Genomic DNA, 42,006 nt, shown 5'->3' with positions numbered 1-42,006 from the left:
TCGATGTTTCCACAATGCGAAAAAACTTCGGGCAGGATGCCTGATCTTCACGGCAGGAAGCCGCCATCCTGTACTACTCGCCGGTTAGCAAATTCCAATTCCCGTTGAACCAAGACAATTTTGTCCACCAGCCAGCCCTGGCGATAGGAAAAGTCCTCGCCGGTGTCTGGATTTTTGCCTAAGAGATAAAGGCCATCAATGGTCCGATTATAGAGGTGCACCGCTTCGACCTGATGAGGATCGAGCACCTCTGAACGAGGGTCACGACACATAAACGCAAGGTTCCTAAGGAAAAGCAGCAGGACCAAGCCACGCGTACCTGCCAGTACCATGCGTTTAATCAAAGGGCGGATCTTCACACCCTGAAAGAAGCGTTCACCTCATTAAGTACCTGTAATCCTATGCGGTCAATAGGGCACAGCCATGTTGACAAGGTAAACATCGAAAATAGTTGTTCAAAATGCTAGCAAATCACAGCTTCTCCCGCTCGGTGGAAGGGAACCTCAACATGGTCCAGAACCAGCCAGGGGGTTCTGGAAATGTCACACGCCATATGCCATGAGCTCAGGCGATCTTGGTTTCTCCGCCAGCAAGTTGAGTCGAATAAAACACAGTGCGTCTAACGCCGAGCATCTCCCTGAGTTGTTGCACCAATTAGCGTTCATCTCCATCGCAATGATCGATTGCCGAAAAGCTTAAACTGCATCGTCCAAAAACGATGCTTCAAAAAGCTACTCTTGCTTCGTGAACACGATAGACCGCCCGGGGCATGGGGAAAGACGCGGTTGTGCCAAAAAGCAATCACTGGTTCGGCTGTTTAGGAAGAAGTGCCTTGAACTGTTGTAGGAGTTGTCGTTGCTTCTTCAGCAAGTCTTGCCGCTCGTCACTTCCTTGTGGCGAAGCCAAAACCTCCGCTTTGATGGTCTGCACTTGTTTGGCCAGTTCGCGACGTCGGTTTCGATCCGCGAGTGCTTTAGTCCGCACGTCGTTATCCTGGTTGGCGGCGACCATTACATCGTTCCAGTGATCGGTGCGAAAGACGGACGCGGGAAGTTCAGCGCTATTGACTAAGTTTGCGCCCTTGGGATTGGCTGCCCAGGCATACCTGACAGCCACAGGACGGGGCACGTGTTCGCAGGAGACTAGCACTGTATTCGTTCCTGTGATCTTGGCATTTCCCCAGTGCCAAACCTTGTCATTGCCCGCAATTTCAAACCGAGAGAGTGGTTGCTCTGGGGCTCGAGTTTTCAGCCCGTCACCAACATGATCAAAGTGGATGATTGCGCTGTTGCCAGAAAACTCAATGTTCTTCAGCAGTGGACCGCTATACACCAGGGATTTGTCGTAGTCTTTGGCCAGGGCCCAAAGAGCTAAGCGTTTGCCAACATCATGCTTATTCTTGGGGTGAATGTCGTCTGCTTGGCCGACATCGTTGATGATCGCCATGCCCGTTTTCGGCGTTGTCATCAAGACTCGACGCATCCGGTCCTGAAGAAGAGGCCAAGGGTCGCTATTACCTGGCTCGGTGCTAGGCTGGCGAAAGTTTGCTAGCTGAACGAAATAAAACGAAAACTCGCTTCCCCAACGCTGACGCCAATCATTGATCATCAAAGGGAGTGTCTGATCGTAGGGGACAGCACCTGGTTTCGCATTGCCTTCTCCCTGATACCAGATGGCACCCCTGATCGTATAGCCAATGAACGGATGAATCATGGAGTTAAACAGTACACCGGGTTGACCTTCGGTATTAAGAGGTCGCTTGGGAACGGCCGGTCGACGAGGTGCACGTCCTCGTGAATCTGCAGGTTTTAGTCGCCACTTGCTCATGGCGTTTCCCCAGCTTGCCAGCCGTTTTTCAAAGCCGCTCATCGCAAGCGTCTCATCGAAATCAGCGTCCGCTTGGACGGCTGCATCCACTAGTTTTCTGGTCGCAGGTAAAGTCGTCAGCGCCTCGCGGCTTGTAAAGGTCTCCACCGGCTTCCCGCCCCAAGCGGATTTGATCACGCCGACCGGAACGCCTAGCTCTTGGTGCAGGTGCTGGGCAAAGAAAAATGCGACAGCGGAATATCGCGGAGCCGTTTCAGGGCTGCAGATGCTCCAGTCTCCATCAATGTTGTTTTGCGGTTCTACGGCCGTCACCGTATCGGCATTGAACATGCGTATCCCTGGATGATCTGCTTCTGCGATTACATCCGAATACTCACGGACACGATTCATCGTGAAAACCATGTTGGACTGGCCTGAAGCAAACCAAACTTCGCCTACCAGAACGTCCATGATTTCAATGCCAAGGTCGCCCGATTCGATCCTAAGAACCGACCCTTTTGAATCGGCTTCTCCCGTTGCAACACCGATTGCCCACTGGCCCTCCCGATTGGAGGTCGTGGTGAAGGACTGCCCTTTAAAGAACGCAGTAACTTTAGAACTCGGGGCAGCTGTTCCCCAAACTTTTGCTTCGCTGTTCCGCTGCAAGACCATGTGGTCACTGATGAAATCAGGGACCGAAAGTTCTGCTGAGACTTCCGAAGCATGAAAAACCCATAAACTGGCAAGCACCAGACAAATTGGCGCAATAATTCGTTTCGAAAACCGGAGCGAAATGACAAACGTAGGTGCAGGGAGCATGGAATTCGCTGGGGAGATGGAAGAACCGAAGAAGAAAAGATTTGAGGCCCGACCCCAATTTTACCATGCTCAACATTCCAATGTTTTGACAGAGAAGCAAACGCAAAGGATCTTCCGATGGCGAGGCCAAAACGGCTGATGAGCTTTGACTGCACTCACCCGCTGGCGGGAGAGTCGAGCGTCAGCGAGGTGAGGATGAAACGGTCGGCAACGCCAACTGTAAGCAGCCACAACAAAACCCTCCCCGGCCGGCCTTTGAAACAATCGTTGCCATCGCCTTGCAAACTTGCATGATCATCAGGGCGCCACCAGTCGCAAACCGGCCGGACTTCCCGCAAGCGGGAGGGGGTTGATGACTGGGGCGTGGCAACGCCAGATGCAAAGAAACACTCCCCGGCTGGCGCTTTCGCAGGGGGGAAGGTGTTGCTGATGGGACCCGAGGCGAAGGCTAAAACGGTTGATGCGTCTGGTGAAGCTCGGCGCATAAAAAAAGCCTCGCACTTGGCGAGGCTTTTTTAAAAAATGGCGATACCTACTTTCGCACTGGTGGGCACTATCATCGGCTCGGAAAGCTTAACTGCTGTGTTCGGGATGGGAACAGGTGGAGCCTTTCCGATATGGTCACCATAAGAACTTGGCCGCGATCTTTCGCACAGACCAAGTCCAAATTTGACTTGTTGTTTGGTAATTGGCGGTTCTTTGAATTAGCAAATAGAGATCAAGCGGTTCTAATAGAACCATGAGTGCGTGATATCGATGGCCAATCCTTCGCCCATTAGTACTGGTAAGCTTAACACGTTACCGTGCTTACACGTCCAGCCTATCAACCTGGTCGTCTTCCAGGGGGCTCTCGACTAATGTCTACGAATCCTAATCTTGGGTTGGGCTTCACGCTTAGATGCTTTCAGCGTTTATCCGTTCCGAAGTTAGCTATCCAGCCGTGCCGCTAGCGCGACAACTGGTACACCAGAGCTTCGTCCAACTAAATCCTCTCGTACTAAAGTTGAATCCCCTCAAGATTCGAACGCCCACGGCAGATAGGGACCGACCTGTCTCACGACGGTCTGAACCCAGCTCACGTACCACTTTCATTGGCGAACAGCCAAACCCTTGGGAGCTTCTACACCCCCAGGATGTGATGAGCCGACATCGAGGTGCCAAACCGCATCGCCGCTGTGGACGCTCGGATGCGATAAGCCTGTTATCCCCGGAGTACCTTTTATCTGATGAGCGATAACCCTTCCATTCGGGATTACCGGATCACTAAGACCAACTTTCGTTCCTGCTCGACTTATGGGTCTCGCAGTCAAGCACACTTCTACCTTTACGCTCTTCGCCTGATTGCCGACCAGGCTGAGTGTACCTTTGTACTCCTCCGTTACTCTTTGGGAGGAGACCGCCCCAGTCAAACTGCCCGACTGACACTGTCCTTTGCTCGGATTCACGAGATCAAAGTTAGAATTAAAATATGACCAGGCTGGTATTTCAACAACGGCTCCTTCGACACTAGCGTGCCGAGCTCAAAGCCTCCCAGCTATCCTACACAAGACATATCTCAACCCAATATCAGCCTACAGTAAAGGTTCACGGGGTCTTTCCGTCTAACCGCGGGTACGTGGCATCTTCACCACGACTACAATTTCACCGGGTCGGTGGTTGAGACAGTGCTGAATTCGTTACGCCTTTCATGCAGGTCGGAACTTACCCGACAAGGAACTTCGCTACCTTAGGACCCTCATAGTTAGGGCCGCCGTTTATTGGGGCTTCGGTCGCTTGCTTCGCTAATGCTAACAATCTTCCTTAACCTACCAACACCGGGCAGGCGTCAGTCTCTATACATCCACTTGCGTGTTAGCAGAGACCTGTGTTTTTGATAAACAGTCGATACAGCCGATTTTCTGTGGCCCACTTGCGTGGGCGCCCCTTATCGCGAACTTACGGAGCCATTTTGCAGAGTTCCTTAACCACCGTTCTCCCGAGCGCCTTAGAATACTCATCTCGCCTACCTGTGTCAGTTTTAGTACGGTCAAGTGTGCTTCAACACTTAGAAGCTTTTCTTGGACGTCCTTCCAACATCATCCAGAACTTGAATGCTGTTAGCTCGGGTCCTTGATCCTATTGAGGCGGATTTACCAATCCTCCAATCTTAGACCCGAGCAACGGACAATCTATTAGTCCGCATGCTTTTCGGACGCCGTCCCTCCATCGCTCCACACACTTGGCGCAGGAATGTTGACCTGCTATCCATCGTCTACGCCTTTCGGCCTCGACTAAGGTACCGGCTAACCCTGGGCGGAATTACCTTCCCCAGGAAACCTTAGGCTTTCGGCGAACAGGATTCTCACCTGTTTTATCGTTACTCATTCCGGCATAATCACTCGAAGACCCCGACACCACTCGTTTCCGTATGGCTTGTATCTGGTCTTCGACGCTCTCCTACCACTGAAGATAAATCTTCAATCCGCTGCTTCGGTGGAATACTTACTCCCGTTCATTATCGGCGCAGAAATGCTCGACTGGTAAGCTGTTACGCACTTTTTAAATGGTGGCTGCTTCTAAGCCAACATCCCAGCTGTCACGGCACTTCAACTTCCTTAGTGACTGAGTATTCCTTAGGGACCTTAGCAGGCGATCTGGGTTGTTTCCCTCTCGACCCTGGAGCTTATCCCCCAGGGACTGACTGCCGAGATAGTTTTACCGGTATTCGGAGTTTGGTTCGGTGAGGTACCCCGGGAAGGGCCCCCATCCGATTCAGTCTCTCTACCCCCGGTAAATAGTGGCTCGACGCTATCCCTCAAGATATTTCGGAGAGAACGAGCTATCTGCTGGTTTGATTACACTTTCAGTCCTCCCCACAGGTCATCCCCTCAGTTTTCAACCTAAGTGGGTTCGGTCCTCCACGCAGTTTAACCCGCGCTTCAACCTGCCCATGGGTAGATCACACAGCTTTCGCGTCTGCAGCATACGACAATTTCGCCCTATTCAGACTCGGTTTCCCTTGGGCTTCGCTCCGGAGGAGCTTAACCAAGCCGCATACCACAACTCGCCGGATCATTATGCAAAAGGCACGCCGTCACCCGTTCAAATCGGGCTCCGACCGCTTGTAGGCGCATGGTTTCAGGTTCACTGTCCTCCCCTAAACGGGGTTCTTCTCACCATTCACTCACGCTACTGGTTAGCTATCGGTCATTAAGGAGTATTTAGCCTTGCGGGATGGTCCCCGCGGGTTCAATCCAGGTTTCACGTGACTGGACCTACTCAGGTGCTCCTACGGTGTGTGTATGCTTTCGTGTACGGGACTGTCACCCTCTGTGGCCGACCGTTCCAAGTCGTTCCACTAACAACACACAATCCGATATTGGAGTCCTACAACCCCGAGAGGGAAACCCTCTCGGTTTGGGCTCTTCCGATTTCGCTCGCCGCTACTGACGGAATCGATTTTTCTTTCTCTTCCACTGGTTACTTAGATGTTTCAGTTCACCAGGTTTTACCGGGAATCTTGGGATCACGACTTGTTTATCAATTCCCCCAAGCATTTCGCAGATTTCCACGCCCTTTCTCTTAATGCCAAGGCATCCCCCATGCGCCCTTGGTAGATTGGCCAACGATATCTCGAACTCACTGTCCAGAGCTGCTACCGAGTAAACTCAGTCACCGCCCTGCCCTGTGGCCCTTGATGTCATCGATTCAATTACCGTAACGATATCACATGGTCGAGTCACTGCCGTGACTCAATCATTACACAGAATCCTATCAGATTCGCTTACTTCTCTATTCTAAATGCCAACGTGAACTCAAAGCTCAGCGGTTAAGTGGCCGCTTCGTTTCAGGCTCGACTTTCCGAAGAAAGCTTGTTGGCACGCTATTTTAAGAACTTTGTAGTCAATCATTTGCCTTCACAGCAAGCAACCGAAGTCACTAGCTGATCAGCAAATCTATTGATTACTGATGCCAATTACCAAACAACCAAATTGTCAAAGATCGGGGGTGCTGTCAACGACAGCCGAGCTTCGCAAAGCGTTGCGAAAGTCGGTTACCGTTGACGGGAGCGGGAAGATAGTGGTCGTCGCTGTTTGCGTCAACCGTTCTTCTCAAGAAAACCATGAAATCTTAGTATCGTGGTTTTCACCGCAGTGAGCCGAGTTGGAGCTGCTTTTAAACAACGCGGCATTTGGTCGTTCAGACCGCAGTGCTGTTGCTTTATTTGCAGGTAAAACCTGGCTCGCCTCCACGAGAGAGGCTGGCGTGACAATGAGTCTCTTGCTCGATCGCCGCAGCATTCACTGCGATGAAGGAATAAAGGTTGTGTCACGACCGGCTGCACAAGGATCCGCAGGTACCATGGTGACGCACGTGTGCGTCTCGCAGGCTGCGGTTGCCATCACCGGATTTTCGATTGCCGAAGTGGAGGTAGACGGACTTGAACCGACGACCTCCTGCGTGCAAAGCAGGCGCTCTCCCAACTGAGCTATACCCCCTTCGGTTTGCGTTGTGTTTGCTAAGCCTAGTCCGACTGAGCAATCTTTGCAACGCGAGTGGGCGTGCCAGAACTCGAATCTGGGACCTCATCCTTATCAGGGATGCGCTCTAACCAACTGAGCTACACGCCCGCGTTTGAACCTTGCGTCGAAAGGAACCTGAGTTCGTTTCTTGGCAACGATCAGTTTATCGCGGGATCTCTTCGCGGCAAGCCGCAATGAGTTATTTGCGATTGCATCTCGGAAGTGTCGGACGCGTTTAATGACGTTTCCGGGTAACTGACCTCGATGCGTGGCGGGGAAGTTTACGCAAACGTGTTCGACTGTCAAAGCCAACTTGGCATTCTTCTGATAAAAAATCTCTGGCGGCCTGGCTGGCGACCGGCAAGACTGTTCAAACCAATGCGGTTTACCTGCGTTTTCTCAAGTTCTGTTCGCGTTTGGCAAAGCATTGGAGGCGTTTGGATGTGGCCAGGTTCGCGGCTTTTGTGTGCTTGCGAGGTGGTTTGCGCTGATCGTTGGCTTGGCTGCAACTGGCTTTTCAGTCCGAGAGGCAGTCGTTCGATTCGTTCCGTTGCAGAGAATTTGTGCAATTCGACATTCCGTTGGAGCAATGATTTCGGCCACAATGCGAATTCATCTGCTGCACCTGTGTTCCAAGCACGTTGTGGCAACAGCTCTGGGCTGTGTGACGCTTCGTGGTTTGCTCTGCAATTCAACGAGACAGCGGCCACTGAACTGCGAACGGATTTCTCTTGGCTTTCTCAATTTGGACCTGTTGGAAAATGAAGGATCGACAGAATCGTTTGAATCAATCTGCCGTCATCAAAGCGGTTGGTGGTGGATTTTGGAAAGTGCACCGTGTTGCCAAGTTGGTCGCCGGTCTGGGCGCGATTGCGTTGGGCACTTCGGCGATGGCAGCCAATCCCACGGCAAAGCAAGCCTTGGGGCTCAAGCCAGTTCAGCCCGGCGTGCAATATGCCATCGTTGCGGCAGACGAAGTCGAACAGTGCCAAGTGGTAGACGTCAGCGAGGAAGGCGCCAAAGGCTGGCTGGTGATTGGGCCAGACGGCAATCGACTGCGGCGTTTCCTTGACACCAATAATGACCAACGAATCGACCGCTGGTCGTACTTTCAGTACGGTGTCGAAGTCTATCGGGATGTCGATTCAAATTACGACGAGAAGGCGGATCGCTACTGCTGGATGGGCAGCCAGGGGATTCGCGTCGGCATTGATACCGACCAGAACGGCAAGATTGATCGCTGGGAACGCATCTCCGCGGAGGAGGTGTCCGCCGAAGTGGTGGGTGCACTGGCGGCCAATGATTCCAGTCGTTTCATGCGTCTGCTGATCACAGCCGATGAGCTCAAAAGGCTGGGTTTAGGCAAAGAGCATGCAGAAAAGGTTGCCCAAAGCGTCCAGCAAGCACGCACTGGTTTTGCCGGTTTGGCTTCCGGAGCAGGTAAGTTGCAGCCGAATGCCAAGTGGTTGCAGTTCGCAGCCCCCTCTCCAGGCGTCATTCCTGCCGGTGAAGGCGGAGCGACGAGCGATGTCATCGTTTACGAGAACGTGATCGCCATGCTTGAGGAACAGGGACAGAGCAAAGAGTTGCTTGTCGGCACCATGGTGCGAGTGAACGACACGTGGAAACTGATCGGGCTGCCCGCAGTAGGCAACGGCGAACAGCTTGCCAATGCCTCAGCCGGCATGTTCTTTTCAGCCAGTGCGGCCTCGCTGCCCACGCCCAGTGGTGCGGCAGACGGGTTGCAGGAGGCGGTCGAGCAGCTGGAGGAATTGGATCAAAAAATGGCCACTGCTCCAGCGGCGCAGAAGGCCGAGTTGCATGCCGAGCGAGCGAAGCTCGTGGCATCCTTGGTTCGGCAATCTGCCAACGAACAGGATCGCGAATCATGGACTCGTCAGCTAGTCGATACGTTGAGTGTGGCCATCCAGAGTGGCGAATATCCCGGCGGCCTCAAGCAGCTACAGGCGGTCGCTAAGCAGATTGATGCGGACGGTCGTCCCACCATGGCGGCCTATGCACAGTACCAAGCGATTCAGTCTGAATATGCGACTCGCCCCGCTGCGGAAGAGAACTTTGCCGAGGGGCAGAAGTGGCTGACCGACACGCTGACGGCATTCGTCAAGCAGTATCCAAAGTCTCAGTACGCCGCCCAGGCGATGATGCAGTTGGCACTTAATAAAGAGTTTCAAGGCAGTGAAAAAGATGCGGTCGCACTGTACCGGCAAGTCGCCACTGGGTTCCCGAACATCGATGCAGGGCGCAAAGCCAAGGGAGCCATTTATCGGATGGAGTCGGTGGGGCGTCAAGTTGAATTGGCTGGTACGACCATTGATGGCAAGTCGTTCAAGCTTTCAGCACTGCGTGGTCGTCCCGTCGTCTTGCATTACTGGGCGACATGGTGCGACCAATGCCTGCACGACGTGAAGTTGCTGGATCGATTGAAAGCTCGTTATAAGAATGCGGGTTTGACCATCATCGGGGTCAACGTTGATTCGAATCGCGCTGATGCGCAGGCTTACTTGAAGGCCAATCCGGTGCCATGGCCTCAGTTGTATGCCGAGGGTGGTCTGGAAGGTAGCCCGCTGTCGCAGGCGTTCGGTGTGCAAACGTTGCCCAATATGTTACTGATCGACGCCAAGGGCGTGTTGGTCGGGCATGGTATTCGAGCCTCGGCACTGGATGGCGCAATCGACGGCGCCACCCGCAAGTAACAAGCCTCAGTCGGCTGGCCGTTATCGATGCTGTTGCTTGGTTCGGTGTGCTTGAAGTGCAGCAGCCTGCCGGAAACTGGAGCCACTGATGGGCCCTGATGGTCGGCGCGCCAGTTTCTGTCTTGCGTTCATTGATCGTTGGCCTTATCAAAGTAATCACGTCGCTCGTTGATGTCGCAACGGGCCAGCGAAAGACCGTCCAGCCAAAGCGAAGTCGCCAGCAGCTGTTTTTATTTAAGGATGATTGACTGAAACATGCATGGATTCTTTAGCCGATTGTTGAGCGCCGCGCTCATTCTGCATGTCAAAATCTTGTATTTAACGTGTCGTTACGAGGCGATCAATGATCCACGTCAAGCATTGCGAGAGGCTGGAGAGAGCTTCATCGTCGCTAGCTTGCATGCACATCAGTTGTCGATCCTGAACTTCAGGGACAAGAACGTTGGAGCCTTGGTCTCGCGTAGCAGGGATGGTAATTACATCGCAGCGCTACTGGAATCCATTGGCGTTGTGCCCATTCGAGGCAGTCGTGGTGCCACGCACAAAGGCGGTGCGACGGCCCTGATGCAATTGATCAAACACGTGAAACAAGGCGATCCAGCAATCATCGCCGTTGATGGGCCCAAGGGGCCACGCGGTCACGTCCAGCCCGGTATCAGTGTGTTGGCCAGGAAAACCGAAACGCCCGTTTTCGTGGTGCTGCCGGTCCCCAGTCGCCGCCTGATCATCAAGCGAGCGTGGGATCGCTTGCAGATTCCCTTGTGGTTTGCCCGAGTTCGCTGTGTCTGCAGCGATCCGATTTACCTGCAGCCCGGCGAGTCGGATGAAGACTTCCGAGCCAGGATTGAAGACGTGCTGCGTTCGTTAGAAGAGCAATGTGATCCCGTTGAAGCAGCGAGTTGGGGAAAGACCAAGTCGCCGCGGAAGCAATCAGCCTGGAAAAAGGCAGTTCGTAAGCGGCGTCGTCAAGCCGCCTAGCACGAGCGCTGTTGGCCGGCGAATCCGCGTGAGTCTTAGTCCTCTGGATTCAGGTCCCATGCATCAAGCCAGATGGTCTTGGTAGGCTGCATTTGGAAGTCTTTCTTCAAGCGATCGGCCATGTCAGCAAGGTGGCCAGCGCCGTAGAAAACGGCAACGTTTTTCTTGCCAGCAGCCAGTTCTTCGCTCAGGATTTCAAAGGCTTTGCGATTGCGGCCTTTGATCAATGTGTCCTCGCCATTTTCATCGCTCATTCCAGCGGTCATCGCTTCCATGTCCAGCAACTGTTTGGCCATCGCGTTTTTCATCGCATGGGGTCGATCGTTGCTGGTCATCGCCAGCAAAATGCCCAGGTCGCCGCCGGTGCGCGACTGGGCTGCGATGCTGGCACCAAGCATGCGGCCAAGCATTTTGCCTAGCGAATCGCCGCGACGCTTGAGGTCGTTTGCGAATTCCGTTGGGCTCATGTCGGCGTGGCGGAAGTTTTTGGCCATGTAGTCGATCTGCTCCAGTTGGTATTCCAATTCCAACATGTCTTTCATGCCCGTTTGCACGGATGCCAGCACCGATCGACGCGCTTGCAGATCTTTCGGGCGAATCCGTGTCCCATCGGGTGCCACCAGTTCATAGAGCACGGTGTCGTACTTGGACAAGCGTTTGTCGAGCTTGTCGTAGTACGCTTTTTCGCCAATGTGGACGACGCCGACGAGGTCAACGGTGAACCCTGCGTATTTGGATTCCGCGTTACCAACAAACCGAACAATCGCCGTTTGCAGCGCTTGATTGACGCCCTGTGCGTTGGTTTTGATTCGAGTGTACTGGTCGTGCTTGGAAGCTTTGCCTTGGGCTTTCTTTTTCTTGCCTGGCTTGGCTTTGCGGTTCTTGGATGGCTCGGTGGCGGGGGCTTGTGCTTGGGCAGATTCTTTGGCCGCGGTGTCTGTTTCTTGAGCCTGGGCCACTTGGCGATCAGGTGGGATTAACAGTGCAACCGCTAGCACTAGAGCTATGCGGAAAGCACAGCAGAGAACATGCTTGAGAATTCCTTGGCTGATTACTGCAAGTCCAAGCATAAGATGACCTGAAAGGTTTAGGAGGTGTTGGTTGGCAGGCGAGAATTCGAGTTGTTGAATTCCGGTGTACGTGTTTTGTCTTCCACTGGCGCGACGTGATTTCCAGTCAGCGCCAGTTGTAGGATGAAGGTCGATGTTCGGGAATGTATCGAACGCAGCGATTGTTGCCGTTAACCGTCCTGCTTCTTTGCAGTGTACCGCATACATCCGCCCGGCGTTGTGTTATTGTACGGACTATACAATCATCGTGGACGCCGACGCTGATAAGCGGTCGCCAAAGGCTTGCGACGGTTGGTTTCCTTTACGATTATCTAAGTCTGCAGTCAAAACGACGGGTTTTACCATGGAGTTTATCGAGCTATCCGGAAAGACGCTGCTGGACGTCGTCAATGAAGGTGAGATTGACGTGAAGGAGCTGCGTGATTCAGGGTTGACGGGCGATTCGATTGTTCGCATCAACAAGTTTGGTGAGATTGAACTGCGCCAGCGACAAGGTTGGGAAATGGTCGGTGGATTGCTGGGGCACTTCGAAGACCGTTTGCAACGGATGACCGGACTTGATTGGGCCTAAGGCCGGCTCGTTTAGATCGTCTCATGCAGGCCGGCTTGTCTTCCCGGTGAATTGAGTCGGCTTCAGGAACGCTTTGATCCCTTTGAGGCGTCACCGGGATCGTTCACGCTAAGCTCTGGCAGGCGGAATCTGCTCTGCATCGCACTGCAGGCATCTGCCGCGGATAGCAGAGACTGGCTTTTCACGCTACAGTAGGGAGCGGCCTAGCTCGGTCGCCCGTCTAGTTGAGGCACTTGTCTCGCCGAATCACCTGGCACTGAGCGATTTGGCACTGAGCGATTTGGCACTGAGCGATTGAATGGCCAATTGGCTCCATACTGTATCCATTCTCGAAGTCTTTTTCCGACCCCGTTTAATCCCAACAAGATTCCCTTGGATTACGAATCGATTCAAACCGACCAGGAGCTGGCTGATCTTTGCGATCGCATCGCCGACGCTCCGGCGATTGCCTTTGACACCGAGTTTGTTTCGGAGGATCGCTATCGACCGGAACTGTGTCTGATTCAAGTCGCTGCCGGAGATGTGCTGGCGGTGATCGATCCCTACGGAGTGAGCTCAACGTTGCCGTTCTGGGATCTGTTGGTCGATCCACAGCGGACCGTGATCGCTCATGCGGCGCGCGAAGAGACGCGGTTCTGTTACCGATACACCAATCAGCCGATCGCAGGATTGTTTGACACTCAACTGGCAGCTGGGTTTGTCGGTTTGGAGTACCCGCTATCCCTGGGCAACTTAGTCAGTCGGCTGTTGGGCAAGAACTTGGCGAAGGGTGAGAGCCGTACGAACTGGCGTCATCGCCCTCTGTCCAGTGAGCAGCTGAGTTACGCGATCCAAGACGTCACCGACCTGCAAGAGATGCACCAGCAGCTGCTGGAGATGGTCGAAAAGTGGGGGCGAACCGACTGGTTGGAACAGGAAACCATCGCCCGTCAAGAAAAGGTCCTGAAGCACGAATCCACCGAGAACTGGCGCCGCGTGAGTGGTTGCAGCGGATTAGCTGCCCGGCAGATGGAAATCGTTCGCCACCTCTGGCGTTGGCGCGATCGCCGCGCTGAACAACTCGATCGGCCAGCCAAACGCGTGATGCGCGATGACTTGATTGTCGAACTGGCACGTCGCGGGACAAGTAACCTGAAGCGGATTCGCAGCGTGCGCGGGATGGAGTGGCGAGGTTATGTTGATCTGCACGAGGAGATCGCTGCCGCCATTCAGGCCGCGCTTGAGGTTCCTGATGATCAGTTGCCACGACGGGCGCGACAGAATCGAACCTCGATTTCGCCGATGCTCAGTCAGTTTCTGGCCACCAGCATGGCCTGCATCAGTCGTCAGAATAAACTCGCGCCATCGATTGTCGGCAACGCCGATGATGTCAAAGATGTCTTAGCCTATGAGTTGAATTCAAAACCCACCGAGGAGTTGCCCGCCCTGATGCAGGGTTGGCGTGGTGAGATCATTGGGAAAACCTTTCGGCGTTTACTAAGCGGTGACGCTGCCATTCGCGTGGCCAATGTTCGCAAAGAGCAACCGTTGGAATTCATTGATTTGGACGACGATCCCCAGGTAGGTCAGTGAGCCAACAAGACGACTTGGACCGCCCGGATGAAACGTCTGAGCCATCTCAGGACGTCGAGATGTTCCTGTATGCCTGCTTGTTTGAACTGGGTATCGGTGTCCTGGGAATGTTGGTCGGCTGGTTGATCGGTGTGGATGTTCGCGCCTATCTGCCTCGCCTTGATAGTCTGGAAGTTGCCGTTTTGGCAAAGCAGATCGCAGTCGGCGTTGTCGCGGCCATTCCCATGTTACTGATGGTTCGCATGGTCATGATGGTCGATCATCCAGCCATCTCCGAAATCAAGAACGTCGGCGAAAGCTCAATGATGGCCGGGCTCTTGAAATTAACCGGCCCGGAATTGCTGGTTATCAGCCTGTGTGCCGGTGTGGGAGAGGAACTGGCGTTTCGAGGTTGCTTGCTGCCAGCCTTCATCCAGTTGACGGATTACTTGGTAGGCAGTCAGACGCCGTATCAAGTCGGTGGAGGATTTGCAGGTGCGTCCCCGTTTGCGGTCGGGCTGGCGGTGGCTGTCTCTTCATTGGCCTTTGGTGCTGTCCATGCGATCACACGACTGTATGCGGTCATGGCGACTTTGATGGGCGTCGTGTTTGGGCTGCTGATGGTCTTTTCTGATAGCCTGATCGTTCCGATCGTCGCCCACGCTGTCTTCGACGCAGTCCAGTTTCTACAGGCACGACGCGAACTAAAAGCCGAAGACGGGCAAGCCGCCAGCGAGTAAATAGCCAGCCAGTCAATAACCCGCCAAGTGCCACCGAGCGGGCGCCCTCAAAGTGCCTGCAACAGGGTTCGCAGTGCATTGGCGTCGGTGCACTCAGCGATCTGAGCTAAGGCAGCCTGCTGACGTTGGCAGACGGGAACGGGACCAACCGCGGTCGCCTGCCCGCTGTCATTTGAGGCACTGGCGTCTTGGGCTGCTTCCAGCGAAGTGTAGAGCGGTTCGGTCAGCAAGCGGATGAGCTGAGACATGAAGTGTTCGATGCCCGAGGGGGTGGTCGCACTGGTTTCAATCCAGTGATCTAAAAGTGCAACGGTTCCAGGCAGTTCTGGCAGCATGTCCGGTGCACCCGCCAGGTCGCACTTGTTCCAGACCCACAGCACGCGGTGTGCGGCCTGGGGATCGTGTTCATTGCTGGTCTGGCCAAGCAATTCGACGATGTGTGAATCCAGGGTCGCCGGTTGCCGGGCTGCGGTCGGATGGGTCTCCCGCGCCGTGTCTGCTTGCAATACCAGGGCCACGGCATCGGCCGTTTTGACCGCTTCGATCGCGGATTCAATGCCCTGGCGTTCAATGGGTTGGTCGCTGTGATGCAGGCCGGCAGTGTCGAGGAGTCGCATCGGCCAGCCTTGGTAAACCGTTTGTGCTTCCAAGACATCGCGCGTGGTGCCTGGCAAGTCCATGGTGATGCTGCGATCGTAACCCACCATCGCGTTGAGCAAGCTGCTTTTGCCAACGTTTGGCGGGCCGGCCAGGACAAGGTTCCATGGCTGGTCGAGTCGCAGGCCGACGGCGCCACGCTTGGTCAGGCGTTTCGCCTGCGCGGTGATCAAAGAAAACGCACGTTCATCGGCAGCGAGTTGTCCAAGTGCGTTGGTGCGCCATGCCGCCAACGCGCCACGGGTTTGTTCCAAGGCGATTGCAGCTGTCTGAGCGGTGGGGCAGCGCAGCAGCATTTCGCTGGCTTCGTCGATCAAGCGTTGGTCATTGTTTTGATGGCGTGCCCGGCCCAATGGAGAGGGGAGACCTTCAGTGGGGTGTGGCAAGCGATTGACAGCACCCAATGCGATCAGGTCTTCAACGATTCGTTCCGCCGCAGCCTGCCCGCCATGGCAGTGGATTTCAAAGTCCAGTTGTTCAGGCTTGCCATCCGCTGGCGCTACCTGCGTCCCGGCGGCCTGGGGCCGGTTCCAGGAGAACGCTGTTTCGCCGGTTTGACGGGGCACGACGACGATTGATTCGCCAGCGTTTGATTCAACGGCGTTGGATTCCACCACACGGTGTTCGGTGGCACTGGATGGGCTGGATTCGCTGCTGCTCTGGTCGTCTGCGCTCAAGCCTGCGGGGTTCCATTGTCCGTAGCGGACTTGGCCTGCCGCCAGCGGTTTGTGGTGATTGGGCCGAAAGCAATGCTGCAAGAACTCTGCAGCTTGGGGGCCCGTGACGGCAACGACAGCGATTGCCGATCGTCCGACTCCGGTCAGCAGGACACACTCGGTGGCGTTGTGGCGTTGGTTCATGAGCGTTGTCTTTGGCTGGCCCCGGTCTTCTTGGCCTCGGTCTTCTTCAGCAGCATCGCAAGCACGGTTAGCGGATGAATCGTTCGGCACAGCAGGCGTTCACATGGATAGATGGATCAGTGATCGGTGGTGGTCGATCAAGCCGAACGTGTTGTCCCTGCGAAAGCTTCACGCAGGCAAGCAAAACATGTTGTATTGTTGACCTAAACACATTGGAATCGCAAACGCAAAACGTTGCAATGGAAGTGCAACATGGATTAGATTAGCGACACGCGTGCAGCGTGGCATGGTTAACATCGGCTGCCGTGCGTCCAGCCACGGCATGGCAATTGCGTTTGGCGGACGGCTGCGGCATTGCCACCTTAAATCGCGTGTCTTCTTAGAAGTGGTATTCGCTTCTGCGTGAGATTGGCCAGCCGTCTTCATTCCTTGTGTTGATGGCTCGCTTTGCTGACGCCTGACACGACGTGCTTTTCAACTTGTTTGGGATTCATGGCATTCACTTCATCAGATCTGTCTTCGATGACCGACGAAGAGCTGCTGCAGTTGCGGTTCTGTGATCTGAATTTGTCGATTGAAGAATCACCGTTGCAGGCCAGAATCGAGCAGTTGTATCGGGAATTGGAGGAGCGAGGCATTCAGTTTCGGCCTCATTTCTGGCTCAGTGATGAATGGTTTTCACCCGACGGTGTTCCAGGGGTCGCGATTCCGTTCTATCTGGCTCATCCGCGTTTGATGCGATTGGAGCGGAAGCAGCTGTTGGAAGTCGAGGGCGGGACCAAGTTGTCGTGCATGAAAATCTTGCGGCACGAAACCGGGCATGCGATTGACACCGCGTATTCACTGCGTCGCAAGAAAGACTATCGCGAGTTGTTTGGGCGTTTTTCGAAGCCGTATCCGCAGTTCTACAAGCCCGATCCACAGACTCGCGACTTCGTGTTGCATTTAGAGATGTGGTACGCTCAGGCGCATCCGCTGGAGGACTTTGCCGAGACCTTTGCCGTGTGGTTGCCGCCAAAATCACGCTGGCGGACGCGTTATCAAGACTGGCCGGCGCTGAAAAAACTGCAATACGTTGACCAGACGATGTCGCAGGTCGCTCAGCAAAAGCCCAGTGTGCGAAGTCGTCGTCAGGTGGAAAAACTGTCTCAGATCCGCCGTCGTCTGGGGACCCACTACACCCGCAGGCGTGACCACTATGGGATGAATTATCCGAATGTCTTTGATAAGGATCTCGGCAAGCTTTTTTCCTGCGAACGTCATCACCGTCGTAATCCCACCGCCGCAGCCAGTTTGTCCCGGTGGCGTGGCGAAATTCGACGCGTCGTCGCGCACTGGACCGGAGCCTACTCGTACACCATTGATCAGGTCCTGCAGGAGATGATTGAACGGTGCCGAGAATTAAATCTGCATCTGGGGAGCCCCGCAGAGACCTGTAAACGAGACGCCATGATCCTGGTTGCACTTCGCACCAGCAGTTACCTTAACGCCGGCAATCGCCGGGTAATGATGTGAAAAAACTCCGAGTCCTCGTTCTGGTACGCAGCGGGCATGAGCCACCTGCAACGCTGGAGGGGGCTGCCGAAAAGGAGATCAATGCCTGGAAAGCGGAGTTTGACGTCTGCGATACCTTGCGATTTCTTGGTCACGAGGTGATGCCACTGGGGGTTTATGACGACCTGGCACCCATCCGTCAGGCGCTGGCGGAGTTTCAGCCGCACATCACATTCATGCTGTTGGAAGAATTCCACGGCGTGGTCACCTATGACTTTGCCGTCATTAGCTATCTGGAACTCATGCAGCAGCCCTACACGGGTTGCAATCCGCGCGGTTTGATCCTGAGCAAGGACAAAGCGCTCAGTAAAAAGATCTTGACCTATCACCGCATCCCCACGCCTCGGTTTGCCGTGTTTCCCGTCGGCCGGAAAGTGCTGCGGCCGAAGCGATTGGAGTTTCCGCTGTTCGTGAAGTCGGTGGTCGAAGATGCCTCGTTCTGTATTTCGCAGGCCTCGGTGGTGCACAACGACCAACAGCTGGTCGATCGCGTGGCCTTCGTGCACGAGCACACCAAAGATGATGCCATCGTCGAACAGTACATTGAGGGACGCGAAATCTACGTTGGGGTGCTGGGCAACGCTCGCCTGCAAACCTTTCCACCCTGGGAAATGTCGTTTGGCAACATGCCCCCCGACACCGCTCACATCGCGACTCGGCAGGTGAAGTGGAATCGTAAGTATCAAATCAAGCACGGGATCACCACGCGCGAGGCCACCGACCTCTCGCCGGCGATCACTGAAAAACTCTCCAAGATCAGCAAACGCGTCTACCGAGCGCTCAGCCTGAGCGGCTACGCCCGCATGGACATGCGACTGACCGAAGCCGGTGATGTCTATGTGTTGGAGGCCAATGCCAATCCGAACATTGAATTCGGTGAGGACTACAGCGAATCAGCGGAGGTCGCCGGTCTGGAATACTCCGCTCTGCTACAGCGGATTTTGAATTTGGGGCTCGGCTACAAAGCGGATTGGATGACGCATCTTTAAGCTTCACCTGGCGAGGCGATTTGACGAACGGGAATCGGGATGCCCCAAGCGTGTCGATGGGGATCGCCAAAGGTTGGTTTGCACGCTGGCCGTTTGTGCATGCGGCTGCCGGCCGATGCACGGCGGCACGATTCGGTCGGGGTTCAGCTTTAGGCTCCGGTGCCCGATGTTCCCGGTCGTTTCAGCCCCTTGTGATGATGGATTTGGCCTGCTGTCCCTCGCCCTCCACTCGCTGAGCCTGCCTTCCCAGCATTGATTTTCTGCACTAATCTATCCGGCGTTCCCGGTTGCGTTTCATGATGACGCCACCTCAACTTCACGAGAACACTCGATAGGCAGGCGCATGACGCTTTACGATGTATATGGTGTGGGCAACGCCTTGGTAGACATTCAGGCTCAGGTCGATGATTCTGTCCTGACCAACCTTGAAATCGACAAGGGCATTATGACGCTGGTCGATGATCAGCAGCAATCCGAGGTGCTGGGGCATCTAGACGGTCGGCCACTGAATCGCTGTGCGGGTGGATCGGCTGCAAACACGATCGTCGCCATTGCCGAACTCGGTGGCTCGGCCGGATACATTGGCAAAATTGGCAGTGATCCCATCGGCGAGTTCTTTTTGCAAGACATGCGAGACCTGGGCGTGTCGATGCAGGTGACCCCTAGCGATTTGCCCACCGGCACGTGTGCGGTGCTGATCACTGAAGATGCTCAGCGAACCATGCTGACCAACCTCGCTGCATCGGCAACCCTGTCGGTGGACGACATCATGGAGGAGCAAATCTCGCAGTCGAAATACGTCTACATTGAAGGCTACTTATTGACTGGTGAAGCCACCAAGGCCGCCGCTTACAAGGCCATGGAGTTTGCCAAGAAGCACAACGTCAAAGTTGCCTTCACCGCCTCGGATCCATTCCTGGTCAACATGATCCGTGATGAGATTTGGGACCTGATCACCGGCCCGGTGGACCTGTTTTTCTGCAATGAAGAAGAAGCCAAGTCACTGACCGGACATGATGATCCGTTGAAGTGTGCCGTGGCCATTCATGAGCACTGCGAAAACGTTGCGCTTACCCTGGGCAACAAAGGGTCGCTGGTGATGCACGGTGGTAGCGAGTACCCTGTCGAAGGCGTTCAAGTGGACGCGGTCGATACCACGGGCGCCGGGGACATGTACGCCGGAGCCCTGCTGTATGGGATCACCAATGGCATGGACTGGCGCACCGCCGGTCACCTGGCCTCTCATGCAGCCGCTCGAGTTGTCGCACAGCTTGGTGCTCGCCTGGAGCACAAATTTACCCCCGAAGAGATCGCTCAGCTTTCCGATTTGTCGATCTGATCGATGATGCTTTTGAGCGGTGCGAATGATCGCAAGATCAATGGCACCGAATCGCGACAAACAATCGCCTCGGTCCTGAACCTGTGATCCTGGCTGCTATCCCTTTGCTGTGAGCATTGCTGAACGCAAGCGCTGTTCCTATTTCAATTGTTGAATTTGTATTTGCATAACTGTTATGGCCAAAGCTCCCAAGAACGCAATCAGTCCCACTCGGCAAGAAGATTATCCCGAGTGGTATCAGCAGGTCATTAAGGCTTCTGATCTGGCAGAGAACTCGCCCGTGCGTGGCTGCATGGTGATCAAGCCGTGGGGATATCGGCTTTGGGAAAACATGCAGCGCGCTTTGGATGACATGTTCAAAGCCACCGGTCATCAGAACGCTTACTTCCCACTGTTCATTCCGATGAGCTTTCTGGAAAAAGAAGCGGAGCACGTTGAAGGTTTCGCCAAAGAATGTGCCGTCGTCACGCACCACCGTTTGGAACCCGATCCAGATGGCGGTTTGCGACCTGCTGGCAAGCTAGAAGAGCCTTTGATCGTCCGCCCAACCAGCGAAACGATCATTGGTGCAACCTATGCCAAGTGGGTGCAAAGTTATCGCGACCTACCGATTCTGATCAATCAATGGGCCAACGTGGTGCGCTGGGAAATGCGAACACGGATGTTTTTACGAACCGCTGAATTCTTGTGGCAGGAAGGGCACACCGTCCACGCGACCTCTGAAGAAGCGATCGAAGAAACCGAAAAGATGATCCAGGTCTACGCGGACTTCGCGCGGAACTGGATGGCCATGCCGGTCACCATCGGTGCCAAAACAGCCGGTGAACGATTCCCAGGTGCCGTGGAAACGCTGTCCATCGAAGCCATGATGCAGGACCGCAAGGCCTTGCAGGCGGGGACCAGTCACTTTCTGGGACAGAACTTCTCGAAGGCTCAGGAGATTGTCTTCCAGAGTGAAGCCGGTACACGTGAATTCGCTTGGACCACTTCCTGGGGTGTTTCAACTCGACTGGTCGGCGCATTGATCATGACTCATAGCGACGACGATGGCTTGGTGTTGCCACCGAAGCTGGCGCCCAACCACATTGTGATTTTGCCCATCTATAAAGACGACCAGCGCGCTGAAGTCATGCAGTACGTCAAGTCGCTGGCTGAGGAGCTGCGTGCACAAGACTATGACGGCGCACCGGTGCGTGTCGAGATCGATGATCGCGACATGCGAGGCGGCGAAAAGAAGTGGCATCATGTCAAACGTGGTGTCCCCATTCGATTGGAGATTGGTCCCAAAGACATGCAAAAGAATGCGGTGTTCATGGGCCGTCGTGACCAGCCCAAAAGCGTTGGGATTGATCGCAACGAACTGGTTGCCTCCATCGGCGATCTGCTCGCTGAGATGCAGCAATCGCTGTACGATCGCGCCGATCAGCTGCGGAAAGACAACACGGTTGAAATCACCAATGAAGCGGACTTTCGCGCTTACTTCACACCCAAGGATGAAGAAAACCCGGAAGTTCACGGTGGCTTCGCCGTCTGTCACTTTGCTGACGAGGACAGCTTGCAGCCCTTGTTAAAAGACTTGAAAGTCACCATTCGCTGTGTCCCCAGCGAAGACAATGAGACGCCTGGCACCTGCTTCTTTACCGGTAAGCCCGCTGCCAAACGAGCGATCTTTGCCAAGGCTTATTGAGCCAAAGCCAATGGAAGCCACGGTGCAATCACCGAGCCCACGCACTTGCCCCGCACGCTTGTCCGCGCACTTGCCCCGTGGGGCGACGCGTTGCCCGTGACGGTTTTGTGTTTCTAGTGGGACAGGGCACGCGTGGGGCTTGTGAGTTTGTGACCTGGGCTGTGACCCTGGGCAAATAAAAAAGCACGGCGTCCGCTTGAACGCCGTGCTTTGAATGATCAGTCGTCTTTACCGGATGTTATTCGCCGTCTTTCAGTTCGCCGCAGTCAGCGATCGTGATTGGCAGACGCGTGCCACCGCTGCGAGTGCCCAGCGACTCGATCTCTTTGACAACGTCCATGCCTTCGATCACGCGGCCGAAGATCACGTGTTTGCCATCGAGCCAGTCAGTTGGCACGGTGGTGATAAAGAATTGCGAGCCGTTGGTGTTTGGTCCAGCGTTGGCCATGCTCAACAGGCCGGGAATGTCGTGTGGGAAGGCGAACTTTTCGTCGGCGAACTTCTCGCCGTAGATGCTTTCGCCACCGGTTCCGTTGCCACGGGTGAAGTCACCGCCCTGCAACATGAAGTCAGGGATCACGCGGTGGAACTTGCTGCCTTTGTAGTGCAATGCTTTGCCGGACTTGCCTTCGCCCTTTTCGCCGGTGCAGAGAGCGCGGAAGTTTTCAGCTGTCTTGGGCACGTCGTCGCCGAACAGGCCCATCACGATACGGCCTGCTTTCTTGCCGTTGATTTCAATGTCGAAGAAAACCTTACTGGTCACCTTGGCTTCGGTTGCTGATTTTGCAGAGGCGTCGTTGGACATAATCGTTACAGCGGCCAGGGCCGCGATCATTGTGAGGGTTCGAACCATGGGGAAACTTTCCATTGCGTGAAAGGAGTCTACAGACATTCCAAATTTCAGACCAGCGGCAGACAGAAGGAAATCCTGGCTGTCGCCGGACCGGCGTGTGGGGATCATTCACCACACGATCCATTGGAGGCAAGAGCAGGTTGTTACGATTCACCTGCTCCGCAGTGAGCGGGTAAAGCGGGGCAACGGTTTTCAATCGTTGGCGACCGACCAAACCTATTATTGTTCTTTGCCGCCAGCTTGACCAGCCAGCTTGACCAGCCAGCCAAGGCGCGGCCAATCCATCCGCTCCAGGCTCCGTCTGAAAAGCCATCGCGGGGCGTGATGCCAACGGGGAACTCCCGTTTTTTCTCGCTGGGGGGTGCCGGTTGGTTCAAACTGGCAGTATTCATTTGGCTGGCTGGGCCGCCAACGACTCCGACTGGGCTGGCCAGCGAGGGGTTTGCGGACGGTTTTCGGGTCCAGCTCAGGCCGTAACAGGGCAGCTGGCTGCAAAGGAACTCGGATTTTAAGGCTTTCAACGGTTGGATTGCCTAGTGGAAAAGGGTTGAGCCGAACGGCGCCGATCAGTATTTTTATCGCAGCGTCAAAATGCCGAAGGAAAGATTACGCGATCCCTGCGCCAGTCCCAGGCCCCTGGAGATCGATGATTTGGGTTTCCACGAGTTGCCCCGAACTGTTTGACTGACGGGTTTGTCACTTTCTGGCTGGCTTCACCGCAGTCTGCTTAATCAAGAATCTATGAAATACTCTCAACTTGATCGAATCCTCGATTTGGAACCTGGCGAGCGCCTGGTGGCAGAGCGAACGCTGCAGCCCGATGAGGATTATTTGAGGGACCATTTTCCCAGGTTTCCCGTGATGCCGGGCGTGATGATGCTCGAAACGCTGACTCAGGCCGCCACGTGGATGATTCATGCCGGAGACGACTTCGCCTCGCCGCTGTTGCTGGTGCATGAAGTGCGGAACGTCAAGTTCGGCGATTTCTTGGCTCCCCATCAGACGCTTCAGGTCTCGGCGACCAAGATGAAAGAGGTGGACGGGATCATCACGGTCAAGGGGGAAGCCTCCAAAGCGGGCCGGACCACGGTTTCAGCTCGAATTTTGTTGCGTCGTGATCAGTATCAAGTCGAAGACGGCGGGTTGCGAAACGCAGAGATCCGACGTCGAACCAAAAAGAAATTCACGGAATTATTTGGTGACATCTTGTCGCCAACCACGAAATCTACCTAGTTTGCCGGGCTCGATTGCGTCAGGCTGCGTTTTGTTACCAGCACGCATGATCAGTTTGGTACACCTACTTAGTTCTGTTTAAGGAATCCACAAATGGCTCTCAGTGAAGACGAAATTTTCGGCAAAGTCAACGAAGCACTCCAGGACGCTTTGGGTGTTGATGAAGACGAAGTGACCCCCGAGGCGACGTTGGTTGGTGATCTCGGTGCCGAATCCATCGATTTCCTGGACATCGTCTTCAAGCTGGAAAAATCGTTCGATATCGAAATTCCACGCGAAGAACTTTCTCCCGAGGACATTCTGACCAACAGCGATTATGTCCAAGATGGCGTCGTCACAGCAGCTGGTTTGGAAGAGCTGAAAAAACGCATGCCCTGGGCCAACCTGTCTGGTTTTGAAAGTGACCCCAAAGTCCAGAACTTTGGCAACCTGTTGACCGTCAGCGATTTGTGCAGCTATGTCGGCTCCAAGGTGAAGGGCTAACATGCGTTGGTTCTGGGTCGACCGATTCACAGAGTTCGTCAGTGGTTCCCACGCCAAGGCTATCAAAACCGTAGCAATGGATGAGGAGTGCGTGGACGAATACCTCCCCACCTATCCAGTTCTTCCCCCTACGCTGATCATCGAAGGCATGGCTCAGCTCGGTGGGATCTTGCTGGCCGAGCACTTCGAGTTTCGCAAGCGTTTGGTGCTCGCCAAGGTTGGCAAAGCGACCTTTCATGCGCCGGCTCGCGTCGGTGACCAGTTGTTTTACGAAGCCAAATTAGATGGCATTCAGGACAATGGTGGCACCATTGAAGGTGTCAGTACCTGCGACGGGGAAGTTCAAGCGGAAATCAGTCTGATGTTTGCGTGCCTTGAAGGCAGTGACATCGTTGATGGGCCACTCTATGCGGCCGAAGACCTACACGCTTGGTTGCTCTCGCTGGATTTCTACTCCGTGGCGGTTGGTGCAAACGGTCAGCGATTCCCACGGTACGCAGCGTTCCAAACAGCCGATTCGGTGCCAGCCCCAACCTAGTCGCCGCCGTTATTCATCCCACCGCGCTGCACCGCACTCCTGCAGCGCGTTTGCCTGCCATTCGCTCTTTTTGCCCGGACTCTCGCCATGGAACGTCGCCGTATCGTTGTCACCGGAATCGGCATGATCAATCCCATGGGGCACGATGCCCCAACTGTTTGGAAGGGCCTGCAAAACGGCGAAAGTGGCGTTGGCTACACCACGCTATTCGATGCTAGCGGATTCCCCACCAAAATCAGTGCCGAAGTCAAAGACTGGGATCTCAAGCCAGAGGATTACCCCTTTGGCACCATTGACGATCTGGGCCGTCACACCAAGTTCGCCATCGGTGCGGCCACTCAAGCGGTCGCCGACAGTGGCGTCGCTGATAGCATCGATGATCCAACCCGGTTTGGGATCTATCTGGGCAGTGGCGAAGGCAACCAGGACTTTCATGTCTTTAGCCGAATGATGGCAGCCGCCATCGCAGACGGTGAATTCGATTCCTCCAAATTCATCAATCGCGGCCTGGAACTGCTCAATCCCGCCAAGGAAATCGAACAAGAACCAAACATGCCAGCCGCTCACCTGGCTGCATTGCTCAACGCCCAAGGCCCAAACCTCAATTGCTTGACGGCCTGCGCTGCAAGCAGCCAAGCGGTCGGCGAAGCCACCGAGATCATTCGTCGCGGGGAAGCCGATGTGATGCTGGCCGGCGGCACCCACAGCATGATTCATCCCTTCGGACTGACGGGATTTAACCTGCTGACCGCTCTGAGCGAAAGCAACGACCATCCCACCAAGGCCAGTCGACCCTTTGACCGTCTGCGTGATGGATTCGTGCTCGGTGAAGGCTCCGCAATGGTGATCTTGGAAGAATTGGATCGCGCCAAAGCTCGCGGAGCAACCATCTACGGGGAAGTCGCCGGATACGGCACCACGGCAGATGCCTACCGCATCACCGACATTCCCCCGGACGGTCACGGTGGCATCGCCGCAATGCGGATGGCGATTGCCGACGCAGGGCTGCAAACCACCGACATTGGCTACGTCAACGCACACGGCACCAGCACCACAGTCAACGACAAAGTCGAATCATTGGCTTGCCGCCAAGTCTTCGGTGATCTGGCCGACAAAGTGCCCGTTAGCAGTACCAAAAGCATGATGGGCCACTTGATCGCGGCCGCCGGAGCCAGCGAGATGATCGTTTGTTTGCTCGCGATGCGAGACAGCATCCTGCCGCCGACAATCAACTACGAGAACCCCGATCCGCTCTGCGATTTGGACTACGTGCCCAACGAAGCACGCCCCGCTGAAATCAGTTATGCTCTCAATAACAGCTTTGGTTTCGGTGGCCAAAACGTCACCCTGTGCTTGGCTCGCGACGTCTAGCCCGTCCGTTAGCTAGCCAGCCCTGAAAAGCCAGCCGAACCGGCCAGTCCCTCCAAGCGGTGGATTGTTCCCGGCCCACAGGACGCGCTGCGGCATTGTATGTCAGTTTGCCAGTATGCCAGTATGTCAGTTTGCCAGTTTGCCAGTTTGCCAGTTTACGCAGTTTGCCAGTTTACGCAGTTTGCCAGTTTACGCAGTTTGCCAGTTTACGCAGTTTGCCAGTTTACGCAGTTTGCCAGTTTACGCAGTTTGCCAGTTTACGCAGTTTGCAATTCCGGCCTCGTCTCACGATCTCACCAGCGCCATGTCATTTTCCGATGCCGAACTGCTGGCGTTTCTTGATGAAGCCCTGCCGGCCGACCGATCCAGCGAGCTCGAAGCGGCTCTCCGCGAGAATGAATCCCTGCGAGAGCGTTTGGTGCAGGCGCGCGGCCGAGAAACAGCGGGTTTGCACAGCGTCGGGGCGATTTGGCGCCGCAACCGGCTGAGCTGTCCCACCAGGGCTGAACTGGGGCAAGTGCTCTTAGGAGCCCTGTCAGAGGCCGAGGAGAGCTATCTGCAGTTCCATCTTGAAACCGTCGGTTGCCGCTACTGTCAGGCTAATCTGGCAGACTTGCGCCAGGAGGCTCAGCAGGAACAGGCCGGCGCCGAGCGTCAACGACGCCAGCATTATTTCCAGACCAGTGCCGGTTACCTGAAACGCTAGGCAGAATTCCAAAATGGTTTGCTGAAAATAGCTGGTTCACCTTGCGGAACTGGTCACAAGCCATTAGGATTCGCGGCCCGAAACCAACGTGGCTGGACAGTTTGGCCACAATCCCCATAACACCCTTTCTCATGCCGAGGCAGCTACCATGACGCTAGATCGCAGCCTGAAGGTGCGTGCTGGGGCGATCAAGGCGCGTAACGTACTGACTCGAGCCGAGCGGATCGCCCAGTTGCAACAACGTGACAAGTTCAACGAAGAAGACAGCATCTTGGGCATGCCTAAGGTTCGCGTGGTGAAAGTCTCGTTGAAGAAGAAAAAGAAGGTCAAAAAGGCCGACGACGACAAGAAGTAAGTCGCCCGACCTTCTGTCCCAAGACAATAAAAAACCGTGCTTGTTTCCAAGCACGGTTTTTTTGTGTCTCAATCAAATGGTCTGCCGGGGCCGGGCTGCATACTGCTCCGCTCGGAAATCAATCCCGCAATCAACTTAGGGCTTGCTGATTTAGTCCGTTGGAGGGTGCGTGCTTGCACGCACCGATTCGATTTTCGCAATCAATCAGGCCGCTATCAGAGAAGTTTTTCGCGGCTGAGCGGACGCTTTCTTGTTGGCCGTTGGCGTTGTTCATTGGTGCGCGCTCGGACGGCAACGATGCATCGTCTCAATCAGCTGGTCGCTGATTGAGACGGTCTTTCGGTCGGGGCACCATGCCGGTTGAAACCGGCCTTAGCCACTCAGCCCGGCACTAGTCTTTCAGTGCCAGGTCTTTGCTGCGGAGTGCATCGATGTAGTCTACAGCGATGTTCAGCACTTCGCGGTTGTAGAACGTGTCGCGATACACTTCTGAGCTATCTTGCAACTCTTCCGCTTCCTTCTCTTTTTCCTTCTGCGAATCCAGTTCAGCTCGGCGAGCCAGGAAGGCGGATTCTTCCAGCGGAATGACTTTGTCGTTCTTCTGCTTCACGAACAGTTCGACGCGACGCATCAAGTCTTTGAACTCGTCGTCGGATTCGATTCGCGCGATCGATTTCTTCCGCAGGTCTGTCAGCATGGATTCTGGGGCCAGTGAATAGACTTCGTGCTTGGCGGCAGGGATTCGGTCGGCAGGCAGCGCGAACTTCAAGTCGCCTTCGCCCACATCCAGCTTTTGGCTGATGCTTGGCAACACAATGTCTGCCGGGACACCGTCACGTTGGGTGCTGGCGCCATCAGGCAGGTAGAATTGCTGCAACGTCACTTTCAGAGCACCAAAGTTCTGGCGTTTCATCATCAGCAATCGCTCAGCGACGTCGATCAGTGATTGCACAGTGCCTTTACCGTGGGTCGCAGGGTCACCGACGATGATACCACGGCGATAATCTTGAATCGCACCGGCCAGAATTTCGCTGGCACTTGCGCTGAACTTGCTGGTCAGGATGACCAGCGGGCCGCTCCAAACGGTGCCAGCACGTTCATCGTCATAGATTTGGACGTCGTTGTTGAAGTCTTTGACTTGAACAACGGGCCCACGGTTGATGAACAATCCGGTCAGGCTGATCGCTTCGACCAGCGAGCCACCACCATTGCGGCTCAGGTCCAAGACAACTGCATCAACGCCTTTCTCTTTGAAGTCGACCAGGATTTTGCGAACATCTGCTGTGCTGCTGCGGAAATCCGCGCGGTTTTCACGAGCTGCTTCCATGTCCATGTAGAAACTGGGCAGGCTGATGAAGCCGATTTTGCGTTTGCCACCATCGGCAGTCTCGTGCTCAATGATTTGTCCACGAGCGGCACTCTCGGCCAGTTCCACTTCTGCGCGAGTGATTTGGTAGACCGTGGTTTCGCCAGCTCCGCCAACTTTCACACCAAGGCGAACCACAGTGCCCGCGTTGCCGCGAATCAGATTGACAACGTCTTTCAGTGGCATCTCAACAATGTCCACCATGTCGCCTTCGGCGCCTTGTCCGACGGAGATGATCACATCATCGGGCTTGAGTCGTTTGTCTAGATCGGCTGCACCGCCAGCGATCACAGAGGTGACCACGGTGCTGCCATCTTTCTCACGCAGGGCGGCGCCGATGCCTTGCAGCTTCAGCCCCATTTGGATGTTGAAGTCGTCCAGCGTACTGGCTGACATGTAGGTTGAGTGCGGGTCGTAGGCATTGGTGATCGATGTCAGGTAGGCTTCCAGCAGGTCAGCGCTCTTGAATGAAGCGAATCGACGTGAAAGACGTTTGTAACGCCGACGCAGCAAATCGCGTGCTTCTTCACCTTCGGTGTCGTCATCTTTCAGTTCCAGCAGGGCGTACTTGATCTGACGGCGCCAGCGGTCTTCGGCGTCCTTGGGCGTCACGGCGTAGCTGGCGTCTTCTCCGTCAGCGACAACGAATTCTTCTTTGGAGAAATCGAAATCGCCATCAAGCAACGTCAGTGCTGTTTCGACGCGTTCGTCGACGCGTTGAGCAAACCGTTCAAAGATCTTGAACGCCAGGTCTAATTTGCCATTCTTCACCCAGTCGTCGATGTTGTCTTTGTAGGCGCGAAACTGGTCGATGTCAGACTGATAGAAGTACAGTTTCAGCGGGTCGAAACGATCCAGGAACAGCGTCAACGCGCGCTCGCTCATCTGGTCATCCAAGGGGTGCCGCGAGACGTGCAGCATTGGCACGCGACTGGCAATGATCCTGGTGATCGAGCTGTCCTCCGGAGCCGGCTTGAGTTCAACCCTCTGTTTCTCGCCGTTGGGCAGCGCCGGGATCGTGGTCGTCTCTTGGGCCAGGCCGGTGCTGGCGAGTGCTGAAAGTGCCAAAAATGCAGACGCTTTGGTCAGCATTCGCACACTGAAAATGCATGGCAGATGACAAGGCATTGGGCGAAATCCAGTTTGCATGAGTCAAATTAATAAAACCACACACCTTTGGCACTCGTTCAAGTCACCGCCGGTGGCTGTGTTTTGGTCTATCGGTCGGAATTAGGCTCGATCAGCAATGACTGATGCCATTGCCAGGCAAGCGAGGTCCGACTGGTTCTGTATGGGGGGACGTGAGCTGCCAATTGTCTCCAGCCGGCAAATCTTCCTTAACCCGCACAGTCTATCTTAATGGGAATCTTCCCGGTGCGAGATTTGCTGTTGCGAATTCTAGAAGTGTTCATTTCCTGGGGCAACGCGGATCGACGCCCCAGTGACTGAGCGCCCGATTGCAGAGCGTTCACAAGCACCTCAATAAATGACTGTTGCGCCAAGACAACCGCCACATGCCAGGCATTCATTCGGGTGATTCGTCGGTGGCCTCGGTCTCAGCGTTGTCGCTGGACCGATTTTTGCCTGTCGGATCATCGACAGTTGCCAGTTGGACGTTCAAGGTGAGCGTTTTGCCTTTGCGGCGAATCACAATCTCCTGCTTAGAACCGATCGGCTTGCGCTCAATTGCTTCTTGAAGCGCAGCGGAGTCGCGGACGGGTTCTCCGGCAAATTCCACGATCACATCCAATGGCTGGATGCCCGCTTTTTCAGCGACCGAATCTTTAACAACTTGGTACACCAAGATGCCTGAATAGGGGGTCAGCTTGAACTTCGCCGCGATACGCGGATTCAATTCTGCCAAGGTTGTGCCAATCCCGGCGCGGCGAACTTCGCCATGTTGATCCAATTCACGAGCGATCCAAATCGCTTGATTGATTGGAATCGCAAACCCGACACCTTGGAAGAAACCATTTTGGCTGGCAATCGCGGTGCTGATGCCCACGACTTTTCCATCCAGGTCGATCAGAGCGCCGCCCGAATTTCCGGGATTGATTGCGGCATCGGTTTGTAGCATGTTGCTACGAGGAATTCGTTTCATGCGGCGATTCTTGCCGCTGATGATTCCCGCACTCACGGTCGCTTCCAAACGGAACGGGCTGCCAATCGCCAACACCCAATCACCGATCTCAAGCTGATCTGAATCACCCAATTCCATCGCTGGTAAATCGGTTTCAGATTCGACACGCACGATGGCCACGTCGCTTTGCGAATCCCCGTGGATCACTTTCGCATCCAAACGAGTTTCATCGGCCAGCTGCACGACGACGCGCGAGGCGTTGTTGATCACATGATTGTTGGTCAGGATCAAGCCATCGGTGGAGATCAATACACCTGAGCCGATCCCCGATAACGGCGCCTCATTGGCTGGTGCCGCAGGCGCTTGTTCGGGATTGATGGGCAGCAGTGGTTTATCGAGGTCGGTTTCCTGCTGTTCTTGTTGCGTCTCGGAGTTCTGTCCGTAGACATAAAGCAATGCAACCGATGGGGTCGCTCGTTTGGCTGCCATGCGAAACGCCATCGACAGCGCTCGTGGGCCGGCTTGCAATGCCGCCATCACTTCGGCTTCCGAGGGCGGGTTCGCTCTTGGGTTTGCAGGAGCTTCGTCACTGGATGTCTGCTGAGCCTCAACGGTGACGTCATTCACCCAGAGCATTGAAAAGACCAGCAACAGGGCAATGGATTTGCATCCAACAAGGTTTCGATTGAAAGGCATGATTCGCGATAACCAATCGTGTAAAACAAAGAAGCAAAATGACGACCACGGTGACCGGGCTTAGACAGCCATGTTAAAACAGCCACACCAGGATCACTCATCAAGGGCGAAACGCCCTCTCGATGTGGTTATAACGAGTCTGGTTCTTGGTTTGTAGTTTGACCAGCGATCCCGTAACGCTTTTAGGGAATGATCCAAACATGATTGTTGCCAATCTGATCGCCAAAAAACGCGACGGCCACGCGATGACTGAACCTGAGATTCAGTTTCTGATCGCCGGCTATTGTCAAGGAACTGTAGCAGACTATCAAATGTCGGCATTTGCGATGGCCGTTTGCTTGCGTGGCATGAACGACCAAGAATGCGCGTGGTTGACCCGGTCGATGTTCGAAAGTGGCCAGCAACTTTCACGCACCGTGTCCGACGAAATGCCGCGTGTGGACAAACATAGTAGCGGTGGGCTGGGAGACAAGGTCTCGTTGATCCTGGCACCCTGGCTGGCTTGCTGCGGTGTCCACGTGCCGATGATTAGCGGTCGTGGGTTGGGGCTGACCGGCGGAACGCTGGATAAGTTGGAATCGATTCCCGGCTTTCAAGTCGATTTGAACGATGCTCAATCCGATCAGGTGCTCACAATCGCCGGGGCAACCATCATCGCTGCCAATGAAACGGTCGCCCCTGCCGATCGGCGGCTGTACGCACTGCGCGATGTTACCGCAACCGTTGAGTCCATCGGGTTGATCACCGCTAGCATCTTGAGCAAAAAACTTGCCGCCAACTTAGATGCCCTGGTCATGGACGTGAAATATGGTGACGCAGCCTTTATGAAGACGTTTCAGGACGCCCGCGAACTGGCCAGCCGTTTGTGCAGCGTGGGAGCTGCTGCAGGCTTGCCCACCAAGGCAGTTCTGAGCGATATGAATCAGCCGCTCGGTCAGGCCGTCGGCAATGCGATCGAAGTCAACGAGTCAGCGCAATTGATGCGCGGCGAAGGATTTCATGGCAGCGGATTCAATGCCCCAGCGCTGGATCGCTTGTATCGTTTGACAAGGTATCTGGCCGCAACTTCTTTGTTGCAAGTCGGCGTGGAAACCAATCGCAGCCAAGCGGAAGCACGACTGGACGCTCACTTGGCCAGCGGTGAGGTGATGGAACGGTTCTGCATGATGGTGGACGCTCAAGGTGGACAAGCGAAGTTTCCCCTGTCCGTTGCACCCGCGCTAACACTGACGGCCAAACAGCATGGCTCTGTGCAATCGATCAACTGTGCTGCGATCGGCCAGGCGATCATTGGATTAGGCGGTGGGCGACGTCAAGTTGGCGATGCAATCGATCACTCGGTTGGCATCACGATGCACGTCGGGATCGGCGATCAAGTTCATCCCGGTGATCCGACGCTGACGCTACACGCTCCGGTCGCGTTGCACAGCGAATATGCGAGCCAGTTACAGCAGGCCGTTAGGCTCTGCGATCAACCCATTGAAACGCCACCGTTGTTTCAGGATCTAGAATCCACCACCGTCCCAAGCTAACCCCGTCAGCCGTTTTGGCGTTAGCCACGGTTTGGGTCACCGAGGCAGTCGCATCAAACAACCGGGCCAAACGGCTAATGCAGTGACCACAGGTTTTTCGGTTCGCGATCTCACTGTTTCCATGACCCCCAACCAGCCCGCTGCGGTGAATTATGGCAGGGGTTGGAATCACATTGACTTGGTGTCGAGATTTGTCCGACACTAACGTGTGACTGCTTCCGATTAACCATCCAATCAGAGCCGAACACATGCAGGAATTAGCTCCCGAACAGATCGACACGCTTGTTCAACACGCGATCAACGCTCGGCAAATGGCCTATGCTCCGCATAGCCAATTCGACGTTGGTGCAGCGGTTTGGATTCCTGAAGGGGCCATCGTGACCGGGTGTAACGTCGAAAACGCAAGCTATGGTTTGACGATTTGTGCGGAGCGAGCCGCGATCTGTACGGCCGTGAACGAAGGGTACCAGCAATTTCAAGCGATCGCGATTGCCACCGCCGGCGGTGCATCTCCCTGCGGAGCCTGCCGGCAGTTCCTAAGCGAATTTCGCTGCGACTTGCAAGTGATCATGGTCGACGTCTTGACCGGCGCCCGGCAGATCCGTCGCTTAAGTCAGTTATTGCCCGATGCGTTCGACGCCGACAACTTGCCGATTCACTGACCTTGCGATTCAGCGGCTTCACCTTACGCCGGTCTTTTGGTCACCGTAATCCGCACCCGACCAGCTCTGCAGGACGCTTTTTTGCCACGCTTCCAGTTCTTTTTGCATGCTCTCCAGCACGTCCGGAGCATCACCGCTAACGTCGGCGCGTTCCATCGGATCATCCGCTAGGTTGTAAAGCTCCCAGCGGACCCGGCCTTTGTTTTCGATCCGATGAAGTTTCCAGGGCCACTTGTTCCACGCTGCATGACCGCGTGTTGCTTGATTGCGATCAAATTTGGGGTACTGGTACACATTTTTTAAGACCCGTTGTGGGAGCGGGTTGGGCTTGCCTGCATCCTGAGCTTCTTTGAGCGACTTGATGATGCGATCGCTCCAGGTGCTTTGTCCTTGCGAGTGCCCGTGCCAGAATCCAAGCGGAGGGCGCTGGTCTTGTTTACCCGCCAAGATCGGTAACAGGTTGATTCCATCGAGTGTCGGTTGGTCTTCGATTTCAACGTCGGCCACCGCCAGGAGTGTGGGGTACAGGTCACAGGTCGAAGCAGGTGTGGCGATGACTTGGTGTTGATAGCGGCTCGGCCATTGCAGGATGGCCGGCACCCGCAAGCCACCTTCGTAGATGCTGCCCTTCATCGCTCGGCCACCTGAGGTTTGTGGGTTCAAGCCACCGTTATCGCTGCAGTAAAACAACAGCGTGTTGTCGGCGATCTCTAGCTCCTTCAGTGCCCCGCGCAAACGCCCCACTTGCTGATCCAGTAACGTGATCTCGCGATAGTAACCGGCCTTCTTGCCAGCTTCTTTCTGATACATGGTCGCCGCACCATCGGTCGCTTGAGGGATCTCTTGGTGCGGATCATGAGGTGCTGGGAACCACGTCACGGCAAACATCGGTTGGTCACCTTTGGCGTGCTTGCGCAAAAACTCCAAGGTGGCGTCCATGCTGATGACCGATCCTGGTCCTTCAAGTTTCTTGTAGGTCCCGTTGTGGCTTAAGTACGGATCGTTGTCAAAGAAATTCAATCCACTGAGCCATTCATCAAACCCCGCTCCACCGGGCGACGTTGCGCTCTCAGGTTGAACCGAGCCAATGTGCCATTTGCCAAAATGCCCCGTCACATAGCCTACGGATTGAAGTGCTTCGGCGATCGTCGATTCCGCAGGGTGCATGTAATGTCCATGGTTGGGCACATTGCAGCGAAATGGATGGCGGCCAGTCATCACGCTGGCCCGCGTGGGACTGCAGACGGGGGCAGCGGCATAAAAATGATCGAAGACGACTCCGTCACGGGCCATTGCGTCTAAGTGTGGCGTCTTAACGAAGGGATGGTCGTTATAGCCCGCATCGCCATAGCCCTGGTCGTCGGCCATCACCAACAGAATATTGGGACGCTCATTTGCATTCGATTCACCTGCGTGCCCCGTCAGGATGGCAAACGCGGTCATGGAAAGGGCAAGCAGAAATGCGGATTTCACCATCATCATTCAAATTCGCGAAGGAAACGTCAGTTGCATGCCCAGGGAACGGGCCGGACTGCTCATAATAGTAAGTCCTCGTCAGGAAATGTTCGGAAAACCCTCCGTGTTCAGATGAAGCCATTCTCTGCACTGATAAAGTTGGTTGACCGACCAAGCTTCGATCATCCTGTCGGCGTCCGCACAGCATCCGTTGGGCGGTGATGAAACCCGGGTGGGGAACAATCACGCATCTGAAGGGTGCTTCGGAGCTGATGGTGACTGACGTGCGAGAAAGACTTGCTGAATTGAACTTGCTGAATTGAAAGAGACCCCGCAATGCTTCACACCCGTTCCCTGGTATTCATTCTTTTGATCTCGGTGCTCGCAGCGGGACGCTGTCAGGCACAGGAGCAACGACCGACCAAGCCATACAACGTGCTGTTGATTGTCTCGGACGATTTAACCCCGACGGCTTTGTCCTGTTACGATAACAAGGTCTGCCAGACACCGCATATCGATTCGTTGGCGGCTCGTGGAACCCGTTATACACGAGCCTACTGTCAGGGAACCTATTGCGGTCCTTCGCGAGCCTCGTTTATGTCGGGTTACTATCCGCACGCCACCGGAACCTTGGGGTACACCAACCCACGGCCAGCCATTGGTGATCGCGCGATGTGGTCCCAGCACTTTAAAAACAATGGTTATTATTCGGCTCGGGTCGGCAAGATCTTTCACATGGGCGTGCCGGGCGGTGTCGAATTGGGAACCAACCCCAAGAAACACGACAATTTCAACGGTGCCGATGATGCGGCCTCTTGGACTGAACGTTTTAATTGCCCCGGCCCTGAGTGGAAAGCCAAGGGGGATGGCGAAACTTTAGAAGGCAACCCCGATGGGAAACGGCCGGTTGTCGGAGGCAATACCTTTGTTGTCGTCGAAGCCGACGGAGACGACGAAGTACACGCCGACGGAAAGGCTGCGGCGAAAGCAGTCGAGTTGCTTGCGCAGCACAAGGACAAGCCTTTCTGGTTAGGCGTCGGCTTTGTGCGACCTCATGTCCCGTTTGTTTCCCCACGCAAGTACTACGAGCCGTTCCTGCCTTACGATTCCATGGTGTTGCCGGAAAAACTCGAAGGCGACTGGGACGATATCCCGAAACCAGGGATCAATTATAAAACCAGTAAGAACATGAAAATGGATCTTCGCCGCCAGAAGAAAGCTGTCGGTGGCTACTACGCAGCAGTCTCGTTCATGGACGCTCAGGTCGGCAAGGTTCTTCAAGCACTGGAGGACAACGGCTTGAAAGACAATACCATTGTGATCTTTACCAGTGACCATGGTTATCATTTGGGCGAGCATGACTTTTGGGCCAAAGTCTCACTGCGCGAAGAGTCCGCGACGGTGCCGTTGATTATCTGTGTGCCTGGACAGAAACCGGCCGTTTCCGATAGCTTGGTGGAATTGCTTGATCTGTACCCAACAACGGCCTCGCTGTGTGGACTGGAGGTGCCCGATCGTTTGCAGGGCGTCGACCTGACGCCAACCATCGAATCAGCCGATGCGGATGTTCGCGACGCCGCCTTTAGCGTCGCACCGATGCGAAGGGGATTTCTGATTCGACAGGATGGCTGGGCCTACATCCAATACGGCGAAGACGGGCGTGGCGGCGCGGAGTTGTTCGACATGCAGCATGATCCACAACAGTTTCACAACTTGGTTGACGATCCCAAACATGCCGACCGCGTGAAGTCGTTCGAGAAGTTGTTGGCCGACAAACTGATCGAGGTTCGGACCAATGATTTGAAACGAGGCGGCCAGCGATGAACGCAGCGATGAGCACCGCGATGTGCTGCTTCCTGAGACGCTTCGTGATTCTGGTCTGTCTTGCGATTCCGCTGATTGCCACTGCGCAGGAACCAGAAGCTATACAGCCTGCATCCGGTTGGTCAACGATCCAGCGTTATTTCACCCCACCAGCTGAGTTTGCTGGCCAGCGAGGTGATTATCGTTCTCCGCTGCTGTTTGCGGACGGTTCGCAGGTGACATCACCTCAGCAATGGCAGCGCCGACGCCAGGAGCTGCGACAGCAATGGCAGCGTCTGCTCGGCAAGTGGCCGCCGCTACTGACCGAGCCAAAGGTCACCGTGCTTGATCAACAAACGATCGACGAGGGGCGAATCGTGATCCAGACGATTCGTTTCCGCTGGCTGCCCGATCAGGAGACCACCGGTTACCTGCTGCTTCCACAAGGCCAGAATCAGTCGTTGCCAGCCGTGTTGACGGTGTTTTATGAGCCCGAGACAGCGATTGGCAAGGGCAAGCCAAACCGCGACTTTGCCATTCAGTTAGCACGCCGAGGATTTGTCACGCTGTCGATCGGCACGACCGAGGCCAGTGAGCGGCGCGAATATGGTTTGTTCTATCCCAGCATCGAAGACGCCCATGTACAGCCTTTGTCAATGCTGGCTTACGCTGCGGCCAATGCCTGGTACGTCCTCGCCAGTCAACAGCAAGTGGATGCAAAACGGATTGGGATCGTTGGCCATTCGTATGGTGGCAAGTGGGCCATGTTTGCCTCCTGTTTGTTTGATCGATTTGCCTGTGCAGCCTGGTCGGATCCGGGCATTGTCTTTGATGAGTCCCGGCCCAGTGTCAATTATTGGGAGCCCTGGTACTTGGGCTATCACCCTCAGCCGTGGCGCCAACGTGGGCTGATCAGTGAACAGAATCCCGCTCGTGGCTTGTATCCCAAGTTGCGTGAACAAGGGCGTGATTTGCACGAGTTGCATGCCTTGATGTCGCCGCGTCCCTTTTTAGTTTCCGGAGGCAGTGAAGATCCGCCCACACGCTGGCAAGCACTCAATCATAGCCTGGATGTCAACAAACTCCTGGGAGTGCAAAACCGCGTCGCGATGAGCAATCGCCCCAATCATTCGCCCGATGATCAGTCGAACGCCATCATTTATGCGTTCTTTGAACACTTCTTGTCAGTGAATCAAGAACGTTGAATTTCTATCGTCTCCTCGTCCGTCCCTTGCTCTTTCAGTTGCCCGCTGAAATGGCGCATCAAGCTGGCTTGACGTTGTGTCGGATGCTCGGGCATGTTCCTGGCGCGACGGCGGTGATGCGCAGGATGTATCAGTGCCACGATCCCCGTTTGAAGGTGCAGTTTCAGGGGCTAACGTTTTCCAACCCCATGGGGCTCGCCGCCGGGTGGGATAAACAGGGGACGGCACTCAAGATGCTGGAATCCATGGGGTTTGGCTTTGCGGAGATTGGATCGATCTCTGCGCGTCCCTCATTGGGGAACCCCAAACCAAGGCTGTTCCGTTTGCCCTCTGACAATGCCATCGTTGTCAACTATGGGCTGCCCAATCCTGGAGTGGAATCTGTTGCCAAGCGACTGAGACGTTTCCAGCAAACGCAACCGCTGGGCGTGAACGTTGTGAAGACCAACGATGGTCCGGCTGCCCCGCCCTGCCCTGATTCAGCGGTGATCGAAGACTATCTCAGCACGATCAAGCAGGTGCATGATGACTGTGACTACTTGATGCTGAACCTAAGTTGCCCGAACACCGGACATGAGCAAGCTTTCTTTGCCCGGCCAGGCAACCTGTCGAACTTGCTTCAGCAGATCGACGACTTGCAGGTCACAACACCAGTCTTTTTGAAAATTGCACCCATCGAACAGGCTGACCAGATCGAGCAACTGTTGCTGCAGTGCCGGCCGCATCGTTGCGTGGCTGGTTTCAGTGTGAACTTGCCCACTGGCAAGCCCTCGGAGCTGAACTTGCACGCAGACCCGGCCGCGTTGGCAAAGCTGCCTGGTGCGATTGCGGGTCAACCGGTCAAGGAGCTGCTCAACCGATGTCTTCGTCGGCTGTATCAGCAAATGGATCGCGAGCGATACATCATCATTGGCTCCGGCGGCGTCTTCACGGCTGAAGATGCGTACGAAAAAATCTGTTACGGCGCCAGCCTTGTGCAGTTGTACACGGCCTTGGTTTATCATGGGCCTTTGGTGGTCAAGCAAATCAACGAAGGGCTCGCTCAACTGCTCAGGCGTGATGGTTTCGATCATGTCAGCCAGGCCGTTGGCTCCAAAGCCTAGGCATTTATCCTCCAAAAAACTAACAGCGTGATGTTGAATTCCATCCGGTCGATCGTGTTTGGGTTATCGGTTTGTGCAAGCTTCGTTGTGGTTGCCGATCCGCGTCCAGCGAATCTCCAGACTCAGCAGACTGGGGTGTCGCTGACGTTACTTGCCCAGCACCCCGAATTGGTCACCCCGACTGGGATTGATGTCGATGCCCAAGGGCGAATCTATTTGGTTGCCACTCACACCCATTTTCGCCCCGACGATTATGTTGGCCCCAAGCACGATGAGGTGCTGGTGTTCACGCCCGATGGCCAGGGGAATCTCAAACGCCAGGTTTTTTACAACGCCACTGCGGCGACCATGGATCTGGAACTGGGACGCGACGGCTGGGTTTATCTTGCGCTGCGCGACAGGATCCTGCGCGTGCAAGACAGTGATGGGGACGACCAAGCGGACGTTGTTGAAACGGTCGCGGAACTTGAGACGGAAGCTGATTATCCTCACAATGGCTTGGAAGCCTTGGCCTGGCATCCCAGTGGCGATTTAATCTTTGGGATCGGTGAAAACTTTGCCAAACGATGGACCTTGACCGGTAGTGACGGAAATAAAGTGTCAGGGACTGGCGAAGGTGGGATTTTTCGATGTGCGCCAGAGGGTGGTCAATTGCGACGGATTGCCAAGGGCTTTTGGAATCCATTCGGGATCTGCGTGCGAGATGACGGTGAAATCTTCGCAGCCGAAAACGATCCCGGTGAACGCCCGCCCTGCCGATTGCTGCATATCATCGATGGCGGTGACTATGGTTATCAACGTCGCTATGGAAACGAGGCGCACCATCCCTTCGTCGGCTGGAATGGAGAACTGCTTGGCACGCTGCCGATGATTCGTCCCTGTGGTGAAGCCCCATGCGGCATTCAGCCACTCGGTAATGGCTTGCTGGTCCCCTCCTGGAGCGATCATCGGATCGACTACTTTCCGTTGACACCTTTGGGCGCTAGTTTCTCCGCCGAGCGGATTTCGCTGGTCCAGGGCGGACGCTATTTCCGGCCCGCCTGCATCGCTGCTGATCCACGCAATGCCAGTCCCGGTCGCCAGACAATGGTTTGGTACTTAACCGATTGGGTGGATGGGCGCTATCAATCGCATGGCTACGGTCGATTGTGGAAACTGGAAATCGATTTGCGAAACGCTGGGTGGGTGTCGCCAAAGCAAACCGAGCCAGGTCAGCAACAGCGATCGTTCGCCCGGGCTCTTCGCGACGGTTCGAAATCTGCCGACCGATCTGAACTGCTACAGCTTGCCCGTGATTCTGACCCCTTTCTTGTTCGCTCGGCGATCATCGCCCTGGCGCGTCAATCGGATCAGCTCTCAGCAGATCGAATTGCACAGTGGCAGCCAGCGGATCGAGTCAGCGCACTGCTGGCGCTGAAAATTGCCACGCCCGGTTCCGTCGAGCGTGCCCGTTTGTTTCTTGACGATCCAGATCCGGCCATTCAGTTTGAAGCCCTGCGTTGGATCGCCGATTCGGACTTGACGGAATTGTTACCCGAAGTCACTCAGTTACTTGAGCATGATGATTTAGACTATCGGCGATTTGAAGCCGCCATCGCGACGCTGAACACGCTCGCTGGTCACCCGGAGAAAGGCGTTCGTGACACGGACCTTTTGCTGCAGCGTGTGCTCGATGAACAGGCCAGCCCGAAGTTGCGAGCCTACGCGTTGCGGATGCTGCCAGTGCAGTCACGTGTTTCCGAAAAGGGACAGACTCTGCCCAGCAAGCGTTTGCCCAAACCGCTGAACGCCACCGTGCTGCAAAAGATGCTGTCCATTGGAGATGCCTCGCTTTCGCTAGAAGTGATTCGCGTGATGGCTGCCAATCCACTGCCGATGCAGACGCTTTTGAAGCAGGTGGCCACTGACCCCAAAACGCCGGACCGCCTGCGTGCGGAGGCAATCGTTGGTTTGTCGGCAATCGCTCAGCGGCATCTCCAGACGCTGTTGGAGCTGGCTGGGCATCAGCAGAAGATGATCCGTGAAGAAGCGTTGCGGGGGCTTCGCTTTGCCGAGCTTGATTCCCCGCAGCGTCAGCGTTTAGCAGGTTTGGCGAAGCGGTTTCCTGATTCTGCGGACAGCGTGGCGATTTTACTGGACCGAGACATGGTCAAAGCCCAACGTCCGTCGGTGCAGGACACAGCGGCATGGCTCAGGAAGTTGGAGCAGATTCAATCGCCGGCGGACCCTGCGGCCGGTGAACGCATCTTTCATCATGCGAACGTCACGCAATGTTCCAACTGTCACCGGCATCGTGGCCGCGGTAATGTCGTTGGTCCAGACCTCAGTCGCATCGGCGAAGTGTCACGCCGCGATAGCAAACGTAAATTCTTGTTGGAATCGATTCTGCAGCCCAGTTTAGAGATGGCGCCAGAGTATCAACCGCGACAAGTTGTGTTGACCGATGGACAGGTTTTTACCGGCATTCGATTGCGATCGTCAACGAAGGAAGCGATGCGTGATACCAATGGTCAGAACCGCACTTTCGATCGCGATGAGATCGAAGCGATGTACGAATCCAAGGTGTCTTTTATGCCCACCGGCGCCGTGGATTCGCTGACCATGCGCGAGCTGCGTGACCTGCTCGCTTTTCTAGAATCGCGTTCATGACATCAGCCGCCGTTTTTCGATGACCACCAAAACGGCAGATGGTAAAACAGCAGGGGGCCCTGCTTGCACGCACCAATAA

The 42,006-nt window shown here is 55.1% G+C and carries 30 protein-coding genes, 2 tRNA genes and 2 rRNA genes; 21 read left to right on the top strand and 13 right to left on the bottom strand.

The window, feature by feature from the left end; translation table 11 throughout:
- Positions 1-47: 47 nt before the first annotated feature.
- From SV7mr_RS21560 to SV7mr_RS21535, 6 genes are all read right to left on the bottom strand, one after another.
- The gene (locus tag SV7mr_RS21560; protein WP_419187731.1) at positions 48-272 is read right to left on the bottom strand and encodes a hypothetical protein; all 225 of its coding nucleotides are present in this window, start codon (positions 270-272) and stop codon (positions 48-50) included.
- A gap of 529 nt (positions 273-801) precedes the next feature.
- A complete protein-coding gene (locus SV7mr_RS21555; RefSeq protein WP_419187730.1) occupies positions 802-2,217 on the bottom strand; it encodes a sialate O-acetylesterase in 1,416 nt (471 codons plus the stop codon).
- Positions 2,218-3,145: 928 nt separating this feature from the next.
- Positions 3,146-3,254 (bottom strand): 5S ribosomal RNA (gene rrf / locus SV7mr_RS21550).
- Between the two features lie 127 nt (positions 3,255-3,381).
- Positions 3,382-6,228: ribosomal RNA gene (locus SV7mr_RS21545) — 23S ribosomal RNA — on the bottom strand.
- An 802-nt stretch (positions 6,229-7,030) separates the two neighbouring features.
- Positions 7,031-7,103: transfer RNA gene (locus tag SV7mr_RS21540), tRNA-Ala, on the bottom strand.
- Between the two features lie 58 nt (positions 7,104-7,161).
- Positions 7,162-7,235 (bottom strand) — tRNA-Ile (locus SV7mr_RS21535).
- Between the two features lie 653 nt (positions 7,236-7,888).
- Here SV7mr_RS21535 and SV7mr_RS21530 point away from each other — a divergent pair.
- A complete protein-coding gene (locus SV7mr_RS21530; protein ID WP_145276576.1) occupies positions 7,889-9,841 on the top strand; it encodes a redoxin family protein in 1,953 nt (650 codons plus the stop codon).
- Positions 9,842-10,096: 255 nt separating this feature from the next.
- Positions 10,097-10,819 carry a lysophospholipid acyltransferase family protein gene (locus tag SV7mr_RS21525; protein ID WP_145276574.1) on the top strand — a complete coding sequence of 241 codons (723 nt, stop codon included), beginning with the start codon at positions 10,097-10,099 and terminating at the stop codon, positions 10,817-10,819.
- Between the two features lie 35 nt (positions 10,820-10,854).
- Here SV7mr_RS21525 and SV7mr_RS21520 read toward each other — a convergent pair whose 3' ends face one another.
- Positions 10,855-11,778 carry a TraB/GumN family protein gene (locus tag SV7mr_RS21520; RefSeq protein WP_419187729.1) on the bottom strand — a complete coding sequence of 308 codons (924 nt, stop codon included), beginning with the start codon at positions 11,776-11,778 and terminating at the stop codon, positions 10,855-10,857.
- Between the two features lie 454 nt (positions 11,779-12,232).
- Here SV7mr_RS21520 and SV7mr_RS21515 point away from each other — a divergent pair, with 454 nt between their 5' ends.
- From SV7mr_RS21515 to SV7mr_RS21505, 3 genes are all read left to right on the top strand, one after another.
- Positions 12,233-12,460, top strand: a complete 228-nt coding sequence (locus tag SV7mr_RS21515) for a hypothetical protein (protein WP_145276572.1) — start codon at positions 12,233-12,235, stop codon at positions 12,458-12,460.
- 372 nt (positions 12,461-12,832) lie between these two features.
- Positions 12,833-14,032 carry a ribonuclease D gene (locus SV7mr_RS21510; RefSeq protein ID WP_145278830.1) on the top strand — a complete coding sequence of 400 codons (1,200 nt, stop codon included), beginning with the start codon at positions 12,833-12,835 and terminating at the stop codon, positions 14,030-14,032.
- On the top strand, positions 14,029-14,751 hold the full coding sequence (locus tag SV7mr_RS21505; RefSeq protein ID WP_145276569.1) for a CPBP family intramembrane glutamic endopeptidase: 723 nt from the start codon (positions 14,029-14,031) through the stop codon (positions 14,749-14,751). The genes SV7mr_RS21510 and SV7mr_RS21505 overlap by 4 nt, the downstream gene beginning before the upstream one ends.
- A 47-nt stretch (positions 14,752-14,798) precedes the next feature.
- Here SV7mr_RS21505 and SV7mr_RS21500 read toward each other — a convergent pair whose 3' ends face one another.
- Positions 14,799-16,268 (bottom strand): GTPase, encoded by a 1,470-nt coding sequence (locus tag SV7mr_RS21500; RefSeq protein ID WP_145276567.1) that lies wholly within the window; start codon positions 16,266-16,268, stop codon positions 14,799-14,801.
- Between the two features lie 492 nt (positions 16,269-16,760).
- On the opposite strand from SV7mr_RS21500, the gene SV7mr_RS21495 reads away from it, so the two are divergent.
- The 4 genes from SV7mr_RS21495 to proS all read left to right on the top strand — a co-directional run bounded on the left by SV7mr_RS21495 (position 16,761) and on the right by proS (position 21,837).
- Complete coding sequence (locus SV7mr_RS21495; protein WP_145276565.1) at positions 16,761-17,783, top strand: putative zinc-binding metallopeptidase; 1,023 nt, start codon at positions 16,761-16,763, stop codon at positions 17,781-17,783.
- Positions 17,780-18,811 (top strand): D-alanine--D-alanine ligase family protein, encoded by a 1,032-nt coding sequence (locus SV7mr_RS21490; protein ID WP_145276563.1) that lies wholly within the window; start codon positions 17,780-17,782, stop codon positions 18,809-18,811. Before SV7mr_RS21495 ends, SV7mr_RS21490 begins: the two co-directional genes overlap by 4 nt.
- Positions 18,812-19,154: 343 nt before the next feature.
- Positions 19,155-20,150 carry an adenosine kinase gene (locus SV7mr_RS21485; RefSeq protein WP_145276561.1) on the top strand — a complete coding sequence of 332 codons (996 nt, stop codon included), beginning with the start codon at positions 19,155-19,157 and terminating at the stop codon, positions 20,148-20,150.
- 175 nt (positions 20,151-20,325) lie between these two features.
- Positions 20,326-21,837: a proline--tRNA ligase gene (proS, locus tag SV7mr_RS21480; protein ID WP_145276559.1), complete on the top strand. Its 1,512-nt coding sequence runs from the start codon at positions 20,326-20,328 to the stop codon at positions 21,835-21,837.
- Between the two features lie 238 nt (positions 21,838-22,075).
- Here proS and SV7mr_RS21475 read toward each other — a convergent pair whose 3' ends face one another.
- Both SV7mr_RS21475 and SV7mr_RS21470 read right to left on the bottom strand, forming a co-directional pair.
- Positions 22,076-22,642 carry a peptidylprolyl isomerase gene (locus SV7mr_RS21475; protein WP_473163696.1) on the bottom strand — a complete coding sequence of 189 codons (567 nt, stop codon included), beginning with the start codon at positions 22,640-22,642 and terminating at the stop codon, positions 22,076-22,078.
- Positions 22,643-22,833: 191 nt separating this feature from the next.
- Entirely contained in the window at positions 22,834-23,082 is a 249-nt protein-coding gene (locus tag SV7mr_RS21470; protein ID WP_145276555.1) for a hypothetical protein, read from the bottom strand.
- Positions 23,083-23,431: 349 nt separating this feature from the next.
- Here SV7mr_RS21470 and SV7mr_RS21465 point away from each other — a divergent pair, with 349 nt between their 5' ends.
- From SV7mr_RS21465 to SV7mr_RS21440, 6 genes are all read left to right on the top strand, one after another.
- On the top strand, positions 23,432-23,923 hold the full coding sequence (locus SV7mr_RS21465) for an ApeI family dehydratase (protein WP_145276553.1): 492 nt from the start codon (positions 23,432-23,434) through the stop codon (positions 23,921-23,923).
- A 93-nt stretch (positions 23,924-24,016) separates the two neighbouring features.
- Positions 24,017-24,406, top strand: coding sequence for an acyl carrier protein (locus SV7mr_RS21460; protein WP_145276551.1), 390 nt, complete (start codon positions 24,017-24,019; stop codon positions 24,404-24,406).
- A 1-nt stretch (position 24,407) separates the two neighbouring features.
- A complete protein-coding gene (locus SV7mr_RS21455) occupies positions 24,408-24,944 on the top strand; it encodes a 3-hydroxyacyl-ACP dehydratase FabZ family protein (protein WP_145276549.1) in 537 nt (178 codons plus the stop codon).
- An 87-nt stretch (positions 24,945-25,031) separates the two neighbouring features.
- Entirely contained in the window at positions 25,032-26,315 is a 1,284-nt protein-coding gene (locus tag SV7mr_RS21450; protein ID WP_145276546.1) for a beta-ketoacyl-[acyl-carrier-protein] synthase family protein, read from the top strand.
- 304 nt (positions 26,316-26,619) lie between these two features.
- Positions 26,620-27,021 (top strand): hypothetical protein, encoded by a 402-nt coding sequence (locus SV7mr_RS21445; protein WP_145276544.1) that lies wholly within the window; start codon positions 26,620-26,622, stop codon positions 27,019-27,021.
- A gap of 148 nt (positions 27,022-27,169) precedes the next feature.
- Positions 27,170-27,376: a small basic protein gene (locus SV7mr_RS21440; protein WP_145276542.1), complete on the top strand. Its 207-nt coding sequence runs from the start codon at positions 27,170-27,172 to the stop codon at positions 27,374-27,376.
- Between the two features lie 391 nt (positions 27,377-27,767).
- On the opposite strand, the gene SV7mr_RS21435 is transcribed toward SV7mr_RS21440, so the two are convergent.
- Together SV7mr_RS21435 and SV7mr_RS21430 are read right to left on the bottom strand one after the other, a co-directional pair.
- A complete protein-coding gene (locus tag SV7mr_RS21435) occupies positions 27,768-29,891 on the bottom strand; it encodes a carboxy terminal-processing peptidase (RefSeq protein ID WP_419187728.1) in 2,124 nt (707 codons plus the stop codon).
- Positions 29,892-30,267: 376 nt separating this feature from the next.
- Positions 30,268-31,518 (bottom strand): S1C family serine protease, encoded by a 1,251-nt coding sequence (locus SV7mr_RS21430; protein WP_145276538.1) that lies wholly within the window; start codon positions 31,516-31,518, stop codon positions 30,268-30,270.
- Positions 31,519-31,718: 200 nt separating this feature from the next.
- Here SV7mr_RS21430 and SV7mr_RS21425 point away from each other — a divergent pair, with 200 nt between their 5' ends.
- On the top strand, positions 31,719-33,050 hold the full coding sequence (locus SV7mr_RS21425; protein ID WP_145276536.1) for a thymidine phosphorylase: 1,332 nt from the start codon (positions 31,719-31,721) through the stop codon (positions 33,048-33,050).
- A gap of 212 nt (positions 33,051-33,262) precedes the next feature.
- Positions 33,263-33,712 (top strand): cytidine deaminase, encoded by a 450-nt coding sequence (locus tag SV7mr_RS21420; RefSeq protein ID WP_419188493.1) that lies wholly within the window; start codon positions 33,263-33,265, stop codon positions 33,710-33,712.
- Positions 33,713-33,730: 18 nt separating this feature from the next.
- On the opposite strand, the gene SV7mr_RS21415 is transcribed toward SV7mr_RS21420, so the two are convergent.
- On the bottom strand, positions 33,731-35,155 hold the full coding sequence (locus SV7mr_RS21415; RefSeq protein WP_419187727.1) for a sulfatase family protein: 1,425 nt from the start codon (positions 35,153-35,155) through the stop codon (positions 33,731-33,733).
- A 348-nt stretch (positions 35,156-35,503) separates the two neighbouring features.
- On the opposite strand from SV7mr_RS21415, the gene SV7mr_RS21410 reads away from it, so the two are divergent.
- Genes SV7mr_RS21410 through SV7mr_RS21395 form a run of 4 tightly spaced genes read left to right on the top strand, consistent with a single transcriptional unit; the run spans position 35,504 to position 41,927 of the window.
- Positions 35,504-36,991: a sulfatase gene (locus tag SV7mr_RS21410; protein WP_145276532.1), complete on the top strand. Its 1,488-nt coding sequence runs from the start codon at positions 35,504-35,506 to the stop codon at positions 36,989-36,991.
- Positions 36,988-38,175 (top strand): prolyl oligopeptidase family serine peptidase, encoded by a 1,188-nt coding sequence (locus SV7mr_RS21405; RefSeq protein ID WP_145276530.1) that lies wholly within the window; start codon positions 36,988-36,990, stop codon positions 38,173-38,175. Before SV7mr_RS21410 ends, SV7mr_RS21405 begins: the two co-directional genes overlap by 4 nt.
- Positions 38,172-39,278, top strand: a complete 1,107-nt coding sequence (locus SV7mr_RS21400; protein WP_145276528.1) for a quinone-dependent dihydroorotate dehydrogenase — start codon at positions 38,172-38,174, stop codon at positions 39,276-39,278. The genes SV7mr_RS21405 and SV7mr_RS21400 overlap by 4 nt, the downstream gene beginning before the upstream one ends.
- 30 nt (positions 39,279-39,308) lie before the next feature.
- Positions 39,309-41,927, top strand: coding sequence for a PVC-type heme-binding CxxCH protein (locus tag SV7mr_RS21395; protein WP_145276526.1), 2,619 nt, complete (start codon positions 39,309-39,311; stop codon positions 41,925-41,927).
- The last annotated feature ends 79 nt before the right edge of the window (positions 41,928-42,006 follow it).

Source organism: Stieleria bergensis, from assembly GCA_007745635.1.
Classification (GTDB): Bacteria; Planctomycetota; Planctomycetia; order Pirellulales; family Pirellulaceae; genus Stieleria; species Stieleria bergensis.
This window is presented reverse-complemented; position numbering and strand designations above follow the sequence as displayed.

Excerpts from the sequence above, each read along its gene's own strand:
- SV7mr_RS21445 (WP_145276544.1), top strand. The coding sequence starts at position 26,620 with ATGTCATTTTCCGATGCCGAACTGCTGGCGTTTCTTGATGAAGCCCTG.
- SV7mr_RS21485 (WP_145276561.1), top strand. The coding sequence starts at position 19,155 with ATGACGCTTTACGATGTATATGGTGTGGGCAACGCCTTGGTAGACATT.
- SV7mr_RS21495 (WP_145276565.1), top strand. The coding sequence starts at position 16,761 with ATGGCATTCACTTCATCAGATCTGTCTTCGATGACCGACGAAGAGCTG.
- SV7mr_RS21475 (WP_473163696.1), bottom strand. The coding sequence starts at position 22,642 with ATGTCCAACGACGCCTCTGCAAAATCAGCAACCGAAGCCAAGGTGACC.
- SV7mr_RS21435 (WP_419187728.1), bottom strand. The coding sequence starts at position 29,891 with ATGCAAACTGGATTTCGCCCAATGCCTTGTCATCTGCCATGCATTTTC.
- SV7mr_RS21440 (WP_145276542.1), top strand. The coding sequence starts at position 27,170 with ATGACGCTAGATCGCAGCCTGAAGGTGCGTGCTGGGGCGATCAAGGCG.
- SV7mr_RS21395 (WP_145276526.1), top strand. The coding sequence starts at position 39,309 with ATGTTGAATTCCATCCGGTCGATCGTGTTTGGGTTATCGGTTTGTGCA.
- SV7mr_RS21555 (WP_419187730.1), bottom strand. The coding sequence starts at position 2,217 with ATGAATCGTGTCCGTGAGTATTCGGATGTAATCGCAGAAGCAGATCAT.
- proS (WP_145276559.1), top strand. The coding sequence starts at position 20,326 with ATGGCCAAAGCTCCCAAGAACGCAATCAGTCCCACTCGGCAAGAAGAT.
- SV7mr_RS21465 (WP_145276553.1), top strand. The coding sequence starts at position 23,432 with ATGAAATACTCTCAACTTGATCGAATCCTCGATTTGGAACCTGGCGAG.
- SV7mr_RS21415 (WP_419187727.1), bottom strand. The coding sequence starts at position 35,155 with ATGACCGCGTTTGCCATCCTGACGGGGCACGCAGGTGAATCGAATGCA.
- SV7mr_RS21470 (WP_145276555.1), bottom strand. The coding sequence starts at position 23,082 with ATGAATACTGCCAGTTTGAACCAACCGGCACCCCCCAGCGAGAAAAAA.
- SV7mr_RS21560 (WP_419187731.1), bottom strand. The coding sequence starts at position 272 with ATGTGTCGTGACCCTCGTTCAGAGGTGCTCGATCCTCATCAGGTCGAA.
- SV7mr_RS21430 (WP_145276538.1), bottom strand. The coding sequence starts at position 31,518 with ATGCCTTTCAATCGAAACCTTGTTGGATGCAAATCCATTGCCCTGTTG.
- SV7mr_RS21515 (WP_145276572.1), top strand. The coding sequence starts at position 12,233 with ATGGAGTTTATCGAGCTATCCGGAAAGACGCTGCTGGACGTCGTCAAT.
- SV7mr_RS21410 (WP_145276532.1), top strand. The coding sequence starts at position 35,504 with ATGCTTCACACCCGTTCCCTGGTATTCATTCTTTTGATCTCGGTGCTC.
- SV7mr_RS21525 (WP_145276574.1), top strand. The coding sequence starts at position 10,097 with ATGCATGGATTCTTTAGCCGATTGTTGAGCGCCGCGCTCATTCTGCAT.
- SV7mr_RS21530 (WP_145276576.1), top strand. The coding sequence starts at position 7,889 with ATGAAGGATCGACAGAATCGTTTGAATCAATCTGCCGTCATCAAAGCG.
- SV7mr_RS21450 (WP_145276546.1), top strand. The coding sequence starts at position 25,032 with ATGGAACGTCGCCGTATCGTTGTCACCGGAATCGGCATGATCAATCCC.
- SV7mr_RS21405 (WP_145276530.1), top strand. The coding sequence starts at position 36,988 with ATGAACGCAGCGATGAGCACCGCGATGTGCTGCTTCCTGAGACGCTTC.
- SV7mr_RS21460 (WP_145276551.1), top strand. The coding sequence starts at position 24,017 with ATGGCTCTCAGTGAAGACGAAATTTTCGGCAAAGTCAACGAAGCACTC.
- SV7mr_RS21455 (WP_145276549.1), top strand. The coding sequence starts at position 24,408 with ATGCGTTGGTTCTGGGTCGACCGATTCACAGAGTTCGTCAGTGGTTCC.
- SV7mr_RS21425 (WP_145276536.1), top strand. The coding sequence starts at position 31,719 with ATGATTGTTGCCAATCTGATCGCCAAAAAACGCGACGGCCACGCGATG.
- SV7mr_RS21500 (WP_145276567.1), bottom strand. The coding sequence starts at position 16,268 with ATGAACCAACGCCACAACGCCACCGAGTGTGTCCTGCTGACCGGAGTC.